The 54,245-nt window shown below is 68.4% G+C and carries 58 protein-coding genes (2 of these 58 cut by a window edge); 31 read left to right on the top strand and 27 right to left on the bottom strand.

Annotation, left to right across the window (positions count from 1 at the left end):
• From livH to vapC, 6 genes are all read left to right on the top strand, one after another.
• Positions 1–913, top strand: partial view of a high-affinity branched-chain amino acid ABC transporter permease LivH gene (livH, locus tag BM060_RS01280; protein WP_074976578.1) — the 3' portion only. It extends 8 nt beyond the left edge of the window; only the last 913 of its 921 coding nucleotides appear in the window; its start codon lies beyond the left edge, outside the window; the stop codon is at positions 911–913.
• Positions 910–2,163 (top strand): high-affinity branched-chain amino acid ABC transporter permease LivM, encoded by a 1,254-nt coding sequence (locus tag BM060_RS01285; protein ID WP_074976580.1) that lies wholly within the window; start codon positions 910–912, stop codon positions 2,161–2,163. The genes livH and BM060_RS01285 overlap by 4 nt, the downstream gene beginning before the upstream one ends.
• Positions 2,160–2,927, top strand: a complete 768-nt coding sequence (gene livG, locus BM060_RS01290; RefSeq protein WP_074976582.1) for a high-affinity branched-chain amino acid ABC transporter ATP-binding protein LivG — start codon at positions 2,160–2,162, stop codon at positions 2,925–2,927. The genes BM060_RS01285 and livG overlap by 4 nt, the downstream gene beginning before the upstream one ends.
• A 3-nt stretch (positions 2,928–2,930) precedes the next feature.
• Positions 2,931–3,632, top strand: coding sequence for an ATP-binding cassette domain-containing protein (locus BM060_RS01295; RefSeq protein WP_009620638.1), 702 nt, complete (start codon positions 2,931–2,933; stop codon positions 3,630–3,632).
• A 132-nt stretch (positions 3,633–3,764) separates the two neighbouring features.
• Positions 3,765–3,995, top strand: coding sequence for a type II toxin-antitoxin system VapB family antitoxin (gene vapB / locus BM060_RS01300; protein WP_009620639.1), 231 nt, complete (start codon positions 3,765–3,767; stop codon positions 3,993–3,995).
• On the top strand, positions 3,995–4,408 hold the full coding sequence (gene vapC / locus BM060_RS01305) for a type II toxin-antitoxin system tRNA(fMet)-specific endonuclease VapC (RefSeq protein ID WP_074976585.1): 414 nt from the start codon (positions 3,995–3,997) through the stop codon (positions 4,406–4,408). Before vapB ends, vapC begins: the two co-directional genes overlap by 1 nt.
• Before the next feature lie 456 nt (positions 4,409–4,864).
• Here the strand turns inward: vapC and BM060_RS01310 are convergent, their stop codons facing one another.
• Together BM060_RS01310 and BM060_RS01315 are read right to left on the bottom strand one after the other, a co-directional pair.
• Positions 4,865–5,554: a GntR family transcriptional regulator gene (locus BM060_RS01310; protein WP_074976587.1), complete on the bottom strand. Its 690-nt coding sequence runs from the start codon at positions 5,552–5,554 to the stop codon at positions 4,865–4,867.
• A 64-nt stretch (positions 5,555–5,618) separates the two neighbouring features.
• Positions 5,619–6,353 carry an SDR family NAD(P)-dependent oxidoreductase gene (locus BM060_RS01315; protein ID WP_009620642.1) on the bottom strand — a complete coding sequence of 245 codons (735 nt, stop codon included), beginning with the start codon at positions 6,351–6,353 and terminating at the stop codon, positions 5,619–5,621.
• Between the two features lie 152 nt (positions 6,354–6,505).
• Between BM060_RS01315 and BM060_RS01320 the strand changes: the two genes are divergently transcribed.
• Together BM060_RS01320 and BM060_RS01325 are read left to right on the top strand one after the other, a co-directional pair.
• Positions 6,506–7,570 carry a phosphotransferase gene (locus tag BM060_RS01320; protein ID WP_074976589.1) on the top strand — a complete coding sequence of 355 codons (1,065 nt, stop codon included), beginning with the start codon at positions 6,506–6,508 and terminating at the stop codon, positions 7,568–7,570.
• On the top strand, positions 7,567–8,889 hold the full coding sequence (locus tag BM060_RS01325; protein WP_074976592.1) for an aspartate aminotransferase family protein: 1,323 nt from the start codon (positions 7,567–7,569) through the stop codon (positions 8,887–8,889). Before BM060_RS01320 ends, BM060_RS01325 begins: the two co-directional genes overlap by 4 nt.
• Before the next feature lie 13 nt (positions 8,890–8,902).
• On the opposite strand, the gene BM060_RS01330 is transcribed toward BM060_RS01325, so the two are convergent.
• The 3 genes from BM060_RS01330 to BM060_RS01340 form a co-directional block, all read right to left on the bottom strand.
• Positions 8,903–9,361, bottom strand: coding sequence for a sn-glycerol-3-phosphate transporter (locus BM060_RS01330; RefSeq protein WP_074976594.1), 459 nt, complete (start codon positions 9,359–9,361; stop codon positions 8,903–8,905).
• A 24-nt stretch (positions 9,362–9,385) separates the two neighbouring features.
• The gene (locus BM060_RS01335) at positions 9,386–9,868 is read right to left on the bottom strand and encodes an outer membrane lipoprotein (RefSeq protein WP_074976596.1); all 483 of its coding nucleotides are present in this window, start codon (positions 9,866–9,868) and stop codon (positions 9,386–9,388) included.
• Between the two features lie 115 nt (positions 9,869–9,983).
• The gene (locus BM060_RS01340) at positions 9,984–10,898 is read right to left on the bottom strand and encodes a LysR family transcriptional regulator (RefSeq protein ID WP_074976599.1); all 915 of its coding nucleotides are present in this window, start codon (positions 10,896–10,898) and stop codon (positions 9,984–9,986) included.
• A gap of 102 nt (positions 10,899–11,000) precedes the next feature.
• Between BM060_RS01340 and BM060_RS01345 the strand changes: the two genes are divergently transcribed.
• Positions 11,001–11,600: a short chain dehydrogenase gene (locus tag BM060_RS01345; RefSeq protein ID WP_074976602.1), complete on the top strand. Its 600-nt coding sequence runs from the start codon at positions 11,001–11,003 to the stop codon at positions 11,598–11,600.
• 312 nt (positions 11,601–11,912) lie between these two features.
• On the opposite strand, the gene BM060_RS01350 is transcribed toward BM060_RS01345, so the two are convergent.
• Positions 11,913–12,311, bottom strand: a complete 399-nt coding sequence (locus BM060_RS01350; protein ID WP_074976606.1) for a DUF488 domain-containing protein — start codon at positions 12,309–12,311, stop codon at positions 11,913–11,915.
• A 97-nt stretch (positions 12,312–12,408) separates the two neighbouring features.
• Here BM060_RS01350 and BM060_RS01355 point away from each other — a divergent pair, with 97 nt between their 5' ends.
• Entirely contained in the window at positions 12,409–13,077 is a 669-nt protein-coding gene (locus BM060_RS01355) for a COG3650 family protein (protein ID WP_074976609.1), read from the top strand.
• Between the two features lie 9 nt (positions 13,078–13,086).
• Here the strand turns inward: BM060_RS01355 and BM060_RS01360 are convergent, their stop codons facing one another.
• The 9 genes from BM060_RS01360 to BM060_RS01400 form a co-directional block, all read right to left on the bottom strand.
• Entirely contained in the window at positions 13,087–14,184 is a 1,098-nt protein-coding gene (locus BM060_RS01360) for a PLP-dependent cysteine synthase family protein (RefSeq protein ID WP_074976613.1), read from the bottom strand.
• Positions 14,185–14,203: 19 nt separating this feature from the next.
• Complete coding sequence (locus BM060_RS01365; RefSeq protein WP_074976615.1) at positions 14,204–15,106, bottom strand: DMT family transporter; 903 nt, start codon at positions 15,104–15,106, stop codon at positions 14,204–14,206.
• A gap of 376 nt (positions 15,107–15,482) precedes the next feature.
• Positions 15,483–15,812 (bottom strand): Na+/H+ antiporter subunit G, encoded by a 330-nt coding sequence (locus BM060_RS01370; protein WP_074976617.1) that lies wholly within the window; start codon positions 15,810–15,812, stop codon positions 15,483–15,485.
• Positions 15,809–16,078 (bottom strand): K+/H+ antiporter subunit F, encoded by a 270-nt coding sequence (locus BM060_RS01375; protein WP_074976620.1) that lies wholly within the window; start codon positions 16,076–16,078, stop codon positions 15,809–15,811. The genes BM060_RS01370 and BM060_RS01375 overlap by 4 nt, the downstream gene beginning before the upstream one ends.
• Positions 16,063–16,563: a Na+/H+ antiporter subunit E gene (locus BM060_RS01380; protein ID WP_074976622.1), complete on the bottom strand. Its 501-nt coding sequence runs from the start codon at positions 16,561–16,563 to the stop codon at positions 16,063–16,065. Before BM060_RS01380 ends, BM060_RS01375 begins: the two co-directional genes overlap by 16 nt.
• Positions 16,560–18,059, bottom strand: a complete 1,500-nt coding sequence (locus BM060_RS01385; protein ID WP_074976624.1) for a monovalent cation/H+ antiporter subunit D — start codon at positions 18,057–18,059, stop codon at positions 16,560–16,562. The genes BM060_RS01380 and BM060_RS01385 overlap by 4 nt, the downstream gene beginning before the upstream one ends.
• Positions 18,056–18,388, bottom strand: coding sequence for a Na+/H+ antiporter subunit C (locus BM060_RS01390; protein ID WP_009620662.1), 333 nt, complete (start codon positions 18,386–18,388; stop codon positions 18,056–18,058). Before BM060_RS01390 ends, BM060_RS01385 begins: the two co-directional genes overlap by 4 nt.
• Entirely contained in the window at positions 18,388–21,183 is a 2,796-nt protein-coding gene (locus BM060_RS01395) for a monovalent cation/H+ antiporter subunit A (RefSeq protein WP_074976627.1), read from the bottom strand. The genes BM060_RS01390 and BM060_RS01395 overlap by 1 nt, the downstream gene beginning before the upstream one ends.
• Positions 21,184–21,397: 214 nt before the next feature.
• On the bottom strand, positions 21,398–21,862 hold the full coding sequence (locus tag BM060_RS01400) for an outer membrane lipoprotein (RefSeq protein WP_009620666.1): 465 nt from the start codon (positions 21,860–21,862) through the stop codon (positions 21,398–21,400).
• A 185-nt stretch (positions 21,863–22,047) separates the two neighbouring features.
• On the opposite strand from BM060_RS01400, the gene BM060_RS01405 reads away from it, so the two are divergent.
• Positions 22,048–22,284: a hypothetical protein gene (locus BM060_RS01405; protein WP_009620668.1), complete on the top strand. Its 237-nt coding sequence runs from the start codon at positions 22,048–22,050 to the stop codon at positions 22,282–22,284.
• Here BM060_RS01405 and BM060_RS01410 read toward each other — a convergent pair.
• The 6 genes from BM060_RS01410 to dinG all read right to left on the bottom strand — a co-directional run bounded on the left by BM060_RS01410 (position 22,269) and on the right by dinG (position 31,499).
• Positions 22,269–23,408: a glycerate kinase family protein gene (locus BM060_RS01410; protein ID WP_074976629.1), complete on the bottom strand. Its 1,140-nt coding sequence runs from the start codon at positions 23,406–23,408 to the stop codon at positions 22,269–22,271. The two genes, BM060_RS01405 and BM060_RS01410, sit on opposite strands and share 16 nt — an antisense overlap.
• 531 nt (positions 23,409–23,939) lie before the next feature.
• Entirely contained in the window at positions 23,940–24,587 is a 648-nt protein-coding gene (gene pdxH / locus BM060_RS01415) for a pyridoxamine 5'-phosphate oxidase (RefSeq protein WP_074976631.1), read from the bottom strand.
• 83 nt (positions 24,588–24,670) lie between these two features.
• Positions 24,671–25,459 (bottom strand): OmpA family protein, encoded by a 789-nt coding sequence (locus tag BM060_RS01420; protein WP_074976634.1) that lies wholly within the window; start codon positions 25,457–25,459, stop codon positions 24,671–24,673.
• Between the two features lie 265 nt (positions 25,460–25,724).
• On the bottom strand, positions 25,725–26,870 hold the full coding sequence (locus BM060_RS01425) for a serine hydrolase domain-containing protein (protein ID WP_074976636.1): 1,146 nt from the start codon (positions 26,868–26,870) through the stop codon (positions 25,725–25,727).
• Positions 26,871–26,977: 107 nt separating this feature from the next.
• Positions 26,978–29,266, bottom strand: a complete 2,289-nt coding sequence (locus BM060_RS01430) for a beta-galactosidase (protein ID WP_074976638.1) — start codon at positions 29,264–29,266, stop codon at positions 26,978–26,980.
• An 88-nt stretch (positions 29,267–29,354) separates the two neighbouring features.
• Positions 29,355–31,499: an ATP-dependent DNA helicase DinG gene (gene dinG / locus BM060_RS01435; RefSeq protein ID WP_074976639.1), complete on the bottom strand. Its 2,145-nt coding sequence runs from the start codon at positions 31,497–31,499 to the stop codon at positions 29,355–29,357.
• Between the two features lie 121 nt (positions 31,500–31,620).
• On the opposite strand from dinG, the gene BM060_RS01440 reads away from it, so the two are divergent.
• Positions 31,621–32,085, top strand: a complete 465-nt coding sequence (locus BM060_RS01440) for a CopD family protein (RefSeq protein WP_061560892.1) — start codon at positions 31,621–31,623, stop codon at positions 32,083–32,085.
• Positions 32,086–32,122: 37 nt separating this feature from the next.
• Here the strand turns inward: BM060_RS01440 and BM060_RS01445 are convergent, their stop codons facing one another.
• The 3 genes from BM060_RS01445 to BM060_RS01455 form a co-directional block, all read right to left on the bottom strand.
• Positions 32,123–32,887, bottom strand: a complete 765-nt coding sequence (locus BM060_RS01445) for a hypothetical protein (RefSeq protein ID WP_074976641.1) — start codon at positions 32,885–32,887, stop codon at positions 32,123–32,125.
• The gene (locus tag BM060_RS01450; protein WP_043315788.1) at positions 32,880–33,155 is read right to left on the bottom strand and encodes a DUF1145 domain-containing protein; all 276 of its coding nucleotides are present in this window, start codon (positions 33,153–33,155) and stop codon (positions 32,880–32,882) included. Before BM060_RS01450 ends, BM060_RS01445 begins: the two co-directional genes overlap by 8 nt.
• Positions 33,156–33,275: 120 nt before the next feature.
• On the bottom strand, positions 33,276–33,908 hold the full coding sequence (locus BM060_RS01455; RefSeq protein ID WP_009620687.1) for an OmpA family protein: 633 nt from the start codon (positions 33,906–33,908) through the stop codon (positions 33,276–33,278).
• Positions 33,909–34,048: 140 nt separating this feature from the next.
• Between BM060_RS01455 and BM060_RS01460 the strand changes: the two genes are divergently transcribed.
• The 3 genes from BM060_RS01460 (at position 34,049) to BM060_RS01470 (ending at position 35,886) form a co-directional block, all read left to right on the top strand.
• A complete protein-coding gene (locus tag BM060_RS01460) occupies positions 34,049–34,537 on the top strand; it encodes a DUF6231 family protein (protein WP_074976643.1) in 489 nt (162 codons plus the stop codon).
• A 2-nt stretch (positions 34,538–34,539) separates the two neighbouring features.
• On the top strand, positions 34,540–35,013 hold the full coding sequence (locus BM060_RS01465; protein ID WP_043272511.1) for a YchJ family protein: 474 nt from the start codon (positions 34,540–34,542) through the stop codon (positions 35,011–35,013).
• Between the two features lie 246 nt (positions 35,014–35,259).
• The gene (locus BM060_RS01470; protein WP_135499864.1) at positions 35,260–35,886 is read left to right on the top strand and encodes a trimeric intracellular cation channel family protein; all 627 of its coding nucleotides are present in this window, start codon (positions 35,260–35,262) and stop codon (positions 35,884–35,886) included.
• Positions 35,887–35,890: 4 nt separating this feature from the next.
• On the opposite strand, the gene BM060_RS01475 is transcribed toward BM060_RS01470, so the two are convergent.
• On the bottom strand, positions 35,891–36,439 hold the full coding sequence (locus BM060_RS01475; RefSeq protein ID WP_064582203.1) for a hypothetical protein: 549 nt from the start codon (positions 36,437–36,439) through the stop codon (positions 35,891–35,893).
• A 125-nt stretch (positions 36,440–36,564) separates the two neighbouring features.
• Between BM060_RS01475 and BM060_RS01480 the strand changes: the two genes are divergently transcribed.
• From BM060_RS01480 to BM060_RS01510, 7 genes are all read left to right on the top strand, one after another.
• Positions 36,565–37,050 carry an LEA/WHy family protein gene (locus BM060_RS01480; protein ID WP_009620697.1) on the top strand — a complete coding sequence of 162 codons (486 nt, stop codon included), beginning with the start codon at positions 36,565–36,567 and terminating at the stop codon, positions 37,048–37,050.
• Positions 37,051–37,057: 7 nt separating this feature from the next.
• Positions 37,058–37,249, top strand: coding sequence for an SEC-C metal-binding domain-containing protein (locus tag BM060_RS01485; RefSeq protein WP_009620699.1), 192 nt, complete (start codon positions 37,058–37,060; stop codon positions 37,247–37,249).
• A gap of 458 nt (positions 37,250–37,707) precedes the next feature.
• Positions 37,708–40,251: a penicillin acylase family protein gene (locus BM060_RS01490; RefSeq protein ID WP_074976645.1), complete on the top strand. Its 2,544-nt coding sequence runs from the start codon at positions 37,708–37,710 to the stop codon at positions 40,249–40,251.
• Between the two features lie 325 nt (positions 40,252–40,576).
• Entirely contained in the window at positions 40,577–41,356 is a 780-nt protein-coding gene (locus BM060_RS01495; protein WP_074976648.1) for an ABC transporter substrate-binding protein, read from the top strand.
• Positions 41,357–41,440: 84 nt separating this feature from the next.
• Positions 41,441–42,166, top strand: a complete 726-nt coding sequence (locus tag BM060_RS01500; protein WP_009620704.1) for an ABC transporter permease — start codon at positions 41,441–41,443, stop codon at positions 42,164–42,166.
• A complete protein-coding gene (locus BM060_RS01505) occupies positions 42,163–42,876 on the top strand; it encodes an ABC transporter permease (protein ID WP_074976650.1) in 714 nt (237 codons plus the stop codon). Before BM060_RS01500 ends, BM060_RS01505 begins: the two co-directional genes overlap by 4 nt.
• Before the next feature lie 41 nt (positions 42,877–42,917).
• Positions 42,918–43,682 carry an ABC transporter ATP-binding protein gene (locus BM060_RS01510; protein ID WP_074976652.1) on the top strand — a complete coding sequence of 255 codons (765 nt, stop codon included), beginning with the start codon at positions 42,918–42,920 and terminating at the stop codon, positions 43,680–43,682.
• 201 nt (positions 43,683–43,883) lie between these two features.
• Here the strand turns inward: BM060_RS01510 and dcd are convergent, their stop codons facing one another.
• Positions 43,884–44,450: a dCTP deaminase gene (gene dcd / locus BM060_RS01515; protein ID WP_074976654.1), complete on the bottom strand. Its 567-nt coding sequence runs from the start codon at positions 44,448–44,450 to the stop codon at positions 43,884–43,886.
• A gap of 331 nt (positions 44,451–44,781) precedes the next feature.
• Between dcd and BM060_RS01520 the strand changes: the two genes are divergently transcribed.
• Together BM060_RS01520 and BM060_RS01525 are read left to right on the top strand one after the other, a co-directional pair.
• Positions 44,782–45,360 (top strand): tetratricopeptide repeat protein, encoded by a 579-nt coding sequence (locus BM060_RS01520; protein WP_074976655.1) that lies wholly within the window; start codon positions 44,782–44,784, stop codon positions 45,358–45,360.
• Positions 45,361–45,441: 81 nt separating this feature from the next.
• Entirely contained in the window at positions 45,442–46,278 is an 837-nt protein-coding gene (locus BM060_RS01525) for a hypothetical protein (protein WP_074976658.1), read from the top strand.
• Between the two features lie 60 nt (positions 46,279–46,338).
• Here the strand turns inward: BM060_RS01525 and apbC are convergent, their stop codons facing one another.
• Complete coding sequence (apbC, locus tag BM060_RS01530) at positions 46,339–47,433, bottom strand: iron-sulfur cluster carrier protein ApbC (protein ID WP_074976661.1); 1,095 nt, start codon at positions 47,431–47,433, stop codon at positions 46,339–46,341.
• 311 nt (positions 47,434–47,744) lie between these two features.
• Here apbC and metG point away from each other — a divergent pair, with 311 nt between their 5' ends.
• From metG to BM060_RS01565, 7 genes are all read left to right on the top strand, one after another.
• Positions 47,745–49,778 carry a methionine--tRNA ligase gene (metG, locus tag BM060_RS01535; RefSeq protein ID WP_074976663.1) on the top strand — a complete coding sequence of 678 codons (2,034 nt, stop codon included), beginning with the start codon at positions 47,745–47,747 and terminating at the stop codon, positions 49,776–49,778.
• Between the two features lie 108 nt (positions 49,779–49,886).
• On the top strand, positions 49,887–50,132 hold the full coding sequence (locus BM060_RS01540; RefSeq protein WP_074976665.1) for a type II toxin-antitoxin system CcdA family antitoxin: 246 nt from the start codon (positions 49,887–49,889) through the stop codon (positions 50,130–50,132).
• Positions 50,132–50,443: a CcdB family protein gene (locus tag BM060_RS01545; RefSeq protein ID WP_074976667.1), complete on the top strand. Its 312-nt coding sequence runs from the start codon at positions 50,132–50,134 to the stop codon at positions 50,441–50,443. The genes BM060_RS01540 and BM060_RS01545 overlap by 1 nt, the downstream gene beginning before the upstream one ends.
• Positions 50,444–50,486: 43 nt before the next feature.
• Positions 50,487–51,071 carry an electron transport complex subunit RsxA gene (gene rsxA, locus BM060_RS01550; protein WP_043315811.1) on the top strand — a complete coding sequence of 195 codons (585 nt, stop codon included), beginning with the start codon at positions 50,487–50,489 and terminating at the stop codon, positions 51,069–51,071.
• Positions 51,068–51,634, top strand: a complete 567-nt coding sequence (rsxB, locus tag BM060_RS01555) for an electron transport complex subunit RsxB (protein ID WP_074976670.1) — start codon at positions 51,068–51,070, stop codon at positions 51,632–51,634. The genes rsxA and rsxB overlap by 4 nt, the downstream gene beginning before the upstream one ends.
• The gene (rsxC, locus tag BM060_RS01560; protein ID WP_074976673.1) at positions 51,631–53,928 is read left to right on the top strand and encodes an electron transport complex subunit RsxC; all 2,298 of its coding nucleotides are present in this window, start codon (positions 51,631–51,633) and stop codon (positions 53,926–53,928) included. The genes rsxB and rsxC overlap by 4 nt, the downstream gene beginning before the upstream one ends.
• Positions 53,929–53,931: 3 nt before the next feature.
• Positions 53,932–54,245: the 5' end (the start) of an RnfABCDGE type electron transport complex subunit D gene (locus tag BM060_RS01565; protein WP_074976676.1), read on the top strand. Its footprint extends 724 nt past the window's final position; 314 of the gene's 1,038 nt are visible here — the first part of the coding sequence; the start codon lies at positions 53,932–53,934; its stop codon lies off the right edge, out of view.

A 54,245-nucleotide genomic window follows, 5' to 3' on the forward strand; every position in this document is an offset into this window, starting at 1 on the left:
GCTCTATCACTACCTGCAACAGCTGGTCAACGGCCTTACCGTTGGCAGCACCTATGCCCTGATCGCCATCGGCTACACCATGGTCTACGGCATCATCGGCATGATCAACTTCGCCCATGGCGAGGTTTACATGATCGGCTCGTACGTAGCCTTCATCGTGATCACCGGCCTGGCCATGATGGGGATCGTCAGCCTGCCGATCGTCATCTTCTGCACCTTCGCCGCTGCCATCATCGTCACCAGCGCCTATGGCTACAGCATCGAACGGATCGCCTACCGCCCGCTACGCGGCAGCAACCGGCTGATCCCGCTGATCTCGGCCATCGGCATGTCGATCTTCCTGCAGAACGAGGTCCTGCTCGCCCAGGACTCCAAGGACAAGGCCATCCCCAACCTGCTGCCGGGGAACTTCGTCTTCGGCGATCCCAGCTACGGGGTGACCGTCTCGTACATGCAGGTGCTGATCTTCATCGTCACCCTGCTGGCCATGTACGGCCTCAGCCTGTTCATCTCCCGTTCCCGCCTGGGCCGCGCCTGCCGCGCCTGCGCCGAGGACATCAAGATGGCCAACCTGCTGGGAATCAACACCAACAACATCATCGCCCTGACCTTCGTCATCGGCGCCAGCCTCGCGGCCGTGGCCGCGGTCCTGCTGGGCCTGCAGTACGGCGTGATCAACCCGAACATCGGCTTCCTCGCCGGCATCAAGGCGTTCACCGCCGCGGTGCTCGGTGGCATCGGCAGCATTCCGGGCGCCATGCTCGGCGGCCTGGTGCTGGGCGTCGCCGAAGCCTTCGGCGCCGACGTGTTCGGCGACCAGTACAAGGACGTGGTGGCCTTCAGCCTGCTGGTCCTGGTGCTGCTGTTCCGCCCCACCGGTCTGCTCGGTCGTCCGGAGGTGGAGAAGGTATGAACAAGCGACTCAAGACGGCTTTCTTCAGCGCCCTGCTGGTGCTGGCGGTGGCCTACCCGATCCTCGGCCTGAAACTCAGCGTCATCGGCATCGGCCTGCAGCTGGAAGGCGTCAGCCCCAGCACCCTGTGGACCATCGCCGCGTGCGCCGTGGCCATGTTCGTCTGGCAGCTGGTGCGCGACCGCTTCAGCTTCAGCCGTGGCCGTACCCTGCACCTGGGCGAGAACAACTTCCTGTACCGCTCGCTGACGCAGCCCTCGGTGCAGCGCAAGGTGATCATCGTGATGATCCTGGTCGCCCTGGCCTGGCCCTTCTGGGGCTCGCGCGGGGCGGTGGACATCGCCACCCTGGTGCTGATCTACGTGCTGCTGGGCCTGGGCCTGAATATCGTGGTGGGCCTCGCCGGCCTGCTCGACCTCGGCTACGTCGGCTTCTACGCCGTGGGCGCCTACAGCTACGCGCTGCTCTCGCACTACTACGGCCTGGGCTTCTGGACCTGCCTGCCGATCGCCGGGGCGATGGCCGCGCTGTTCGGCTTCCTGCTCGGTTTCCCGGTGCTGCGCCTGCGCGGCGACTACCTGGCGATCGTGACCCTGGGCTTCGGCGAGATCATCCGCGTCCTGCTGCGCAACCTCACCGGCCTGACCGGCGGCCCCAACGGCATCAGCAACATCGAGAAGCCGAGCCTGCTCGGCCTGACCTTCGAGCGCCGCGCCCCCGAGGGCATGCAGACCTTCCACGAGTTCTTCGGCATCGCCTACAACTCGAACTACAAGGTCGTGTTCCTCTACCTGGTGGCGCTGCTGCTGGTGCTGCTGGTGCTGTTCGTCATCAACCGCCTGCTGCGCATGCCCCTGGGCCGCGCCTGGGAAGCGCTGCGCGAGGACGAGATCGCCTGCCGCGCGCTGGGCCTGAACCCGACCATGATCAAGCTCTCGGCCTTCACCCTCGGCGCCTGCTTCGCCGGGTTCGCCGGCAGCTTCTTCGCCGCGCGCCAGGGCCTGGTGACCCCGGAGTCGTTCACCTTCATCGAGTCGGCCACCATCCTCGCCATCGTCGTCCTCGGCGGCATGGGCTCGCAGCTGGGCGTGATCCTCGCCGCCGTGGTGATGATCCTGCTGCCCGAACTGATGCGCGAGTTCAGCGAATACCGCATGTTGATGTTCGGCGCCATCATGGTGCTGATGATGATCTGGCGTCCGCAGGGCCTGCTGCCGATGCAGCGCCCGCACCTGGAGTTGCGTAAATGAGTCGACCGATTCTTGAAGTATCCGGCCTGACCATGCGCTTCGGTGGCCTGCTGGCCGTCAACAGCGTCGCGCTCAAGGTCGAGGAAAAGCAGGTGGTCTCGATGATCGGCCCCAACGGCGCCGGCAAGACCACCGTGTTCAACTGCCTGACCGGCTTCTACCAGCCCACCGGCGGGCAGATCCTGCTGCGCGGCGAGCCGATCCAGGGCCTGCCGGGCCACAAGATCGCCCACCGCGGCGTGGTGCGCACCTTCCAGAACGTCCGCCTGTTCAAGGAAATGACCGCGGTGGAGAACCTGCTGGTGGCCCAGCACCGGCACATCAACACCAACTTCTTCGCCGGCCTGCTGAAGACCCCCGGGTTCCGCCGCGCCGAGGCCGAGGCGCTGGACTACGCGGCGCACTGGCTGGAAGTGGTCAACCTCAAGGACGTCGCCAACCGCCCGGCCGGCACCCTGGCCTACGGCCAGCAGCGCCGCCTGGAGATCGCCCGCTGCATGATGACGCGCCCGCAGATCCTCATGCTCGACGAGCCGGCCGCCGGCCTCAACCCGCGCGAGACCGAGGACCTCAAGGCGCTGATCGCCATGCTGCGCGCCGAGCACGGCGTGACCGTGCTGCTGATCGAGCACGACATGAAGCTGGTGATGAGCATTTCCGACCACATCTACGTGATCAACCAGGGCACGCCCCTGGCCGACGGTACCCCGGAGCAGATCCGCGACAACCCGGACGTGATCAAAGCCTATCTGGGGGAGGCCTGAGCCATGCTGAAGTTCGACAAGGTCTCCACCTTCTACGGCAAGATCCAGGCCCTGCACGAGGTCAGCCTGGAAGTGCAGCAGGGCGAGATCGTCACCCTGATCGGCGCCAACGGCGCCGGCAAGTCGACCCTGCTGATGACCCTCTGCGGCTCGCCGCGGGCGGCCTCCGGCAGCATCAAGTACCTCGGCGAGGAACTGGTCGGCCAGGAGTCTTCGCACATCATGCGCAAGAGCATCGCGGTGGTCCCCGAAGGCCGCCGGGTGTTCGCCCGCCTGACCGTCGAGGAAAACCTGGCCATGGGCGGTTTCTTCACCAGCAAGGGCGACTACCAGGAGCAGATGGACCGCGTCCTGGGCCTGTTCCCGCGCCTGAAGGAACGCTTCAGCCAGCGCGGCGGCACCATGTCCGGCGGCGAGCAGCAGATGCTCGCCATCGGCCGCGCGCTGATGAGCAAGCCCAAGCTACTGCTGCTCGACGAACCGTCCCTGGGCCTGGCGCCGATCATCATCCAGCAGATCTTCGACATCATCGAACAGCTGCGCAGCGAAGGCGTGACCGTCTTCCTCGTCGAGCAGAACGCCAACCAGGCGCTGAAGCTCGCCGACCGCGGCTACGTACTGGAGAACGGCCACATCGTGATGCAGGACACCGGCGCCAACCTGCTGGTCAATCCCAAGGTGCGCGACGCCTACCTGGGTGGTTGAGCCTCTTGCGGCAAAAGGAAACGGCCCTTCGGGGCCGTTTTTCTTTGGCTCTCCAGCAATGTATATCCCATTGACATATCCCTCACCATCCTTACCATGAAGCCTCCCCTTTCCCCATCCCGGAGGCCGAGCATGGAACAAGGCGCCGTATTCCAGAGCAACCGCAGCCAGGCCGTGCGCCTGCCCAAGGCCGTCGCGCTGCCTGAAGACGTGAAGCGCGTAGACGTCGTGGCCATCGGCCGAACCCGCATCCTCACCCCGGCCGGAGAGAGCTGGGACAGCTGGTTCGACGGCGAGAACGTCAGCGCCGACTTCATGAGCGAGCGCGAGCAACCGGCGGAACAGGAACGCGAGGGGTTCTGATGCTGAAGTTCATGCTCGATACCAACATCTGCATCTTCACCATCAAGAACAAGCCGCAAGTCGTTCGCGAGGCCTTCAACCAGCACCATGGGCAGTTGGCGATCAGTTCGGTGACGCTGATGGAACTGATATACGGCGCCGAGAAGTCCTCCATGCCGGAACACAACCTGGGCATCGTCGAAGGTTTCGCCGCCCGCCTGGAAGTGCTCGACTACGACGGCAACGCGGCGGCCCACACCGGACAACTGCGCGCCGAGCTGGCGCGAATCGGCAAGCCCATCGGCCCCTACGACCAGATGATCGCCGGGCACGCCCGTTCCCGCGGGCTGATCCTGGTCAGCAATAACCTGCGCGAATTCGAGCGGGTGCCGGGGCTGCGCCTGGAGGACTGGACCGTAGCCCCATCGCCTTAGGTGCCGCTGCGGAATCTGTTCGCGAGCATGCTCGCTCCTACGAAAAGCCGTGCACGCCTGTAGCGTAGGAGCAGGCCCTGCCTGCGAATCGCGCGCAGGGCGCGCTCCTACATTGGACTGCGCCCTCTGCAGACCTGCGAAAACGGCAGGATGAAACCTCCCTCCCCGATCGCACGGACAGCCCCCTCTCCCGCTTGCGGGAGAGGGTTGGGGAGAGGGAGCGGCGTCAATCCGAAACACAGTTGCCGCCGGTAAACACCGTTCGCGAGTAGGAGCGCGCCCTGCGCGCGAAATCGCGGGCAGGGCCCGCTCCTACATTGGCATGGCATGGCGGATAGCCGCAGGAATGCACGGTCGTAGGAGCGGACCTTGTCCGCGATAGCCGGAACCACCGGCGCGATTCGCGGATGAGATCCGCTCCTACGCTGCCCCACCCGCGCCATTCCCATGAGGGATTCAACCCGCCGCCCGCGCCTCGTCCTCTTCGCGCTGGGCGAGGAACTCCAGCATCTTCTGGCTGCCATCGGTGAGGTCGGCGCAGATGGCTGCGCGCGCCGCGGCGCCATCGCCTTTCTGCAGCGCGTGCAGCACTTCCCAGTGGTGCTCCACCGCCATGCGTTCGTTGAAGCTGCCGTAGGTCCGCGCGATCAGCGGCCCGGTGCGCATCCACAGGCTGTCGAGGAAGCCCTTGAGCAGCGGCATGCCGGCGATCTCGGCGAGGGCGAAGTGGAAGGCCTGGTTGAGCTTGAGCGCCGCCACCAGGTCGTCGGCGTGGATGGCCGCGAGGTTGTCGCGGATGTTCTTCTCCAGCATCGCCAGTTGCGCGGGCGTGACGCGGCCGGCCGCGGTCTCGGCGGCCAGGCCCTCCAGGGCCACGCGGATGCTGCGGATTTCCAGGTACTGCTCGCGGCTCAGCACCGGCACGCGGATGTCCCTTGGCGTGCGCAGCACCAGGGCCTGCTCCTTGGCCAGTTGCAGGATGGCGTCGCGCACCGGCGTCACGCTGGTGCCCAGCTGCTGCGCCAGGTCGCGGATGCGCAGGCGGTCGTCGGGCTGGAAGCGTCCGGTGATCAGCGCCTCGCGCAGCAACGCGTAGACGCCGCTGCCCAGGTAGGCGTGGTTGAGGCCGTCGATGGGATAGTTCATGGGCTCCTCGTGCTATTCCGGGCGCGATGATGCGGCGGTCGCCGGCGAATTGCCAGCCACCCGCTCAGACGTGCTGGCCGCCATTGACGTGGATTTCCGCGCCGTTCACGTACGAAGCCCCCTGGGTGCACAGGAAGTGGATCAGCGAGGCCACCTCCTCCGGCTTGCCCAGGCGGTGCATGGGGATGTCGCGCTCGACGATCAGTTCGGTGCCCGACGACAGGATCGAGGTATCGATTTCCCCCGGCGCGATGGCGTTCACCCGCACGCCGTGGCGGCCGAAGTCGTAGGCCATCTCGCGGGTCAGCGCCGCCAGCGCGGCCTTGGACGAGGCGTAGGCGACGCCGGCGAAAGGGTGCACCCGCGAGCCGGCGATGGAGGTGACGTTGATGATGCTGCCCTGGGCCGCCTTCAGCTCCTCGAACAGCCCGCGGGCCAGCAGCGCGGTGGAGAACAGGTTGACGTTGAACACCTTCAGCCAGGTGCCGTAGTCGCTCTCCAGCACGCCCATGCGCTGGCCTTCCGGGCCCTTGGGCGAAATGCCGGCGTTGTTCACCAGGGCGTCCAGTCGGCCGCCGAGCTTCTCGCGGATGGCTGGCAGGGCGGCCTCGACGCTGGCGATGTCCTCGAGGTCCAGGTGGATGTGGTTGAGCAGCCCCTCGGCCCAGGGGCATTCGGCCACCCAGTCCTGGCGCGAGGCGGTGAACACCCGCCAGCCGGCGGCGTTGAAGTGCTTCACGGTGGCGTGGCCGATGCCGCGGCTGGCGCCGGTGAGCAGCAGGGTCCTGGGTTCGCTCATGTGCGTGTCCATCCATTCGGGCTTGCGGAGTGCGTTCGATAATGACGCAATCGGCCGTCGAATAAAATATGATGCATCATATTTTCTTTATGCTTTAATGGCCGCCAGCCCCACAAGAACGACAAGCACGACAAGAACCGGAGTCCCCGCGCATGCCGCTGACCGCCCTCGCCCACGATCCCCTGCTGGAAGCCGCGCCCGCCCAGGTCACGCCGGACCAGGCCGCGGCCATCGCCCGCGACTGCTTCGGCCTGGAAGGCCCGCTGCAACGCCTGGCCGGGGAGCGCGACCTGAACTTCCAGATCGGCGCCCACGACAGCGCCAGCCGCCTGCTCAAGCTGTCCCACCCGCTGGAGGACCCACAGGTGGTGGACTTCCACAACCGCGCCCTGCTGCGCGTCCAGCAGGCCGACCCGAACCTGCCGGTGCAGCGCGTCTACCCGGCCCTCGACGGCCAGTACCAGACCTGGGTGGAAGTGGACGGCCAGCGCATGCTGGCGCGGCTGATGTCCTTCGTCGAAGGCCTGCCGCTGCACCGCGTGCCCCAGCGCTCGACGGCGCTGCGGCGCAACCTGGGCGAAGCCCTGGCGCGCCTGGACCTGGCCCTGCACGGCTACCAGCACCCGGCCTCCGGCCACGAACTGCTCTGGGACCTGCAGCACGCCCAGCGCCTGCGCCCGCTGCTGCGGCACATCGACGACGGCGAGCTGCGCGGCCTGGTCGAGCGCGCCCTGGACAACTTCGAGGAACACGCCCTGCCGCGCCTGCCGACGCTGCGCGCCCAGGTGATCCACAACGACCTCAACCCGCACAACGTGATAGTCGACGCCGCGCACCCCGAGCGGCTGCGCAACATCCTCGACTTCGGCGACATGGTCCATGCCCCGCTGGTCAACGACCTCGGCGTGGCCGCCGCCTACCAGCTGGGCAGCGAGGGCGACGTGCTGACCCCGGCCCTGGAATTCATCGCCGCCTATCACGCGCGCAACCCGCTGCTGGAAGCCGAGCAGGACATCCTCTGCAACCTCATGGCCACCCGCCTGGTGCTCACCCTGGGCATCACCGCCTGGCGCGCCAGCCTGCACCCGGAGAACCGCGACTACATCCTGCGCAACGCCCGCCAGGCCCGCGCCAGCCTGCAGGGCCTGGCCGGGCTGTCCCGATCCGAGGCGCGCGAACGCATCGCCCGCGCCTGCCACGAGGAGTCCCCCGCATGACCATGACCAATGGCTACAGCCCGGCCGACGCCGAGCGCCTGAGCGACAAGGAACGCAGCCTGATCGAGCGCCGCGAGCGCCTGCTCGGCCCGGCCTACCGGCTGTTCTACGAGCGCCCGCTGCACACGGTGCGCGGCGAGGGCGTGTGGCTCTACGACGAGCGGGGCCGGCGCTACCTCGACGCCTACAACAACGTCGCCTCGGTCGGCCACTGCCACCCGCGGGTGGTCGAGGCCATCGCCCGCCAGGCGGCGGTGCTGAACACCCATACGCGCTACCTGCAGGAAGGCATCCTCGACTACGCCGAGGACCTGCTGTCCACCTTCCCCGCAGAACTCGGCCAGGTGATGTTCACCTGCACCGGCAGCGAGGCCAACGACCTGGCCCTGCGCATCGCCCGCCACCACACCGGCGGCAGCGGGGTGATCGTCACCCGCTTCGCCTACCACGGCGTCACCGGCGACATTTCCGAACTCTCGCCGGCGCTGGGCAGCGGCATCACCCTGCCCGCCCACGCGCGCACCGTGCGCGCGCCGGACGCCTACCGCCTAGGCGCGGAGAACGTCGCCCGCCTGCTCGCCGAGGACGTGCGCGCAGCCATCGCCGACCTGCGCGCCAATGGCATCAAGCCCGCCGCGCTGCTGGTGGACGGCATCTTCGCCAGCGACGGCGTGTTCGCAGGCCCCACCGGCGTCCTCGCCGAGGCGGTGGCCGCGGCCCGCAGCGAAGGCCTGCTCTACATCGCCGACGAAGTGCAAAGCGGCTTCGCCCGTACCGGCGAACGCATGTGGGGCTTCCAGCGCCACGGTGTGCAGCCGGACCTGGTCACCCTGGGCAAGCCCATGGGCAACGGCCAGCCGATCGCCGGCGTGGTGGCGCGCCCCGAGGTGCTGGAAAGCTTCGGCCGCAGCGTGCGCTACTTCAACACCTTCGGCGGCAACCCGGTGAGCTGCGCCGCCGGCCAGGCGGTACTCGACGTGATCCGCGACGAAGGCCTGCAACAACGTTCGGAACGGCTCGGCAACTACCTGCGCGAAGGCTTCCAGCGCCTGGCCCAGCGCCACGAGCTGATCGGCGACGTGCGCGGCGCCGGGCTGTTCCTCGGCGTGGAGCTGGTCGCCTACCGCGCCAGCAAGGCCCCGGCCGCCGCGCAGACGCGCCGGGTGGTCAACGCCATGCGCGAGCGCGGCGTGCTGATCAGCGCCGCCGGCCCGCAGGAGAACATCCTCAAGATCCGCCCGCTGCTGGCCTTCGAGCAGGAGCACGCCGACCTGCTGATCGACACCCTGGACGCCGCCCTGGCCGAAACCGCCGGCTGAGCGGGGTGCGCCGTTACAGGTTCACGCCCAGGTTGATCATCCCGGCCGAGTTGCCCAGTACCACGAACTCACTGGCGAAACGGCCGACCTGGGCGCCGACCGAGGGGATGACGGCCGGCGCCACGCCGTAGCGGTTGAGCGGGATCTTGTCGCGGTACTTGCCGTGGTAGCCCTGGATGGCGCCGCCGGTGACCTTGAAGTAGAACGGCGAGTCATCCAGGTCGAAACGCTTGCCGGCGTAGACGTAGTTGGAGCGCTGGCGGAACGAATTGCGGAAGGTCGCGCCGCCCCACACCCAGCCATCGGCGCGGTTGCGCTCGACGCCGATCAGGTCCTGGTGATTGTTGTGTTGCGGGTCGTGGTTCCAGTGCCGGGTGAACACGCTGGTCTGCAGGTACCAGGAATCGCCCTCGCCGGCCCAGGCGACGGGTGCCGCCAGCAGCGCCACCAGCAGGATCAGTGCCTTGTTCATGACGGTGCCTCCTGCACGGCGGCCTCAGAGCGTCACGCGGCTGGCGCCGTTGACACTCATGATGCGGACGCGGTCGCCAACGCGGAAACGCTGGCCGGCATCCACCGCCTGGACGTAGGCGCGGGACATGCCGTCGTCCTCGCGGACCACGATTTCCACGCCCTGGGTACGCGTCAGGCCCTCTTCCACCGCCGAGCCGGCGGCACCCCCAGCGACGCCACCGAGGACGGTGGCGATGGCGGCACCACGGCCACCCCCGATGCCGCTGCCGGCGATACCGCCAACGGCGGCACCGGCCAGGGTGCCGATCGGCGTCCTGGTGCCTTCGATCTGCACCGCGCGCAGGGATTCGATGGTGCCCATGCGCACGCTCTGCACCGCGCGGGCATCGGCGCGGGAATAGCTGCTGCCGGACAGGTTCGAGGCACAGCCGGACAGCACCAGGGCGCTGCCGACGAAGGCGGCGAGCAGCAGGGAGCGGGAGGCTTTCGGGGTCGGGGTTTTCATGCTCGGGTCCTCGCGGACGGTCACTAAGGGAATGGACAAAGCCTATTCCCTCGTCACTGAACACCCCCTGAACTCCAGCTGAACCCGCACTGAACGAAGCTGAACGAAGCCGTTTTCAGCCCTGCAATTGCAGCAGACGCTGGCGGGCGCGCTCGAACCAGGCCAGCAGGTAGTCCACCAGCAGTTGCGTGCGCCGCGGCAGCCCGCCCTGGTAGGGGTGCACCAGGAACACCGGCGTGCTGCGCGTCTGGTAGTCGCGCAGCAGCCAGCGCAGGCGGCCGTCGGCCAGTTCGTCCTGGAGCATGTAGGACGGCAGCCGGGCGATGCCGACGCCGGCCAGCGCCGCCTTCTTCAGCAGGGTGTAGTGGTTGCTCGCCAGCACCCCGCCGACCTCCACGCGGAACAGCTCGTGCTGGCGCTGGTACAGCCACGGGCCAGGGCCCGGGTAGTGGGTGTTGAGCAGGCAATTGTGCCCGGCCAGGTCCGCCGGCCGCTGCGGCTCACCGTGGGCGGCGAGGTATGCCGGGGTGGCGCAGGTCAGTTCCTGCAGGGCGAACAGCGGATGCGCCACCAGGCGCTCGTCGCCGCCGACGCCGGAGCGGATCGCCAGGTCGAAGCCGTCGGCCACCAGGTCGCGGCGCTCGTTGGCCAGGTCCAGTTCCAGGCGGATGCCCGGATGGCTGCGGGAGAACTCCACCAGCCAGGCGTCGAAGAAGGTCTCGCCGAGGGACACCGGCACACTCATGCGCACCGTGCCACGCGCCTCCTCCTGCAACCGCGCCACCGCCTGCCGCGCCCGCGCCGCCTGGGCGTTGAGCGCCTGGACCTCGGGCAGCAGGGCCTGGCCGGCGGCGGTCAGCGCCAAGCTTCTCGTCGTGCGGTGCAGCAGGGTCACGCCCAGGGCCTGCTCCAGGGCGCTGATGCGCTTGGACAACTGCCCCTTGCTGCAACCCAGGCGCTCGGCGGCGCGGGTGAAGCTGCCGCATTCCAGCAGCACGGCGAAGGCCGAGAGGTCTTCCAGTTCGCCCATGATTGTTTCCCCACGAAAACGCCAGGTTGCCGATTACCCCGGTTATCCCAACAAAATACGTCCCTAGACTGGCTCCGTCACCCACTCACTCCCGGAGTCAGCATGAAGATCATCCTCGTCGGCGCCAGCGGCACCCTCGGCCAGGCCGTGGCCAGCGAACTGGGCCAGCGCCATGAGATCGTCCGCGTCGGCCGCAGCAGCGGCGACCTGCGCGTGGACATCACCGACAGCGCCTCGATCCGCGCCCTGTTCGAGCAGGTGGGCCCCTTCGACGCCCTGGTCAGCGCCGCCGGCAAGGTGCACTTCGCCCCGCTCGCCGAGATGGGCGAAGCGGAGTACGCCGTCGGCCTGAAGGACAAGCTGATGGGCCAGGTCAACCTGGTGCTGATCGGCAGCCGCTACGCCAACGACGGCGCCTCCTTCACCCTGACCACCGGCATCCTCAGCGAGGAACCGATCCGCCAGGGCAGTTCGGCAACCCTGGTCAACGCGGCGGTGGAAGGCTTCGTGTGCAGCGCCGCGATAGAACTGCCGCGCGGGCAGCGGATCAATGCGGTGAGCCCGAATGTGCTGGTGGAGTCGATGGCGGGCTACGGGCCGTTCTTCCGCGGCTTCAAGCCGGTGCCGGCGGCGGATGCGGCGCTGGGGTTCGCGCGGAGTGTGGAAGGGGCGGAGACGGGGCGGGTCTACAAGGTTTGGTGAGTGTGGGGCGGGGGCTACTTGCTACTTGTAGGAGCGAGGGGGACGCCTAGTTCTTGCTCGCGAATCCTCAAGAGCGCCCTCTCCCTAACCCTCTCCCTGAAGGGAGAGGGGACCGTTGGGCAGACACGGATGTTCTGGAGCTAGCCGGTAACACCGAAAGCTACCGGCTGAAACCTGACCCTCTCTCGGCACGGACAAGCCCCCTCTCCCTTCAGGGAGAGGGCTGGGGAGAGGGTACGGAGGTAGGCATAGCAGCGGAGCCGCCGGTTACTCCGTTCGCGAGCAAGCTCGCTCCTACGAAAAGCCACCCCCTCACTCCTTCTTCCCCGCATAGCACACCGGCGAACTTCCCTCCCCCACCCGTTCCATCTCATCCTCGAGAAACTCCGCCAACACCCGCGCATTGTTGTGCTCGGTATCCTTCGCGCCATAGAGCAGCGTCAGCTCGCCCTTGCCGGCGATCCCCAGCAGCTTCCACCAGTGCTCCGGGTGCGCCGCCAGTTCGGCGTGGTAGGCGCGGCGGAATTCCTCGAACAGGCCGGGATCGTGGTGGAAGCGCTGGCGCAGCTCGGTGGACGGCGCCACGTCCTTGAGCCATTCGTCCATGTGCAGTTCTTCCTTGCTGATGCCCCTGGGCCAGAGCCGGTCCACCAGGACCCGGTAGCCGTCCTCCGCGGCCGGGGTCTCGTAGGCGCGCTTGTAGCGAATCATCGGATGCCTCCTTTTGCGACTGTCCCTACCACTGTAGCCCTTGAGCAGGTGCCATTGGCTCGGTAACGTGGGCGCATTTTTCCGGGAGCCCTATCTCATGCGCCAAGCCCGTCTCTTCCTCTATGCCCTGCTGCCCCTGTTCGCCGCCTGCCAGGTGTGGAAGCCCGAGCCCACCCGCCAGGACGCGCCGACGCGGGTACAGGGCGAGGTCACCCGCGAGGACGGCGGCCTGGTGCTGCGGCCGTGCAACGAGCAGCGCCGCTTCAACCTGGTGGACGGCGCCGACAGTGCCGTGTCCCGCGAGTCCCGCGACCTGTTCGCCGACGGCGCCGGCAAGCTGTTCATCGACGCCCGCGGCGCCTATTCCGGCGGCCAGGCCAGCAACACCGACGGCAAGTTCGAAGTGCGCTCGCTGTACCGCCTGCAGAACGAGGGCCACGGCTGCGACGACCCCAACTTCAGGCAGACCATCGTCCAGGCCGGCGGCAACGAGCCGGGCTGGAGCGTGATGGTCAACGCCCAGGGCCTGCTGCTGCAGCGCCCGGGGCAGCCGGACCAGGTGCTGCCCTACGTGGAGGAAAGCGTGCCCGGCGGCAGCAGCAGCTATTCCACCGAGGCCAACGGCGAGAAGCTGGAGCTGTGGGTGGCCCCGGCGCGCTGCGTCAACAGCATGAGCGGCGCGGTGAACAACCTCACCGCCGAGCTGCGCCTGGACGACAAGGTCATGCGCGGTTGCGCCTACCCCGGCGCCGCCTACCAGGAATAAGCCGGCCCCTCACAAGCCCAGCGCCGGCAGCTCCTCCGGCAGTGCGCTGCCCTGCTCCACGCAGGCGCGCACCGCGTCGATCAGCGGCTCCAGCTGGAAGCCCTGCTGGATCAACCACAGCGGGTCGTAGTAGCTGGTCGCATAACGTTCGCCGCCGTCGCAGAGGATCGCCACGATCGAGCCGGACTCGCCGCGATCGAGCATGCTCCGCGCCGCCAGCAGCGCGCCCACCAGGTTGGTCCCGCTGGAGCCGCCGACGCGCCGGCCCAGGCGCTGCGCCAGGTAGTGCATGGCCGCCAGCGACCAGGCATCGGGCACCTTGACCATGGCGTCGAGCACCGCGGGTAGGAAGGACGCCTCCACCCGCGGCCGACCGATGCCCTCGATGCGCGAGCCGCAGTCCAGGGTCAGGCTGCGGTCGCCGATGCGGTAGGCATCGAAGAACACCGAGCGCTCGGCGTCGGCGCAAAGCACACGGGTCTGGTGCCGGCGGTAGCGGGCGAAGCGCCCGAGGGTGGCCAGGGTGCCGCCGGTGCCGGGGCTGGAGACCAGCCAGGCCGGCTCGGGGAAGCGCTCGTGGCGCAGTTGCTGGAAGATCGATTCGGCGATGTTGTTGTTCGCCCGCCAGTCGGTGGCGCGCTCGGCGTAGGTGAACTGGTCCATGAAGTGCCCGCCGCTCTCGCGGGCCAGGCGCTCGGATTCGGCGTAGATCTGCGTGGGGTCGTCCACCAGGTGGCTGCGGCCGCCGTAGAAGGCGATCTGGGCGATCTTCTCCTTCGAGGTGCTGGCCGGCACCACGGCGATGAAGGGCAGCCCCAGCAGGCGCGCGAAGTAGGCCTCGGAGATCGCCGTGGAACCGCTGGAAGCCTCGATCACCGGCGCCCCCGGCTTCAGCCAGCCGTTGCACAGCGCGTAGAGGAACAGCGAGCGCGCCAGGCGGTGCTTGAGGCTGCCGGTGGGGTGGCTGGACTCGTCCTTGAAGTACAGGTCGATGCCGGGCAGGCCCGGCGCCTCCAGGGGGATCAGGTGGGTGTCGGCGCTGCGCTGGAAGTCCGCCTCGATGATGCGGATGGCTTCGCGGGTCCAGTCACGGATGTCGATGGACATGGGGCGGTTCCTCGTTCGATCAGTCGAGCACCCCGGCGGGCGCGGGCGTGGCGCTGCGCCACTGGCTGAGGGCGACGCCGGCGAACACCAGGCCGGCGGCCAGCAACTGCTGGCCGTTCAGGCGCTCGCCCAGCAGCAGCCAGGCGAAAACCAGGGTGAACACCGGGATCAGGTTGATGAAGCCGGTGGCCTGGCTCGCCGGCAGCCGGCTGACACCGAAGTTGTACAGGCCGTAGGCGCCGACGGTGACCACGCTGCCCAGGTAGACCAGGGCGAACAGCCCCTGGCCGCTGGGCGCTGGCGGCACGCCCGAGCCGACGACCGCCAGCGGCAGGAAGAATACCGAGCCGATGAAGGCCTGCATGGCGGTCAGGATGAAGGGCGAGTAGCGCGCCGACAGGTGCTTGAGCAGCAGGGTGTAGCCGGTGGCGCAGACCATCGCCAGCAGCTCGAAGAAATTGCCCAGCAGCGGCTGCGGCGCATGCTGGTCGGGCTCGCCGGCGAGGGTCAGCCAGAGCGCGCCGAGCACCGCCAGGGCGAAGCCGGCCCAGGTGTTGCGGGCGATGCGCTCGTGCAGCAGGAGGAAGGCGCCGACCGCCACCAGCAACGGCAGCAGCGCGGTGATCATCCCGGCCTGGGCGGCGCTGGTGTACTGCAGGGCGAAGGACTCGCAGACGAAGTACAGACACGGCTCGCACACCGCCAGGCCCACCAGGTACTTCCAGTCGCCCGCCCGGTAGTCCATCCGCCCGCGCCAGCGCCAGGCGGCGAGGAAGATCAGGCTGCCGATGGCCATGCGCGCGAAGATCACCCACATCGCCGGCCATTCGGCGAAGGCCAGTTTCAGCGCGATGAAGGAACTGCCCCACAGCGCCATGGCCAGGACCAGGCATGCCAGGGCGAAGGGCCGGGACTGCTGCACGGGACGCTCCAGGAAATGAATCCCCGCAGTATAGAAGCGCGCCGCGGGTGGCCGACAGGCACAGCGCCGGGGGAAAACTGTAATGGCCGCCTGCGCCAGCGTCTCTCCCGCCCGTAGGAGCGGACTCCGTCCGCGATTTCGCGCGCAGGGTGCGCTCCTACAGGGAATGGCGTGGGTGGGGCAGCGTAGGAGCGGATCTCATCCGCGAACCGCGCCGCTCCAACCGTACGGGCAGGCACGGCTTCGCGTAGGAGCAAGCTTGCTCGCGAACAGGCTACGCAGCGGGGTTTGTTCGCGAGCAAGAACTAGGCGTCCCCCTCGATCCTACGAAGAGCACCTCGGCGCAGTTGGCAAGATAGTGCTCCTACGCCGGAAGCTACTCCCAAGGCTCCCCGCGGGTACGCGGCGTGCGCGGCAGGCGCGCCTGCATGGCGGCCTTGGCCAGCAGGTGGGCGCTGACCGGCGCGGTGATGAACAGGAACAGGGTGATCAGCACCTCGTGCAGGCTCACGCCGTTGCCGCTGGTGCTGAAGTACAGCAGCGAACCCAGCGCCACGCCGCCCACGCCGAGGGTCGAGGCCTTGGTCGGCGCGTGCAGGCGCGTGTAGAAGTCCGGCAGGCGGTACAGGCCCAGGGCGCCGAGCAGGGCGAACAGGCTGCCGCCCAGCAGCAGCAGGCTGACGAGGATTTCCACCAACAGGTTCATTCGATGATGTCTCCACGCAGCAGGAACTTGCACAGCGCCACGGTGCTGACGAAGCCCATCACCGCGATCAGCAGCGCCGCCTCGAAGTACAGGCTGCTGCCGCTCCACAGGCCGTACAGCAGGATCAGCGCGATGGCCTCCACCGAGAGGGTGTCCAGCGCCAGGATGCGGTCGGCCGCGCTCGGCCCGCGCACCAGGCGCGCCACCGTCAGCAGCAGGGCCAGGGCGATCAGCGCCAGGCACAGCGGGATCACGTAGGCGAGCATTCGAACACCTCCTTCAGCGGCGCCTCGTAGCGCGCCTTGATGTCCGCCACCAGGGCCTGCGGGTCGGGCACGTCCAGGCCGTGCACCAGCAGGCTGCGGCGGTCGGCGCTGAGGTCGGCGGAGACGGTGCCGGGGGTCAGGGTGATGACGCTGGCGAGGATGGCGATGGGCAAGTCCTCGCGCAGCTCCAGCGGCACTTCGACGAAGCCCGGCTGCAGCTTGCCGGTGGGCCCGAGCACCAGGCGCGCGACCTGCAGGTTGGCCATGACGATGTCGTACAGCACCAGGCCGATGAAGCGCAGCAGCAGGCCCGGGCGGCGGATGCGCAGCGGCGCCAGCAGCATGTCGCGGCACAGCAGCGGCAAGGCCAGGCCGAGCACGGCGCCGAGCAGCCAGTGGCCGAGGGAGAAGTCATCGACCAGCAGCACCCAGCCCAGCAGCAAGCACAGGCTGAGCAGGGGATGCGGCAGCAGGCGGCGGATCATGCGCCACCTCCGGCCAGGATCGTCCGGCGGTAGAGGTCGACATCCAGCAACTGCTCGGCGGTGGCCTGCAGGTAGGCCTGCAGCGGCTTGGCGAACAGCACCAGGAGCACGGCCGCAGCCAGCAGCGCCACCGCCGCCAGCAGGCGCAGCGGGTCACGCTCGGCGTTGCCGAGGACGCTGCGCCCGGTGTTCCAGAACAACGCGCTGCCGGCGCGGCTGAGGGTCACGGTGACCAGCAGGCCGCTGCCCAGCACCACCGCCCACAGCGCCAGCGCCTCGCCGCCGCTGGCCGAACGCAGGATCAGCAGCTTGGCGAAGAAGCCGGAGAACGGCGGCAAGCCGGCCACCGCGATGGCGCCGACGAAGAACAGCGCGCCCAGCAGCTGCGGCTGCAGCAACGCCGGGCCCTGCACCAGTTGCCCGGCCTTGTCGCCGCGCTGGCGGGCGATCAGGTCGGCGAGCAGGAACAGCCCGCCCACCACCCAGGTGCTGTGCAGCAGGTAGAACAGCAGCGCCGCCAGGGACTGCGCCGAACCCAGCGCCAGCACCGCCAGTTGGGTGCCGGCGGAAATCACCACCAGGTAGGCCAGCAGGCCCTGCAGGCGCGTCGCCGCCAACGCCCCGAAGGTGCCGACCAGGATGCCCGCCAGGGCCAGCGGCCACAGCCAGGCCTGGGCCAGGTTGGCCAGCTCGCCGGCGTGGTCGCCGAAGATCAGCGTGTACACCCGCAGGATCGAGTAGATGCCCACCTTGGTCATGATCGAGAACAGCGCCGCCACCGGCGCGCTGGCCTCGGCGTAGGCCCGCGGCAGCCAGAAATACAGCGGCAGCAGCGCCGCCTTGAGGCCGAACACCACCAGCAATAGCAGCGCCGCGGCGCGCACCAGCGGCGCGTCGGCCGCCCCCAGCTGGGCCACGCGATCCGCCATGTCGGCCATGTTCAGGGTGCCGGTGACGCCATAGAGCGTGCCCACGGCGATCAGGAAGAACGCCGAACCCACCAGGTTGAGCACCACGTAGTGCACCCCGGCGCGCACCCGCCCTGCCCCGCCGCCGTGCAGCAGCAGCGCGTAGGAGGCGATCAGCAGGATCTCGAAGAACACGAAGAGGTTGAACAGGTCGCCCGTGAGGAAGGCACCGTTGAGGCCGAGCAGCTGGAACTGGAACAGCGCGTGGAAGTGCTTGCCGCGGCGGTCGTCGCCGCGCAGCGCATAGACCAGGGCGAAGCTGGCCAGCACCGCGTTGGCCAGCAGCATCAGCGCGCTCAGGCGGTCGAGCACGAGGATGATGCCGAACGGCGGCTGCCAGTTGCCCAGGGCGTAGAACTGCACCTGGCCGCCGGCGGCCTGTTGCAGCAGCAACGCGGCGATCGGCAGCAGCGCCAGGGTGGCCAGCAGCGAGATGCCCCGCGCGGCGCGCGAGGCGTGCCCGGCGAGCAGCAGCAGGCAGCCGGCGAACAGCGGCAGCAGGACCGGGGCGATCAGCAGGTGATTCATTCGCCGTCCTCCCGCGCCTTGCCGTCGACATGGTCGTCACCGGTCTCGGCAAGGCCGCGCAGGGCCAGGACGATGACGAAGGCGGTCATGGCGAAGCCGATGACGATGGCGGTCAGCACCAGCGCCTGGGGGATGGGGTCGCCGGGGTTGGCCACCTGGCCCAGCACCGCCGGCTCGCCGGCCAGGCGGCCCATGGCGAAGAGGAACAGGTTCACCGCGTAGGAGATCAGCGTCAGGCCCAACACCACCGGGAAGGTGCGTGCCCGCAGCAGCAGGTACACGCCACTGGCGGTGAGCAGGCCGAGGGTGATGGCGAACAGCGCTTCCATCAGCGGGCCTCCTTGGCCGGCGCCGGCTGCGGCGGCGCGTTCAGTTCGCCGAGGCCGGCGAGGATCAGCAGGGTCGCGCCCACCACGGTGAGATAGACGCCCAGGTCGAAGAGCATGGCCGTGGCCAGCTCGAACTCGCCCACCAGCGGCAGCTGGAAGTGGCCGAAGGACGAGGTCAGGAAGGGATAGCCGAAGGCCCAGCTGCCCAGTCCGGTGAGGCCGGCGACGAATACGCCCAGGCCGGCCGTGCGCGAGTAGTTCAGCGGCAGGCGGGTATGCACCCAGCGGCTGCCGCAGGCGATGTACTGGAGGATCAGCGCCACCGCGGTGACCAGCCCGGCGATGAAGCCGCCGCCCGGCAGGTTGTGCCCGCGCAGGAAGATGAACACCGCCACCAGCAGGGCCAGCGGCAGCAGCAGCCGGGCCAGGGTGGCGAGGATCGGCGGGTGGGCGTCGGCCGACCAGGCCAGGCCCTCGGCGTCGCGGGCGCGGCGCGGCAGGCGCAGGCCGTCGAGCAGGGCGAAGATGCCCACCGCGGCGATGGCCAGCACGCTGATCTCGCCCAGGGTGTCGAAGCCGCGGAAGTCGACCAGGATGACGTTCACCACGTTGTGCCCGCCGCCGCCGGAAACGCTGTGCTGCAGGTAGTAGCCGGCGATGCTGTCGTAGGGCCGGCTGAACACCGCGTAGGCCAGCAGCGCCACCATCACCCCGCAGGCCAGCGCCACCAGGAAGTCGCGCAGGCCGCGCAGGCTGCTGCTTTCCTTCGGCGTGCGCTGCGGCAGGTAGTAGAGCGCGAGCATCAGCAGCACCATGGTCACCACTTCCACCGCCAACTGCGTCAGCGCCAGGTCCGGCGCGGCGAAGCGGGCGAAGGCCAGGGCCACCAACAGCCCGGAGATGCTCAGCAGCACCAGCGCCACCAGGCGCTGGCGGTGGAACACGACGGTCAGCGGCCCGGCCAGGGCCAGCAGCGCCAGGCACAGGGCGGTGACGGCGTCGACCTCGACGAAGGCGCGGCTGCCGGCGAGCGCGGGCAGGCCCGCCAGGCCGGCGCAGACCACCACCACGGCCGCCAGCAGCAGCCAGAGCACGTAGCGTTGCAACGAGCCGTTCTCCAGCAGCCCGGTCAGCCCACGGGCGAAGCGCGCCAGGCGTTGTACCTGCGCCTCGAACACCTGCTTGGCGTCCACCGCCGGCAAGCCGGCGAACCAGGCGAACAGCGGCCGCCGCTGCAGGTACAGGGCGATGCCGCCGACCAGCGCGATCAGGCTCATCGCCAGCGGCGCGTTGAAGCCGTGCCAGATCGCCAGGCTGTAGGCCGGCAGCGCGCCGTTCAGGCTCGCCGAGGCGGCTGCCGACAGCAGCGGCGCCACCGTCCAGGCCGGGGCCATGCCCACCAGCAGGCACAGGCCCACCAGCACCTCCACCGGCACCTTCATGTAGCGCGGCGGCTCGTGGGGCGTCTTCGGCAGGTCGACCGGCTCGCCGTTGAAGAACACGTCGTGGATGAAGCGCACCGAATAGGCCACCGAGAACAGCGTGGCCACGGTGGCGAGGGTCGGGATCAGCCAGTTGAAGGCGCCGGCCATGTTCTGCGAGAGGGTCTCGCCGAAGAACATCTCCTTGCTGAGGAAGCCGTTGAGCAGCGGCACCCCGGCCATGGACGCGGAAGCCACCATCGCCAGCACCGCGGTGTGCGGCATGTACTTCCACAGGCCGTTGATGCGGCGCATGTCGCGACTGCCGGTCTCGTGGTCGATGATCCCGGCGGCCATGAACAGCGAGGCCTTGAAGGTGGCGTGGTTGATGATGTGGAAGATCGCCGCGACGTTGGCCATGGGTGAATCCAGGCCGAACAGCAGGGTGATCAGGCCCAGGTGGCTGATGGTCGAGTAGGCCAGCAGGCCCTTGAGGTCGTTCTGGAACAGCGCCAGGAAAGCGCCCAGCAGCAGCGTCGCCAGGCCGGTCAGGCCGACCAGGTAGAACCACAGGTCGTTGCCGGCCAGCGCCGGGTACAGGCGCGCCAGCAGGAACACGCCGGCTTTCACCATGGTCGCCGAGTGCAGGTAGGCCGACACCGGCGTGGGTGCCGCCATGGCATGGGGCAGCCAGAAGTGGAAGGGGAACTGCGCCGACTTGGTGAACACGCCCAGCAGCACCAGCACCAGGATCAGCGGGAACAGCGCGCTGGCCTGCAGCACCTGGCGCGCGGCGAGCACGTCGCTCAGCTCGAAGCTGCCCACCACCTGGCCGATCAGCAGGATGCCGGCGAGCAGCGCCAGGCCCCCGCCGCCGGTGACCGCCAGGGCCATGCGCGCGCCGCGGCGGGCGTCGGAGCGGTGGCTCCAGAAGCCGATGAGCAGGAACGACGACAGGCTGGTGAGCTCCCAGAACACCAGCATCAGCAGCAGGTTCTCGCTGAGCACCACGCCGAGCATGGAACCCATGAACAGCAGCAGGAAACCGTAGAAGCGCCCGGTGGGCTCGCGCTCGGAGAGGTAGTAGCGGGCGTAGAGGATCACCAGCAGGCCGATGCCGAGGATCAGCAGGGCGAACAGGAAGCCCAGGCCGTCCAGGCGCAGGCTGAGGTTCAGGCCCAGCTCCGGCAGCCAGTCGTAGCGCGCCAGCAGCCGCTCGCCGCCGAGCACGCCGCGCTGGCCGAACAGAAGCCCCAGGCCCAGCAGTGGCGCGACGGCCGCCGCCGCGGCGCAGGCGTTGCGGCCCAGGCGCTCGAACAGCGCCGGCAGGCAACAGCCCAGGAAAGGCAGCGCGATCAACAGCGCCAGCATCATCACCTTCTCCTTAATCCTTCAGACATGGCTGACTTACCAGGAAAGCCATGGAACCGGGCGATTATCCATATCTATCGAATGTGCGTCTTGGATAGAACTATTACGAAAGGCTGGGCACGGGAAAAAGCGCTACCCGGAAACGATAGCGCGCGACACCGGAAACCGGTGTCGCGCGCCAGGAAAGGCTGCCGCCCGGGTGGGCGGAGCGGGCCGATCAGTGGGAAACGCGGCTGGTGCCGTTGACGGTCAGGATGCGCACGCGCTCGCCGACGCGGAAGATGGCGCCCTGGTCGACTTCCTGCACGTAGGCGCGGGAGCTGCCGTCGTCTTCGCGGACGGTGATCTCCACGCCCTGGGTGCGCGTCAGGCCCTCTTCGGTGGCCGCGCCCAGCAGGCCGCCGGCCACGGCGCCGATGATGGCGGTCACGTAGCTGCCCTTGCCGCCACCGATGGCGCTGCCGCCGATGCCGCCCACGGCGGCGCCCGCCGCGGCGCCGATCGGCGTCTTGGTGCCCTCGATCTTCACCGGACGCAGGGCTTCGATGGTGCCCCAGCGCACGTTCTGCACGGTGCGGGCCTCGTCACGGCTGTAGGTGTCGCCGGTCAGGCTGGACTGGCAGCCGCCGAGGGCCAGGGCCACTGCAGTGAAACCGGCGAGCAGGAAGGCGGATTTACGCATACGGGAACCTCCGGATAGATATGTGAATATTAGACTCTGCCGCGCCACTTGCTGTCACGCCGGCCAGGTCAAAGTTTTCGTTCGATTCAGCCGCCGTACAGCTTCTTCCGACAGCTGCGGCAAAAGCGCGCGTTCATTCCCCCATCCCGCCAGGGGTAAGGTCAGCATCCCCACGAGGAAGGCCCATGGACTACTTCATCATCGTCGTCACCACCGCCGCCGGCCTGTACTTCCACTGGTGGCTGTTCGTGCGCATCCGCCGCTGGATGGACCGCGACCTGGCGCTGTCGCTGGCCGGCGACGACCCGCACAAGCGCGAGTACCTGCTGCAGTGCCTGCAACTGGCCCGCGACGAAGGCGTGTCGCGCAGCGAGCTACCGGCCTGGCTGCAGCGCGCCGCCGACGACTACCGCGCCGGCTGAGCCAGGCTCCACAGGCGCGCCAGTTCCTCGGCGCGCGCCTCCAGCTCGCCCGCGGCGCCGGCCATGGCATCGGCCAGGCTGATCGGCCCCGGGACCAGGCTGAAGGCCGCGGCGATGCCCGCCTCGTGCAAGCGACCATAGCCTTTGCCCAGGCTGCCGGCCAGGGCGATCAACGGAACCCCGGCCTCCCGTGCCAGCCGAGCCACGCCGATGGGCGTCTTGCCGTGCAGGCTCTGCTCGTCCAGGCGGCCCTCGCCGGTGATCGCCAGGTCCGCGCCCCGCAGCGCCTCGGCCAGGCCGGAAACCTCGGCCACCAGCTCCACGCCGGGACGGAAGCGCGCCCTGAGGAAGGCCCGCGCGGCGAAGCCCAGGCCACCCGCCGCGCCCACACCGGGGAACAGGCTGTGATCCTGGCCGAGGGTGCGCGCGGCGACTTCGGCGTAGCGCGCCAACGCGGCGTCGAGCTGGCGGACCTGCTCGGGACTGGCGCCCTTCTGCGGGCCGAATACCGCCGAGGCGCCGTGTTCGCCGCACAGTGGATTGTTCACGTCGGCGGCGACTTCCACTTCGACTGCAGCCAGGCGCGGGTCCAGGCCCGCCAGGTCGATCGCGTGCAACCCGGCCAGCGCCGCGCCGCCGTCGCCCAGGGGCTCGCCGCGTTCGTCGAGGAAGCGTACGCCCAGGGCTTGCAGCAGGCCCATGCCGCCATCGTTGGTGGCGCTGCCGCCGAGCCCGAGGATGATCTTGCGCGCGCCGGCGTCCAGCGCCGCGCGGATCAGCTCGCCGGTGCCGTAGCTGGTGGTGCGGGTGGCGTCGCGCAGCTCAGGAGCGACCCAGTGCAGACCGCTGGCGGCGGCCATCTCGATCACCGCGGCGCCCTCCTCCAGCCAGCCCCAATGGGCCTGTACCGGCGCACCCAACGGCCCGCGCACCGCGCATTCGCGGCGCTCGCCGCCGGTAGCCGCCAGCACCGCATCCACGGTGCCCTCGCCGCCGTCGGCCATGGGCCGCAGCAGGATCTCGTCGAGCGGCCGCGCCCGCGACCAGCCGCGGGCGATGGCGGCGGCGACCTCGGGGGCGGACAGGCTTTCCTTGAAGGAATCGGGGGCGATGACGAGTTTCATGGGCGGGTCCGGTGTCGGTATGTAGGGGGCATCCTACAACGCCGTGCAGCGGAGGAAAGGGTTGGCGTAGGGCGGATAACCGTTCGCGGTTATCCGCCGCTTGACCTTGGCCGTATCCCACTCGGACTCATGCCGGGAGCCGGGGCGGACTGCGGGTTCGGCTCGACCATGGTGTCGATGCTGGGATGGGTGTAACGGCGTACACCGCGAACGGTTGTACGCCCTACACCTGTAGGAGCAGCTGCCTTGCAGGCCGCGCCGGGACGCTCTTCGTAGGATAGAGGGGGACGCCTAGTTCTTGCTCGCGAATGAGCCCCGCAGCGGAGTCTGTTCGCGAGCAAGCTCGCTCCTACGAGAAGCCGTGCCCGCCGGGCCCTGCCCGCGATTCGCGCGCAGGGCGCGCTCCTACATAGAAGGGCGCGGAGCTTTGTACGAGCCGCCGTAGGATGGCGTTGAGCGAAGCGATACCCATCACTGTGACCGCATGGGTTTCGCAAGCTCAACCCATCCTACGAAAAGCACCGTGCGGGATCAGGGCGCCAGGCGCTCGCGCTGCCACGCGCCGTCCACCAGACGGTAGTTCAGGCGGTCGTGCAGGCGGCTCGGGCGGCCCTGCCAGAATTCGATGCGCTGCGGCAGCAGGCGGTAGCCGCCCCAGTGGTCCGGGCAGTGCGGGGCGACGTCCATGAAGCGCTTCTCGGTTTCCGCCAGCAGCCGTTCCAGCTCCTCGCGGCTGCCGATCACCCGGCTCTGCGGCGAAGCCCAGGCGCCCAGGCGGCTGCCCAGCGGGCGCACGCGGTAGTAGGCGTCGGACTCTTCCGGCGAGACCTTCTCCACCCGGCCTTCGATGCGCACCTGGCGCTCCAGCGCCGGCCAGAAGAAGGTCATGGCCGCGCGCGGGTTGGCCGCCAGTTGGTCGCCCTTGGCGCTGTCGTAGTTACTGAAGAAGGTGAAGCCGCGGTCGTCCAGCCCCTTGAGCAGGAGCACGCGGCAATGCGGTTGGCCGTCGGCGTCCACCGTGGCCAGGGTCATGGCGTTGGGTTCGACCGGCAACTGCTCGGTCTTCACCGCGTCCTCGAACCATTGCTGGAACAGCACGAAGGGCTCCGCGGGCGCCTGGGCCTCGCAGAGTCCGTCCCGGGTGTATTCGCGGCGCATGTCGGCCAGGGTCTGGGCCATCGTCGTCTCCTCGAAAAAGCCAGTGCATTAGCTTAACCAGTGGCAGGCGAGATTGCTTGACCGGCGACAAGCGCCGCGCTGCTTCAGTTGCTCTGGGCCAGGGCCAGCAGGCCGCCACGCGGGGTCAGCATGACTTCGACGCGGCGGTTCTTGGCGCGGCCGGCCTTGGTCTTGTCGTCGGCGATCGGTTGCGCGTCGCCCACGCCCTTGTAGCGCAGGCGGTCGTTGCCCAGGCCGCTCAGGCGGAAGATCGCGGCGATGGCCACGGCGCGCTGCTGGCTGACCTTGTCGTTGGCCGCCTTGTCGCCGCTGCTGTCGCTGTGGCCGAGGATGAACACGCCGGCCTGCGGGTCCTTCTCGACGATCTTGGCGACGTTGGCCAGCGGCGCCAGGGTGATCGGCAGCAGCAGTTCCTGGCGCTTGGGATTGAAGGAGCCGTCCACCGGCGCGGTCAGCACCAGGGCGTTGTCGCGGCGTTCGACGCTGAACTTGCTGCCGGCCACGGCGGCGCGCACGGCGGCTTCGTGCTGGTCCAGCCAGGCCTTGGTGTCCTGGGCGCTGGGCGCGGCCACCGGGTTGTCGGCCTTGGCCTGGGCCGAGGCGGAATCGCCGAAGGGCCACCACCAGTGGCCACCGGCGGACTTGTCGGTGGCCGCGTCCACCTGGGCCACCACCGGCTTGGGCACCGCGGCGGGAGCCTTGGTCTCGGTCTGGGCACTGGCTTCGGTGTTACCGAACGGCCACCACCAGTGGCTGCCGCCGTCGGCCTTGGCCTGGCTAGGCGCCGGCGCGGCGGCGTCCTGGGACTGGAAGTGGCTGCAGGCGCCGAGGGTGACGCAGAGGGTCAGGGTGGAAAGCTTGAGCAGTCTCATGGGCGGAATTCCATTGGACGGTCTTGGGCAACAGGGACGGACACAAGTTAATGTCGCGAATCAAGATTCGAACATAACTTACTAAGGGAAATGGGCATTTTGCTCTTCAACTGACGAGCGGTGGAACCCCGGCCGTAGCAGCGGGGGAAAAAACGCGACGAAACCCGGCGCGGTTTCCCCATGAAGTCGCCATTCGAGCGGAGCCGCGGCGGAAGGTTCCGCCGCTTCGTCGGCCAGGCGCTGCGCGGCGTCTGGCCCGGGGCGCCTACAGGCAGTCGCCGGCGATGCGCGCCAGCTTCTGGGCGCGCGGGTCCATCAGCACGTAGGGGCCGAGGGTGTTGGTGACGAAGCCGAAGGCCAGGCTGCGCTCGGGGTCGGCGAAGCCCACCGAGCCACCGGCGCCGGGGTGGCCGAAGGCCTGCGGGCCGAGGCCGTAGGTGGCGTTGGCCAGTTCCGGCTGGTCGAGCATGCAGCCCAGGCCGAAGCGGGTGCCGGTGAGCAGGGTGCGGTCCTCGCCGCGGGCGTGCTCGCAGGTCAACTCGGCGAGCAGCGCGGCATCCAGCAGCTTGCCCTGCAGCAGGCCGTCGTAGAAACCGGCCAGGGCGCGGGCATTGCCGTGGCCGTTGGCGGCCGGCTGCTGCATGCGCCGCCACTCGGGCTTGTTGGTGCTGGTGAGGATCGACGGCGGGTTGGTAAAGGCGCGGGTGCTCAGGGCGCTCGGCTCGCTCATCAGGGTGCGCAGCAGGCGCTGCGCCGCGGCGTCGCCGAGGTTGCCCTTGGCCCGGGCGATGTGCGCCACGCGTGGGAACTCGGCGTCGTCCAGGCCGACGTGGAAGTCCAGCCCCAGCGGCTTGGCGGTGCGCTCGACGATGGCGGCGCCGGGCTCGCGGCCATCCACCCGGCGGATCACCTCGCCGATCAGCCAGCCGTAGGTGATGGGCGCGTAGCCATGCTCGCTGCCCGGCGTCCACCAGGGCGTTTCGGCGGCCAGCGCGGCGGTCATGGCCTGCCAGTCGTACAGCGCCTCGGCGGGCAGCATCTCGTGCAGCGCCGGCAGCCCGGCGCGGTGGCAGAGCAGTTGGCGCACAGTGATGGCCTGCTTGCCGGCGGCGGAGAACTCCGGCCAGTAGCGCGCCACCGGGGCGTCCAGCTCCAGGCGGCCCTCGCCCACCAGTTGCAGGGCGGCCACGGCGGCGAAGGTCTTGGTGCAGGAGAACAGGTTGAGGATGGTGTCGGCCTGCCAGGCCTGGCCCTCGTCCTTGCCGGCGTTGCCGGCCCAGAGGTCCACCAGGGTCTCGCCGCCGACCTGGATGCACAGCGCGGCGCCTCGCTCCTGCGGGTCCTCGAAGAGCGCGGCGAAGGCGTCGGCTACGGGGGTGAAGCGGCTGTCGCAATGGCCTTGCAGGGTCATGGGGCACTCCGGGCTGTGGGCGAAAGACGCATTCTTCCAGCCCCCCGCCGGCTTGTGAACCCGACCCGGGTAGGGCCGCGGCCATCATGGCCGCGGCGAATGCCGCTCTATTGCACCGCCGGCGCTTCCGGCGCGGCGCTGGCGGTGGCGTCCGGATCGACCCGCGGGGTGGGCGCCTCGGGCGCCGCCTTGGCGGCGGCGCGGGCCTCTTCCAGCATGGCCTTCATCACCTGCTGGTTGCCCTTGCGCACCGCGTCGATGAAGCCGGCGAACGGCAGGTCGGTGATGCCGACCAGGCCGATGTGGCCGTTCTCGCCGTCGAGCAGGCGGCCGCTGGCGGGCTGGTCGAGGTACTGGAACCAGTGCGCGCCGACGATCTGCGGGTCCTTCACCGCGGCGGCGAGGAACTGCTGGTAGCGCTCGCCGCGCTGCTGTTCGTTGTACACCTCGGAAACCCCGCCCCAGAACGGGCCGCGGTCGCGCGAGCCGAAGTGGAACTCGCTGATCAGCACCGGCTTGTCGAGGCTGCGCACGTAGGCGGCGTCGTAGCCCTGCTGCGGCGTCGGTGCGTAGAGGTTGAAGCTCAGCAGGTCGCAATACTGCGCGCAGGAGGCCAGGGCCTCGGGGGTGTTCACCGCGAAGCGCCCGCCCAGCAGCAGGTGGTTGGGATCGTGCCAGCTGAGGGAGTCGCGCAGGGTCTTGAAGTACTGGTCGGCGTACAGGCGCAGGAAGGCGCTGTAGTCCTGCTCGATGGCCGGGTGTTCGGCCTGCACCGCGGGGGCCTGGTAGCCCGGCGCGTCCAGGTCTTCCCAGGCGCCCAGCTCGACGCCCCAGGCTTTGGCCAGGGCCTCGTGCTCGTGGTACTTGTCCTTCAGTTGCTTGATGAAGGCGCGCTTGGCCGGGCTGTCGGTGGACAGCGCCAGGGTGCCGAAGGCCAGCGCGTAGCGGTTGCGCGGCTCGCTGCCCTGTCCGGCCCAGGCCAGTTCGTTGTCGGCGTAGTAGCCGAGCAGCCACGGGTCTTCGCGGTGGTCGCGGGTGGCGATAGCGATGGCGCGCTCGGCGGCCATGGCGAATTTCGGGTCGAAGGGGTCGGGCATGGCGCCCCACCAGTCGTAGCCGGTGCTGACCGTGGCGTAGTCGCCGCCGACGGCCAGCGGCAGGCTGTAGGGAATCCGCGAGGCGCCGGCGAAGGCCGGCTGGCTCCAGTTGCCCAGGCCGTTGAAGCCCCAGGCGTCGAGGCGCGCCAGGGTGCGCTCCAGCCAGGCGTCAGCAGCCGGCTGGCCGCTCAGCCCGCCCGTGGCGCGGTAGCGGTTGGCGGCGTAGAAGTCGTACCAGCGGCCGTGGCCGAAGGCCCTGCCCTGCTGGGCGCCGACGCCGTCGCGGTCGTCGCTCTGGCCGTAGAAGTCGGCCAGCGGCTCACCCTCGGCGGGCAGCTCGGCGAACATGTATTCGCGGCCTTCGACGTAGGTCTGGCTGCTTTCGCTGTTCACCGTGTTCACGCCCAGGGACCAGTACGGGTGCCCGTCCGGCGTCACCAGCCACCAGCGGCCGTTGCGCTTCTCCGTGCGGAAGAAGCCGGTGGCCTGGAAGTCCGGGCCTTCCAGCAGACCGCCGAAGGTGTCGGTGGGCTGCGCCTGGGCCTGCCATTTCTTCAGTTGCTCGCCTTCGGCCTTCCAGGCGTTGGCCAGTTGCTCGACACTCTTGACCTTCTCCGGCCAGTCGCTGCGGGTGGACTGGCCGTAGGCGTCGATGATGCCGGTGTAGGCCTTGCGCAGCTCGTCGCCGCCGGAACGGGTGCCGAAGCGGCCGACGAGGATGTCCTGGGCCGCCTTCGGGGCGTTCAGGTAGATGCGCACCGCGCCGACCTTGTTGCGCTGCAGCTCGCCGGTGACTACCGGGGCGATGAGCACGCGCTGGCCGTCGAGGCTCATCGGCATCGGCACCCCGGCGCGCATGCCGAACAGCTGCGGCGCGGTGGCCTGCAGCGGCACCAGCAGGGTCTGCGCCGGCCCGGCGGGCAGTGCGACGCTGGCGTGCAGGCCCGGCGTACCGTCGAGGTTGTCGATGTCGATCTCCAGGGTCAGCGCCCAGTCCATGGCGCTCTGGATGCGCAGGCTCATGGCGTCGGCCCGCGACCAGTCCCAGCTGCCGCTGGCGGGCTTGAGGGTGAGCGTGGGGCGCGCCGCCGGGTGGAACTTCACCCGCCGCAGGATCTCGCCCTCGGGCGTGGCCTCGGCGGTGGAGCTGGGCAGGTCGGCGTCCTGCAGCCCGACGCCGACCACGGCCATCGGCTTGACGAAGTTGAACAGGGTGTCGTCGCTGGGCGCGGCCCACAGCGGGGCGCAGGCGAGGCTCAGGCTGAACAGCAGGGGCAGATGCCAACGGGATGAACGCATGCAACCTTGTCCTTGGGGCAGCGCCGGGCGCCACCGGGGTTTGCGACCTGGGACGGCGCGCCGTCCCCTGTTACGGGTGCCGCACGCCTCAGGCGATCTCGCGGCGGAACGGCGGCAGGGCGTTGAGGATGGCCTTGCCGTAGCGCTGCGTCACCACCCGGCGGTCCAGCAGGCTGATGGTGCCGCGGTCCTGCTCGGTGCGCAGCAGCCGCCCGCAGGCCTGCACCAGGCGCAGCGAGGCGTCGGGCACGGCGATCTCCATGAAGGGGTTGCCGCCGCGCGCCTCGATCCACTCCGAGAGCGCCGCCTCCACCGGGTCGTCCGGCACCGCGAAGGGAATCTTGGCGATCACCACGTGCTCGCAGTAGGCCCCCGGCAGGTCGACACCCTCGGCGAAGCTGGCCAGGCCGAAGAGCACGCTGGGCTCGCCGTCGTCGACCCGCGACTTGTGCTTGTTGAGCGTCTCCAGCTTGGACAGGTTGCCCTGGATCAGCACGCGCTTGCGCCAGTCGCGCTCCAGGCCGTCGAACACGTCCTGCATCTGCCGCCGCGAGGCGAACAGCACCAGGGTGCCCCGCGCGCCTTCGACCATGGCCGGCAGCTCGCGGACGATGGCCGCTGTGTGGGCGGCGGCGTCGCGCGGGTCGGCCTTCAGGTCCGGCACCCGCAGCAGGCCGGCATCGGCGTGGTGGAAGGGGCTGGGCACCACGGCGGTGACCGCCGCGCGCGGCAGGCCGGCGCGCATGCGGTAGCGGTCGAAGGTGCCCAGGGCGGTCAGGGTGGCGGAGGTCACCAGCACGCCGTAGGCCACGTTCCACAGGTTGCGGCGCAGGGTCTCGGCAGCGAGGATCGGGCTGGCGTTGGCCTCGATGTCGTAGAAGCTGCCGCTCTCGGCGAGGGTCAGCCAGCGCGCCATGGGCGGGCTGTCCTGTGGGTCCTCGCAGGTGAAGGCGGTCCACAGTTCCCAGTTGCCCTGGGCGCGCGACAGCAGGCTGCCGAACAGCGGGTACCACTCCTCGGCCTGGTAGCTGGCGACGCCGGCGGTGCCCTCGCCGTCCATGGCCTGCTTGAGCAGGTCGGTGAGGCGGGTGAAGAGGTCGGTGAGCTTGGCGAAGCCCTTCTTCAGCTCGATGCCCATCTCGCGGATGTGCTCGGGCACCACCCCGCCCTCGAAGCGGTGGCGCGGGCGCTCGCGGCCTTCCATGTCCTCGCCGGCGCGGAAGTCGCCGATCTCCTCGCAGGCGGTGAACATGAACTGCTGCTGGGTGCGCAGCTCGCGGGCCAGTTCCGGCACCTGCTCGATCAGCCGGCCGAGGTCGCCGGGCAGCGGGTTCTGCGCCAGCAGCTTGGTCAGGTTCTTCTCCACCTGCCCCAGCCAGTCGGCGGTGGCGCGCAGGCGGGTGAAGTGGGCGAAGTGGCCGATGGCCTTGTCCGGCAGGTGGTGGCCTTCGTCGAAGACGTAGAGGGTCTCACGCGGGTCCGGCAGGATGGCGCCGCCGCCCAGGGCCAGGTCGGCCAGCACCAGGTCGTGGTTGGTGACGATGACGTCGACCTTGGTCATGCCCTCGCGCGCCTTGTAGAAGGCGCACTGCTGGAAGTTCGGGCAATGCCGGTTGGTGCACTGGCTGTGGTCGGTGGTCAGCTGCGCCCAATGGGCGTCCTCGATGGCCTCGGGCCAGGAGTCGCGGTCGCCGTCCCAGCGGTTGCCGGCCAGGCGCTCGATCATCTGGTTGAACAGCTTGGTGCCGCTCTCGTCGACGTCGATGCGGAAGCCTTCTTCCTCGAACAGCTGGGCCGTGGCGTTCTGCGCCTGGCCTTCCTGCAGCAGGTGGTCGAGCTTGGACAGGCACAGGTAGCGGCCGCGGCCCTTGGCCAGGGCGAAGCTGAAGGCCAGGCCGCTGTTGCGCAGCAGGTCGGGCAGGTCCTTGTGGACGATCTGCTCCTGCAGCGCCACCGTGGCGGTGGCGATCACCAGGCGCTTGCCGGCGGCCTTGGCGCAGGCGATGGCGGCCAGGCTGTAGGCCACGGTCTTGCCGGTGCCGGTGCCGGCCTCCACGGCCACCACCGCGGCCTCGCCGGTGCGATGGCCTTCCTCGTCGGTCTCGATGGTGCCCAGGACCTTGGCCACTTCGGCGATCATCAGGCGCTGGCCGTAGCGCGGCTTGAGTTCCTTGGCTTCCAGGAAGCGCGTATAGGCGCCCTGGATGGTGGCCTTGAGTTCGTTGCTGAGCATGGAATTCCCGGGCACCGGGACTGTCCATCGGGACATGTCCGGATGCTGGATAAATTTTCAGTGGTTCGATTGGGCGGCTATGATAGCGCGCTTATTTTCAACCGCCAGCGGAGATCGCCGAATGACCGCCTTTGCCCCCGTCTACGCCCTGCACGTCCTGGCCGCCCTGGTCTGGGTCGGAGGGATGTTCTTCGCCTGGATGATCCTGCGGCCTGCGGCCGTCGCCGCGCTGGATGCGCCGGCGCGGCTGAAGCTGTGGGCCGAGGTGTTCCGGCGCTTCTTCGTGTGGGTCTGGGTGGCGGTGCTGGCGCTGCCGGTGACTGGTATCGGCATGTTGCAGCTGAGCTTCAATGGCGTGGCCGGCGCGCCGCGCTACGTGCAGGTGATGATGGGACTGTACGTGGCGATGCTGGCGCTGTTCCTGCGGGTGCAGGCGCTGCAGCTGCCGGAGCTGCGCCGCGCCATCGAGGCGTCCGACTGGCCCGCCGGCGGCGCGGCGCTGGGACGCATCCGCCGCACCGTGGGCGGCAACCTGCTGCTGGGCATGGCGCTGGTGGCGATAGTCGCCGCGCGCCCGCACTGGTGAACATTGGCGCGGGCCGCGGGGCCCGCGCCGGTTTCAATCAGAAACGCACGACGTCCAGACGGCCCTGGGCGCCGCTGGGGCCGGGCTTGCCGGCTCCGCCGTCGTGGCCGGCCCTGCCGCCGTCCACCGAGTACAGCAGGCAGTCCTTCTCGCCGCTGCGCGCGCCGGCCTTGCCCGGCTTGCCCGGGGCACCGCCGGCGCCGCCTTCCAGGCGCACCTTGAGCGACTCCACGGGGAATTGCTGGGGCACTTCCAGGCGCACCACGCCGCCGGCGCCACCGGTCTGGCCGTCGCCGGCGTCCTGGCCGTCGCCGCCCTGCTCCGCGCCGCCCCACAGGCAGCCGCCGCTGCGCGCGTTGGCGCCGTCGAGGCCGTCGTAGCCCGGCGCGCCGACGCCGCCGCGCACGTCGACCATCAGGTTCTCCACCTGCACGTCCTGCAGGTGCAGGGTCAGGGTGCGGCCGGCGCTGGCCGGGCGATGGAAGCTGCCGGCAGCGCCCTGGGCGGCGATCACGCTGCCATCGGCGAGGTGCCCGCGGGCCACCTCGATGCGCAGCGGCTGCTCGCCGGGGAACACGCCGAGGCGGGCGTTCTTCTGCAGGTCGAGTTCGTCGATGTGCAGCACCTTCACCCGCGACGGGATCAGCAGCGCGCCGCCCTCCGCCACGCGGACGTGTTCCAGGCTCAGGGACTCGCCCTTCACCGGCAGGCGCAGCACGGTATTGGCCTCCACCTGCACCGAAGCGGCGCTGGCGGCCTCGATCGGCGCCAGCAGCATCAGGCCCAGCAGCAGCTTACGCATGACCGCCCTCCTTGGCCGGTGCCGGCAGCGAGAGGAAATGGAAGATGCCGAACAGCAGGACCTGGATGCGGTCCAGCCAGGGGGACGAACGCCCCTTCAGGCGTGCGCCGAGCGCCAGCAGTTCAAGGATGTGGATCAGCAGGATGAGGCCCCCGGCGACCTTCAGCAGGGTCGCGAACGGATGGGCGAAGGGATGCAGCAGATTGGCCAGCACCGCCAGCCAGAACAACAGGGCAACCAGCTTGCCCAGCCCCACAAAAGCCTTCATGTAGATGCTCCCCCGGTTTCTTGTGCCGGCACCATACTCCGGAGGCGGTGACGATTTCCATAGGCGGCGGAAACACGAAAGGGGCGCAAAGGCCCCTTTCGCTTCAGCACACGCCGGGTGTCACTGGCGCTTGATCAGGATTTCCACGCGACGGTTTTCCGCGCGGCCTTCCTTGGTCTTGTTGTCGGCGACCGGTTTGCTTTCGCCGTAGCCTTCCACCGACTTGATGCTGCTGGCAGGCACGCCGGCATCCACCAGGTAGTTGGCCACCGCGTGGGCGCGGCGATCGGACAGTTTCTGGTTGTAGGCGTCGGTGCCGACGCTGTCGGTGTGGCCGGAGATATCCAGCGTGGTGGTGGAGGCTTCCTCTTTCAGGCGGGTGGCGATGGTGTCGAGCTTGTCCTTGTCACGGTTGTCGATCTTCGACGAGTCGAAGGCGAAGTGCAGGTCCCTGACAACGATGGTCTCTTCCTTCGGCAGCGGTGCCGGAGCCGGTTCGGGAGCCGGTGCGGGCGGCGGCGCCTCGACCACCTTCTCGCCTTCGCCATGCACCCAGCAGTAGGACGCGCCGAGCACGCCGCCGATCAGCGCGCCCCAGCCCGCCCAGGCACTGCTTTCGATGGAGCCCAGGCCAGCGCCCCCTACACCACCGACCAATGCGCAGGTCGGCCAGTCGGACTTCTGCAACCCTGCGCAACCGGTGAGCAGCGTGCTTACCAGCAGCAGGGGTAAAGCGGTCCTTTTGATGCTCATATATCAGTCTCTCCTGTGAGATGGGTCTGAACCGACAATTACCGAGTAAAGACGGCGATGCACGAATACGCCAGCACTAGGCCATGAAGGGGTTCACAGGCTAGTCTCTGCGCATTCCGAACGAGAGTTTCCGCACACCGATGATTTCCGATCGCACGCCCCAGCAGGCGCTGGCCGCCCTGCTCGACCGCTACGCCCCGCAACGCCTGCTGCTGGTAGGCGCCAGCGGCATTCCCGCCGTGGAAGCCTTCCGCCAGGCCCACCCCGATTGCCAGGTGCACGGCGCCGCCGCGGGCGAGCTGCCGGCGGAACTGGCGGCGCAGCGTTACGACCTGGCGCTGCTGGCCGACTGCCTGGAACACCTGGAGCGGCGCGCGGCGCTGCAACTGGTCGGCGGCATCCGCAACCTCAACAGCAGCCGCGTCGCCGTGCTGGTCGACCTGGCCGAGGCCGGCGTCGCCGAAACCGACTTCTACGCCCTGGGCATGCAGGCCAGCGAACGCTTCCAGCGCGACGATCAGACACTCACGCTGTTCACCTACGATCTGCGTGAATACAAGCAGGTCCCGGATTGGCTGAACGCCAAGTTCTGGGCCAACCCGGAAAACTTCGGCAAGTACTGGTGGTGACCATGACCGAGCCCTGCTGCCCCTGTGGAAGCGGCCTGTCCCTGGCGGACTGCTGCGGCCGCCTGCACGCCGGCCAGCCGGCGCCCACCGCCGAGGCGCTGATGCGTTCGCGCTACAGCGCCTACGCCCTGGGCCTGGTGGACTACCTGCGCGACACCACGCTGCCGGCCCAGCAGCCCGGCCTGGACCTGGAGGCCATCCGCGCCTGGAGCCTGGGCAGCACCTGGCTGGGCCTGGAGGTGGAAAGCCACGAGGTGCTCGGCGGCACGCCCGAGCATGCCCGCGTCACCTTCACCGCGCGCTGGCACGACGCCAACGGCGAGCACAGCCACCGCGAATGCTCCGGCTTCGTCCAGCGCGACGGCCGCTGGTATTTCCTCGACCCGACGGTGCCGCTCAAGCTGGGCCGCAACGATCCCTGCCCGTGCGGCGCCGGCGGCAAGCTGAAGAAATGCTGCGGGCCGTGGATCGGTTGACACGGCGGACGCACCGGGGCGTGCCTCGTAGGATGGGTTGAGCGAAGCGATACCCATCGGGCCATGGTGATGGGTATCGCAACAACCCATCCTACGTCAGAGCTTCTCTTGCACCTGTAGCCAGGGCTTTCCGGCGGGCGTGGATAGCGAAGGATTCGTTCCCACCTAAAGAGGGACACCGCATGCACCCATTGGGTGCATCGGGCCCATCGGCTAGAATGCACGCTTTTTCGCGGGCCCCTCGCCATGCTGCTGACCGTCCTCTACATCATCGCCATCACCGCCGAAGCCATGACCGGCGCGCTTTCGGCCGGGCGCCGCAGCATGGACCTGTTCGGCGTGGTGCTGGTGGCCTGCGTCACCGCCCTGGGCGGCGGCTCGATGCGCGACATGCTGCTGGGGCACTACCCGCTGACCTGGGTGCGCCACCCGGAATACCTGGCGCTCACCGCCGGCGCCGCGCTGGTCACGGTGTTCATCGCGCCGCTGATGCGCCACCTGCGCTCGCTGTTCCTGGTGCTCGACGCCATCGGCCTGGTGGCCTTCACCCTGATCGGCTGCCAGGTCGGCCTGGAGATGGGCCACAGCCTGCTGATCGCCGCGGTCAGCGGGGTGATCACCGGGGTGTTCGGCGGCATCCTGCGCGACATCTTCTGCAACGACGTGCCACTGATCTTCCGCCGCGAGCTGTACGCCAGTGTGTCCTTCGCCAGCGCCTGGTGCTACCTGATCTGCATCCAGCTGGCGCTGCCCAACGAGCAGGCCATGCTGATCACCCTGTTCGCCGGCTTCCTGTTCCGCCTGCTGGCGATCCGTTTCCACTGGGAAATGCCCAAGTTCGTCTACAAGGACGATCCCCAGCAGAACGGCTGAGCGCTCAGTCGGCCAGCTTCAGATGGCTGGTGTCGGGCGCCGGCGCGGCGGGGTCCGCCTTTGCCTGGCCCATGTCGCTGCCCACCGGGGCCAGGCTGAACTGGCTGAGGTCAACCTGCGGCGCACGCGGCTCGGCCTTGTCGTCCTGCAGGTCGGCGCCCACCGGGGCCAGGCCGAAGTCCGGCGCGTCCACCTCGGCGAAGGCCGCCATGTACTCGTCGCGCGGGGCTACCTTCAGCCGTCCCGGCGTAGCCGCAGCCGGTGCCGGGGTAGGAGCGGGTTCGGCGGCGGGCGGCGGGGCCAGTTCGATCTCCTCCACCGCGGGGGCCATGTCCACCACCTCGACGCGCGCGCCGGCCCGTTCCAGAGCGGCGCGGTACTTGTCGGCGGCGGCGGCGTCGAGGTTATTCTTCAGCACCAGGCGGCGGCCGGAAAACAGCAGGGCGATGCGTTGCGCATCGGCCTGGAACAGCTTGGCCAGGTTGGCCTTCACCGCTTCCGGATCGGCGCCTGGAAGCGTCTGACCGGAAAAGACGATTTCGAAACGGCTCATCCATCACACTCCTGTGTTCTCCCGTCTGCCGACGGGCGGCCCAGTATGGGACAACTTCTTTTAACGCAACAACAACTTGCGGCCAAGCAGCCGCTTGGTACACTGGGGCGTCTTGGGGGATTGAAATGAATTATCAGGCGCAAACGATAAGAATTATCAGCCTAGTCTGGATTTTCGCGCTCCTCTCCGGTTGCAGTTGGATGACCGGTAGCTTCGAAAGCCCCGACGTGAAGCTGATGAAAGTGGACGTGGTGAAAGCCCGCCTGCTAGAGCAACAGTTCACACTGCACTTCCGTATCGACAACCCGAACGACTTCAGCCTGCCGGTGCGCGGCCTGGCCTACAAGGTCAAGCTGAACGACGTCGACCTGGCCGAAGGCGAATCCAGCGTCTGGTTCACCGTGCCCGCCAACGGCCGGCAGTTCTTCGAGGTGCCGGTGCAGACCAACCTCTGGCGGCACATGAAGTACATCGTCAAGCTGCTGGAAGACCCGGACAAGCCGATCCGCTACAGCCTCGAAGGCGACGTGAAGACCGGCCTGCTGTTCGGCCGCACCGTGCATATCGCGCGCAATGGCGAGATAATCCCCGGCGATTTCATCCCGGAGTGAGGCACCCATGAGCCAGGAACCCCATGTACATGGTCCCGACTGCAACCACGACCATGATCATGACCATCATCACCACGTGCACGGCCCGCACTGCAATCACAGCCACGAGCCGGTGCGTAATCCGCTGAAGGACGTTGGCCGCAACGATCCGTGCCCTTGCGGCAGCGGCGCCAAGTTCAAGAAGTGCCACGGCGCCTGAGGCGGGTGGGCTAGGTGAGAACGCCGTTTCTTCCGTGAGGGGAAACGGCGTTTTCGTTTCCGGCGGGCACAAAAGCCCCTGTAGGAGCGAGCTTGCTCGCGAACGGGGTTTACCGGTGGCGATGGTGTTGGGGAGAGGGCGCTCTTGAACCCAGCACCCGAAGTTCTCTGGAAATCCGTAGGGCGCATAATGCCTACGGCGTTATCCGCACGAATCGCGGACAGAGTCCGCTCCTACAGTTCCAGGGAAGCACGGGCGTAGGAGCGGACTCCGTCCGCGATTGGACTCGCCGGCCACGCCGGACGCCCTGGTGGCACGAACACCCATCGCGAGCATCCCCGCGCCCACCCTCCCGAACCACCCACACCCCGCGAATTCCCTGCCCCGCGGCTTGCGCGAAGGTGCGCGCCTCTCTAACGTAGCGGCTTTCCGCAAGCCCTGTGCAGGAGCACGCTTCCATGGCCTCGCGAGCCTTCCGCCCGCTTCCCCGACTCGGCCTCGCCGCCACCCTCAGCGCCGCCGTCAGCCTGACTGGCTGTCAGACCTGGCTGAACGACCGCTACGCCGGCAGCCTGCCGCCCACCTCCGGCGTGCAGCCGCTCAAGGGCCTGGCCGAAAGCGTATCGGTGCGCCGCAATGCCCTGGGCATGCCGCTGATCGAGACCAGCACCTTCCACGACGCGCTCTTCGCCATGGGCTACGTGCATGCCAGCGACCGCATCGGCCAGATGGTCGGCCTGCGCCTGATGGCCCAGGGGCGGCTGTCGGAGATGGTCGGGCCGGGCGCCCTGGAGATCGACCGCTTCATGCGCACGGTCAACCTCAGGCAGGCCTCCAATGCCCTCTACACCGGCTCCTCGCCGCGCCTGAAGCGTTTCTTCGAAACCTACACGCGCGGCGTCAACGCCTACCTGTTCCGCTACCGCGACAAGCTGCCGATGGACATCGCCGAGTCCGGCTACCGCCCGGAATACTGGAAACCCGAGGATTCGGCGCTGGTCTTCGCCCTGCTCAACTTCGGCCTGGCGGTGAACCTGCAGGAAGAACTGGATTCCCTGGTGCTCGCGCAGAAGGTCGGCGCCGGGAAGCTCGCCTGGCTCACGCCCATCTACCCCGACGAGGAACTGCCCTTCGCCGAGGCCGACAAGCTCAAGGGCCTGAACCTCGCCGGGCAGATTCCCGGCCTGGCCGAGGTCGGTGGCGCCGCCCAGGCCGTGGCCGGGCTGCAGATGCTCGGCGTGGCCGCCTCCAACAACTGGGCCATCGCCCCGCAGCGCAGCCGCAGCGGCAAGAGCCTGCTGGCCAACGACACCCACCTGCCGCTGTCGATGCCGTCGATCTGGAACTTCATGCAGATCCGCTCGCCGAAGTACAGCGCCGCAGGCGTCACCATCGCCGGCGTGCCCGGCGTGGTGGCCGGCTTCAACGGCAAGCTGGCCTGGGGCATGACCATGGTCATGGGCGACAACCAGGACGTCTTCCTCGAACAGGTACGGCGCCAGGGCGGCAAGCTCTACTACCTGGCCGACGGCCAGTGGAAGCCGGCCAGCGAGCGCGTCGAGACCTTCTTCATCAAGGGCCAGCGCCCGGTGCGCGAGACCATCTACGAAACCCGCCACGGCCCGCTGCTCAACAGCGCCCTGCTCGGCGCGAAGAAGAACGACCTGCAGCCACTACCGCTGTCCAGCGGCTACGGCCTGGCCTACCAGAGCATCCAGGCGGTGTCGGACAAGAGCCTGGACGCGTTCTTCGACCTGTCCCGGGCCAAGAGCGTCGAGCAGGCCTTCGACGCCACCCGCGAAATACGCGCCATGCCGCTGAACATCGTGTTCGCCGACGAGAAGCACATCGGCTGGCAGGTCACCGGGCGCTTCCCCAACCGCAAGGACGGCCGCGGCCTGCTGCCCTCCCCGGGCTGGGACGGGCGCTACGACTGGGACGGCTATGCCGACCCGATCCTCCATCCCTCCGACCAGGACCCGCAGCAGGGCTGGCTGGGCACCGCCAACAACCGCACCGTGCAGCCCGGCTACGGCGCGCAGCTGTCCAGCTCCTGGTACTACCCCGAACGCGCCGAGCGCATCGCCCAGTTGGCCAACGCCAGCAACCGCCACGACGCGCGCAGCATGATCGCCATGCAGTACGACCAGACCACGCCCTTCGCCGCCAAGCTGCAGGGCATGCTCGACGCGCCCGGCATGGCCGCGCCGCTGAAACAGGCGATCCAGGCGCTGCCCGAAGGCCAGCGCGAGCGCGCCCGCGAGGCCCTGGACCGGTTGATGGCCTTCGACGGCAAGCTCTCCGCCAGCTCCGCCGACGCAGCCCTCTACGAGGCCTTCCTGCAGGAAAGCGCGAAGCAGATCTTCCTCGACGAACTCGGCCCGGAAGACAGCCCGGCCTGGAAGGCCTTCGTGCAGAACGCCGACCTCTCCTACTCGGCCCAGGCCGACCACCTGCTGGGCCGCGACGACAGCCCCTTCTGGGACGACGTGAAGACGCCGCAGAAGGAAGACAAGCCGGCCATCCTCGCGCGCAGCCTGGCCGCCGCCACCGCCTTCTGCGAACAGAAGCTGGGCAGCGACCGCCATGCCTGGCAGTGGGGCAAGCTGCACACCTACAACTGGGTCAGCGACAGCACCAAGATGGCGCCCTACCTGGACGCCGGACAGCGCGCCGGCCTAGGCGCCATCAAGGGCTACCTGGACCGCGGCCCCTACCCGGCCGGCGGCGACCACAGCACGCTGAACGTTTCCGCCTACAACTGGGGCCAGAACTTCGACACCTGGCTGATCCCGGCCATGCGCATCGTCGTCGACTTCGGCCAGAGCGAGCCCATGCTCGGGCTCAACAGCAGCGGCCAGTCCGGCAACCCGGCCAGCCCACACTACGCCGACGGCATCGACGCCTGGCTGAAGGGCGACTACATGAGCTTCCCGTTCCAGAGCCAGAACCTCGACCGCGTCTACGGCAGCAAGCGCCTGACCCTCGTCCCGCAGAAATGAGCGCGCGGCGCGGAACTTCCACCGCGCCGGCGGGTCGGATTAGTCGACTTACTCCATGATCATCTTCAAGGCACCCTCGGGTGCCTTTCTTTTTGGTGCCTGCGCCACAATCGGCGCACCAGGCTGTTACCGAAAACCCCGCCCCCTCGCCCCGTCTTGGGGCATCCCTTCCCCGACCGGCTGCTATACCTGTCGTAGGAACGCGCCCGTCGTCCGTCTCCTACCGCCGAGGCCCGTGGTTGCGCCCCTGGTTCGAAACTTGCTGTCACATTGATGTTATGCCTTTGGTTCCACTGCTTGAATCAACCACCAAGGATTCCAACCGATGAAAAAAGCATGGCTGACCCTCTCCGCCCTGGTGCTGCTGGCTGGCGCCGGAGCCTTGCAGGCCAAGGAATGGAAAGAAATCCGCTTCGCCACCGACCCGTCCTACGCACCCTTCGAGTCCAAGGCGCCGGACGGCAGCCTGGTCGGCTTCGACATCGACCTGGGCAACGCCATCTGCGAGCACCTGAAGGTCAAGTGCGTGTGGATGGCCAACGACTTCGACGGCATGATCCCGGGCCTGAAGGCTCGCAAGTTCGATGGCGTGATCTCCTCGATGACCGTCACCGAGGCGCGCCAGAAGGAAATCGACTTCAGCGACAAGCTGTTCACCAGCCCCACCGCGATGATCAGCAAGAAGGGCTCGGGCCTGGAAGCCACCGCCGAATCGCTCAAGGGCAAGACCGTCGGCGTCGAGCAGGGCACCATCCAGGAAACCTTCGCCAAGGCCAAGCTGGAGCCGGCCGGGGTCAACGTGAAGAGCTACCAGAACCAGGACCAGGTCTACGCCGACCTGGTGTCCGGGCGCCTGGACGTCTCGCTGCAGGACATGCTGCAGGCCGAGCAGGGCTTCCTCACCACCGACCAGGGCAAGGGCTTCGAGATCAGCAAGCCGGTGCATGACCCGCTGATGCCGGCCGACATCGCCATCGGCATCAAGAAGGGCAACAACGAACTGCGCGAGATGATCAACAAGGGCATCAAGGCGATCCACGCCGACGGCACCTACGACAAGCTGCAGAAGAAATACTTCGGCGACATCGACATCTACAACGACTGACCCGCGCCACCGCGCCCGGCAGCCTTGGCGGCTGCCGGGCGCGGTCTATTCTGCTGATAACGCCGCACAAGGAGTTGCCTGCGCATGCTCCAGGACTTCTTCCGTACCCTGGCCGAGACCATGAGCCTCAAGGGCTACGGCTCCATCCTCCTCGACGGCACCTGGATGACCGTCAAGCTGTCGATCTGCTCGCTGCTGCTGTCGGTGACCCTCGGCCTGCTGGGCGCCAGCGCCAAGCTGTCCGGCTCCAGGCTGCTGCGCTTCCCCGCCACCTGCTACACCACGCTGATCCGCGGGGTGCCCGACCTGGTGCTGATGCTGCTGATCTTCTACAGCCTGCAGACCTGGCTGGCGGACCTGACCGACTACATGGAATGGGACTACATCGAGATCGACCCCTTCAGCGCCGGCATCATCACCCTCGGCTTCATCTACGGCGCCTACTTCACCGAGACCTTCCGCGGCGCCATCCTCGCCGTGCCGCGCGGCCAGCTGGAGGCGGCCAGCGCCTACGGCCTGACGCGCCTGCAGCGCTTCCGCTTCGTGCTCTTCCCGCAGATGATGCGCTTCGCCCTGCCGGGGGTGGGCAACAACTGGATGGTGCTGATCAAGTCCACCGCGCTGGTCTCCATCATCGGCCTCTCCGACGTGGTGCGCGCCGCCCAGGACGCCGGCAAGAGCAGCTACCGCCTGCTGTTCTTCCTGCTGGTGGCCGGAGCCATCTACCTGCTCTTCACCACTGTCTCCAACATCGTGCTCAACGCCCTTGAGCGCCGCTACGCCATCGGTGTGCGCGAGGCCCTGCGATGATCGAGTTGCTGCAGCAGTACGGCAAGGCCTTCCTCTGGACCGACGGCTACCACATCACCGGCCTGGCCATGACGCTCTGGCTGCTGACGGTGTCCATCGCCTTCGGCTTCACCTTCGCCATTCCCCTGTCCATCGCCCGCGTCTCGCGCAACCCGCTGCTGCGCTGGCCGGTGCAGTTCTACACCTACGTGTTCCGCGGCACGCCGCTCTACATCCAGCTGCTGGTCTGCTACACCGGCATCTACAGCGTGGCGGCGGTGCGCGAGCAGCCGATCCTCGACGCCTTCTTCCGCAACGGCCTGAACTGCACGCTGCTGGCCTTCGCCCTGAACACCTGCGCCTACACCACCGAGATATTCGCCGGGGCCATCCGCAACACCGCCCACGGCGAGGTGGAAGCGGCCCGCGCCTACGGCCTGAGCGGCTGGCGCCTGTACCGCTACGTGATCATGCCCTCGGCGCTGCGCCGCTCGCTGCCCTACTACAGCAACGAGGTGATCCTCATGCTGCACTCCACCACCGTGGCCTTCACCGCCACGGTGCCGGACATCATGAAGATCGCCCGCGACGCCAACGCCGCCACCTTCCTCTCCTTCCAGTCCTTCGGCATAGCCGCGGCGCTGTACCTGGTGACCTCCTTCACCCTGGTCGGCCTGTTCCGCCTCGCCGAACGCCGCTGGCTGGCCTTCCTCGGCCCCAGCCATGGCTGAACCCCATCCCGGCCGCGCGGCGGCCGTAACCTGAGGACTCCATGACCACACTGAAGATCGACGCCCTGTACAAGCGCTACGGCGACAACGAGGTGCTAAAGGGCGTGTCCCTGGAAGCCCGCACCGGCGACGTGGTGAGCATGATCGGCGCCAGCGGCTCGGGAAAGAGCACCTTCCTGCGCTGCATCAACTTCCTCGAACAGCCCGACGAAGGCCGCATGAGCCTGGACGGCGAGGAAATCCGCATGGTCGCCAGCCCCGGCGGCATGCGCGTGGCCGACGCGGCGCAGCTGCAACACATCCGTACGCGCCTGGCCATGGTGTTCCAGCACTTCAACCTGTGGAGCCACCTGACGGTGCTGGAGAACGTCACCCTGGCGCCGCGCCGGGTGCTCGGCGTGGAGCGCAAGGAAGCCGAGGAGCGCGCCCGCGCCTACCTGAACAAGGTCGGCCTGCCGGAACAGGTGGTCGGCAAGTACCCGGCGTTCCTCTCCGGCGGCCAGCAGCAACGCGTGGCCATCGCCCGCGCGCTGGCGATGGAGCCGGAGATCATGCTGTTCGACGAACCCACCTCGGCGCTGGACCCGGAACTGGTGGGCGAGGTGCTCAAGGTGATCAAGGCCCTGGCCGAGGAAGGCCGCACCATGATCCTGGTGACCCACGAAATGGCCTTCGCCCGCGAGGTCTCCAGCCAGGTGCTGTTCCTCCACCAGGGCCGCGTCGAGGAACAGGGGCCGCCGCAGGAGGTGCTGGGTCAGCCGAAGAGCGAGCGGTTGCGGCAGTTTCTCAGTGGGAATCTGAAGTGAGGGGGGGCTCAGTCGTAGGATGGGTTGAGCGAAGCGATACCCATCGCCACGGCAGCATGGGTTTCGCAGGCTCAACCCATCCTACGAAAAGCGCCACGGCGCAGCCGGCAAGATGGTCGCTGCGTCCAGGACTGCTCCGCGCCAACCGCCAGGCAACAAAAAACCGGGCCAAAGCCCGGTTTCTCGCATCCGCCTAAAGCCTCAGGCCTTGGGCAGCGTCACACCAGTCTGCCCCTGGTACTTGCCCCCACGATCCTTGTACGACACCTCGCAGGCCTCGTCCGACTGCAGGAACAGCATCTGCGCCACGCCCTCGTGGGCGTAGATCTTCGCCGGCAGGTTGGTGGTGTTGGAGAACTCCAGGGTCACGTGGCCTTCCCACTCCGGCTCCAGCGGGGTGACGTTGACGATGATGCCGCAGCGGGCGTAGGTGCTCTTGCCCAGGCAGATGGTCAGCACGTCGCGGGGGATGCGGAAGTATTCCACGGTGCGCGCCAGGGCGAAGGAGTTCGGCGGGATGATGCAGACGTCGCTGTTGATGTCGACGAAGCTCTTCTCGTCGAAGTTCTTCGGGTCCACCACCGCCGAGTGGATGTTGGTGAACACCTTGAATTCCGCGGCGCAGCGCACGTCGTAGCCGTAGCTGGAGACGCCGTAGGAGATCACCCGGCTGTCGTCGGCGCCGCGGATCTGGCGCTCGACGAAGGGCTCGATCATCCCGTGCTCCAGGGCCATGCGGCGAATCCACTTGTCCGATTTGATGCTCATGGCGGGCGTCCCGTAGCTGCTGAAAAAGAAACGCGAATCTTACCGGCAGCGCCCGTCGGCAGCAAAGGCTGCATGACCAACGTCGAAAACGCGTTGCACACGGGCCCGCCGAAGACTGTCCAGCAACACACGAATGCTGGCCGCGAGGGTAGCGGGCCAACGCGTATTTCAGATATTGCCGAGATACTTCCAACTTTTTAAGAAAAATCTCACAAGACTCAAAAGAAACTTCACCTGCACCTTGAACCGGACGTGAAAGATACTTTGCCCCCTGCCCCGCCATAAGTTGCCTACAGCGGAAATCACAATAAACGCCCCGCAGGGAACTCCCATGAATCCAAAGATTCCCCTCCTGCTGTTTCCCTTATTGCTAATTGCGTGCGCGACAAACGACCCGAAACCGGTTTGCGATGAACAAGGCTGTGGAGCACAACTGCCCCCGGCGTCATCTTCAGCTGCCGGCAATAACTCCACGGATACCGACGCGAACCGAGCCTCGAGCGCGCTCCTGTCCCTCGCCGCCACCGACCCGCGCGCGGCCTACGACCTGGGGCTGCGCTATTTCCGCGGGGATGGTGTGGCCCAGGACAGCTACCAGGCGCTGCAGTGGATGCGCAGCGCCGCGGAGCGTGGGGACCTGGAGGCGCAGAAGGCCCTCGGTGGCCTCTACCTGGGCGGCCTCGAGGAAATGGGCGCGGACCCGCAGGAAGCCGAGAAATGGCTGGCGATGGCCGCGGGCCGAGGCGATCAGGAGTCGATGCAACTCCTGGCCCAGGCCCGCGCCGCCAAAAGTTCCGAAGCCGCCTATTTCAAGTGGAAGAGCGACTGGCGGGAAATGACCCTGCGCTATTGGTACTCGGCCTATCCCTATCGCAGTTATTGGCGGGATGACAACTGGCACTGGCGCTAGCTGGAAGTCACAAGTCGAAAGTTTCCGCAACGGCAACTGGCAGAAGAACAAACACCCCCCAACACCAAACGGCAAAACAACATGAAATCAAAATCGAAGAGCATTGTTAAATACATGCTGGGCGCGGCCATTGCCGGCACATTGAATGGATGCGCGGCACTGGGCGGGGGGTTGATCTCGCCGGGGGGACAGCATGCCGGGGTTTCCGGCGCGGCGGCCGGCGGCAACAGCAACGGCGCGCAGCAATCGCTGCAGCGCTGCGACAAGCCACTGGGCACCATCGCCGTGGACGACGGGCGCGAGGCCGACTGGTACGGCCCCTTCGGCAGCGCCACGCAGATGACCTCCATCGAACCCCTGCTGCGCCTGGCGGTACAGCAATCGAACTGCTTCGTCATCACCTCGATCGGCAACCAGCGATCCGACGCCCGCCTCTCGCGCATCACCGAGATACAGCGGCTATCCGGCGAATACCGTGCCGGTTCTAAACAGCACAAGGGCCAGCGGGTCGCCGCCGACTATTACCTGGAACCGCAGATCATCATCAACGACTCCGCCATTGGCGGCCTGGCCGGAACCCTCGGCGGGCTGATCGGCAACGCCGCCATCGGCCAACTCGCCGGCGCGCTGCAAACCAAGGCCTCGGTGGTCACGCTCTCGCTGTTCGACATTCGCTCCTCGGTGCAGATCGCCGCAGCCGAAGGCAACTCGACCGCGACCAACTACGGAGCCGCGCTGGCCGGCTTCGGCGGTGGCGTCGGCGGAGGGCTGGGCGGCTTTTCCCGCACGCCCGAAGGCAAGGCCACGGTGGTCGCCTTCATCGATGCCTGGAACAAGATGGTCGTGTCCCTGCAGGACTACAAGGCCCAGAGCGTCGAGGGCGGGCTGGGCCGTGGCGGCAAGCTGAAGGTCAACTGAGGCCACCGCGGCCATGGCGTCCGGCAAATGACGAGCGCGGCCGCCAGGCCGCGCCCTTGATCAGTCCTCGCTGATGGAGATGCTCGGCATCGCCGGCGCGTCCTTCTCGCTCAGAGCGATGCGCGCGCCCACGCAGCGGGCCATTTCCTGGTAGATCATCGCCAACTGGCTTTCCGGGTCGGCGATCACCGTCGGCTTGCCGCCGTCGGCCTGCATGCGGATGGCCATGGACAGCGGCAGCGAGGCCAGCAGATCCACGCCGTACTGCGCCGCCAGCTTCTCGCCGCCGCCCTCGCCGAACAGGTGCTCGGCGTGGCCGCAGTTGGAGCAGATGTGCACCGCCATGTTCTCCACCACGCCCAGCACCGGGATGTTGACCTTGCGGAACATCTCCACGCCCTTCCTGGCATCGAGCAGGGCCAGGTCCTGCGGGGTGGTGACGATCACCGCGCCGGCCACCGGGACCTTCTGCGCCAGGGTCAGCTGGATGTCGCCAGTGCCCGGCGGCATGTCGATCACCAGGTAGTCCAGGTCGTTCCAGGCGGTCTGGGTGATCAGTTGCAGCAGCGCGCCGGAAACCATCGGCCCGCGCCACACCACCGGGGTGTTGTCGTCGGTGAGGAAGGCCATGGACATGACTTCCACGCCATGGGCCTCCAGCGGCACGAACCACTTCTGCTCGCGCACCTTCGGCCGGGTGCCCTCGGGAATGCCGAACATGATGCCCTGGCTGGGGCCGTAGATGTCGGCGTCGAGGATGCCCACCTTCGCCCCTTCGCGGGCCAGCGCCAGGGCCAGGTTGGCGGCGGTGGTGGACTTGCCCACGCCGCCCTTGCCGGAGGCCACGGCGATGATGTTCTTCACGTTGCTCATGCCCGGCACCTGGGCCTGGGCCTTGTGCGCGGCGATCTTCACGTCCACCTTCACCTGGGCCGAGTCCACGCCGTCGAGGGCTTCCAGGGCCATCTGCACGGTCTGCGCCAGGCCATTCCTGAACAGGCCGCAGGCATAGCCCAGCTCCAGGCCCAGGGCGATGCGCCCGCCCTGGATGTCGAGATCGCGCAGGTAGCCGGCGTCGAGCAGGTTCTGGCCGCTGTGCGGGTCGGTGATCTGGCGGAGGACGGCCTCCACCGTGGCGCGGGTGACGACGCTCATGGGTTCTCCCGAAAAAAGGCTGAGCACGGTAGGCGGACATTCTAACAGCAGCTGCAGGCGGCAGGCTTCAGGCGAACACGGCGCCTCGCTCCCGGCGTACGAGCGGGAACGGCTTCTCGTAGGAGCGAGCTTGCTCGCGAACAAAGTCCGCTACAGGCCCATTCGCGAGCAAGCTCGCTCCTACAGAACACCTCGGCACGACCGGTCGCCCCTACCGGCAGCTCGCCGCCTGTAGCCTATTGTGGCTTGCAGCTCGCCGCTTCCTATATAGTTACCGACTTCCCTCGATTTACCCCAATGGCCTGAGCATCATGTCCGAAAACCGCCAGATCCTCGTCACCAGCGCCCTGCCCTACGCCAACGGCTCCATTCACCTGGGCCACATGCTGGAATACATCCAGACCGACATCTGGGTGCGTTTCCAGAAGATGCGTGGCAACCAGGCGGTGTACGTCTGCGCGGACGATGCCCACGGCTCGGCCATCATGCTGCGCGCCGAGCGCGAAGGCATCACCTCGGAGCAACTGATCGACGCCGTGCGCGCCGAGCACATGGCCGACTTCGCCGCCTTCCTGGTGGACTTCGACAACTACTACTCGACCCACTCGGAAGAGAACCGCGAGCTGTCCTCGGCCATCTACCTGAAGCTGCGCGACGCCGGGCACATCGCCACGCGCCCGGTGACGCAGTACTTCGACCCGGAAAAGCAGATGTTCCTGGCCGACCGCTTCATCAAGGGCACCTGCCCGAAGTGCGGCACCGCCGACCAGTATGGCGACAACTGCGAAGCCTGCGGCGCCACCTACTCGCCCACCGAGCTGAAGGACCCGAAATCGGCCATCTCCGGCGCCACCCCGGTGCTCAAGGAGTCGCTGCACTACTTCTTCAAGCTCCCGGACTTCGACGCCATGCTCAAGCAGTGGACGCGCAGCGGCGCGCTGCAGGAGTCGGTGGCCAACAAGATCGCCGAATGGCTGGACGCCGGCCTGCAGGAATGGGACATCTCCCGTGACGCGCCCTACTTCGGCTTCGAGATCCCCGAGGCCCCGGGCAAGTACTTCTACGTCTGGCTGGACGCGCCCATCGGCTACATGGCCAGCTTCAAGAACCTCTGCGCGCGCCGCCCGGAGCTGGACTTCGACGCCTTCTGGAACAAGGATTCCAAGGCCGAGCTGTACCACTTCATCGGCAAGGACATCGTCAACTTCCACGCGCTGTTCTGGCCGGCCATGCTCGAAGGCGCCGGCTACCGCAAGCCCACCGCGCTGAACGTGCACGGCTACCTGACCGTCAACGGGCAGAAGATGTCCAAGTCCCGCGGCACCTTCGTCAAGGCGCGCACCTACCTGGACTACCTGGACCCGGAATACCTGCGCTACTACTACGCCTCCAAGCTCGGCCGCGGCGTCGACGACCTCGACCTGAACCTCGAGGACTTCGTGCAGAAGGTCAACTCCGACCTGGTCGGCAAGGTGGTCAACATCGCCAGCCGCTGCGCCGGCTTCATCCACAAGGGCAACGCCGGCTTGCTGGTGGATGCCAATCCGGCGCCGGAGCTGGTCGAGTCCTTCAAGGCCGCCGCGCCGAGCATCGCCGCCGCCTACGAAGCCCGCGACTTCGGCCGCGCCATGCGTGAAATCATGGCCCTGGCCGACCAGGCCAACGCCTGGATCGCCGACAAGGCGCCCTGGGCGCTGAACAAGCAGGAAGGCAAGCAGGCCGAGGTCCAGGCCATCTGCGCCCTGGGCGTGAACCTGTTCCGCCAGCTGGTGATCTTCCTCAAGCCGGTGCTGCCGAAGCTGGCCGAGGCCGCCGAAGCCTTCCTCAACGTCGCCCCGCTGAAGTGGAGCGACCACGAGCAGTTGCTGGCCAACCACCAGCTGAACCCGTTCAACCCGCTGATGACCCGTATCGAGCCCGCGAAAATCGAAGCCATGATCGAAGCCTCCAAGGAAGACCTCGCCGCCGCCAACCAACCCAAGGGCAATGGCGAACTGACCAAGGACCCACTGGCCGCGGAAATCAACTTCGACGCCTTCGCCGCCGTCGACCTGCGCATCGCGCTGATCGAGAAGTGCGAGTTCGTCGAGGGCGCCGACAAGCTGCTGCGCCTGTCCCTCGACATCGGCGACGAGAAGCGCAACGTGTTCTCCGGCATCAAGAGCGCCTACCCGGACCCGAGCAAGCTCGAAGGACGCCTGACCCTGTACGTGGCCAACCTGGCCCCGCGCAAGATGAAGTTCGGCGTCTCCGAAGGCATGGTCCTGGCCGCCGGCCCCGGCGGCGAGGAAATCTATCTGCTCAGCCCGGACAGCGGCGCCAAGCCGGGCCAGCGCGTGAAGTAAGCGGCACGCGCCGAACGCGACGCCGGCCCCGGGGCCGGCGTCGTCGTTTCTGCCTTGCCCGGGTACGACCATGCGCATAACCTATGCGCATCCGTCTCGGAGGTTCCCATGCACACGACCTACGATCCCCAAGCCCCGAAGAAAGCCACCAACCTCAGCCTGAACAGCGACCTGCTCAAGCAGGCCCGCGAGCTGGACGTGAACCTCTCGGCGGTGCTGGAGGAAGCGCTGGCCGACGTGGTGCGCGAGCGCCTGCGGCAACGCTGGCTGGAACAGAACCGCCAGGCGATAGACGCCTACAATCAGCATGTGGAGGGCGCCGGCGTGTTCGCCGACGACCTGCGGAGCTTCTGATGCCGCAGTTCGACCTGTACCGCAACCCCAGCCCGCGCAGCCGCGAAGACATCCCGCTGCTGCTGGACGTGCAGAGCGACCTGCTCGCCTCGCTGAACACCCGCGTGGTGATCCCGCTCAGCCGCGGCAAGGGCCTGGCCGGCATCGACCGGCTGATGCCCGAGGTGACGGTGGAGGGCGAGAACCTGCTGCTGCTCACCCCGCAGATGGCCGGCGTGGCGCGCCGCGAGCTGGGCGAGCCGGTGGGCAGCCTGGCGCACCTGCGGTTGGACATCATCGCCGCCATCGACCTGCTGATCACGGGAATCTGAGCATGCCCAAGCTCCGCCACCGCCCGGCCCGAGGCGCCCGGCCATGACCGAACTCGCCCTGATCCTGGTCAGCGCCATCCTGGTCAACAACTTCGTGCTGGTGCAGTTCCTCGGCCTGTGCCCGTTCATGGGCGTGTCGCGCAAGATCGAGACGGCCATCGGCCTGGCCCTGGCCACCACCTTCGTGCTGACCCTGGCCTCGATCTGCAGCTACATCCTGCAGCGCTACGTGCTACGCCCGCTGGACCTGGAGTACCTGCGCACCATCGGCTTCATCCTGGTGATCGCCGTGGTGGTGCAGTTCACCGAACTGCTGGTGAAGAAGAGCAGCCCGCTGCTGTACCGCGTGCTGGGCATCTTCCTGCCGCTGATCACCACCAACTGCATCGTCCTCGGCGTGGCCCTGCTCAACGCCAACAAGCCCGAGTACGGCTTCCTGCAGTCCAGCGTCCAGGGCTTCGGCGCCGGGCTGGGCTTCTCCCTGGTGCTGGTGCTGTTCGCCGCCCTGCGCGAGCGCATTGCCATCGCCGACGTGCCCAAGCCGTTCCAGGGCGCGGCCATCGGCATGATCACCGCCGGGCTGATGTCCCTGGCGTTCATGGGCTTCACCGGTCTGATCAAGCTATGAGCGCCGTGCTGCTCGCGGTCGGTGTGCTGCTGGCCCTGTGCCTGGCCAGCGGCGCCCTGCTCGGCTACGCGGCGGTGCGCTACCGCGTCGAGGGCGACCCGGTGGCCGAACAGGTCAACGCCCTGCTGCCGCAGACCCAGTGCGGGCAATGCGGCTATGCCGGCTGCAAGCCCTACGCCGAGGCCATCGCCCAGGGCGACGCGATCAACAAGTGCCCGCCCGGCGGCAGCGCCACCATCGCCGCCCTGGCCGACCTGCTCGACGTCGAGGCGCCGCCCCTGGACGCCCCGGCGCAAACCCCGCCGCGTGTGGCCTTCATCCGCGAGGCCGAGTGCATCGGCTGCACCAAGTGCATCCAGGCCTGCCCGGTGGACGCCATCGTCGGCGCCGCGCGGCAGATGCACACGGTGATCGCAGCCGAATGCACCGGCTGCGATCTGTGCGTCGAGCCCTGCCCGGTGGACTGCATCGACATGCTCGACCTGGAAGTCGGCGTGCGCGACTGGAAATGGCCGCTGCCCGATGCCCGGCTGATCGCCAGCGACCGGGAGCAGGCCGCATGAACGCCAAGGCCTGGGACTTCCCCGGCGGCCTGCATCTGCCGACCAACAAGGCACAATCCACCGCCGGCCCCATCGTCCGGGCGCCACTGCCCAGCCGGCTGATCCTGCCGCTGCAGCAACACACCGGCGCGCCGGCCCTGCCCTGCGTGGACGTCGGCGAGCGCGTGCTCAAGGGCCAGATGATCGCCAGCCCCGGCAGCGCCATCAGCGCCGCCGTGCATGCACCGACCTCCGGCACGGTGGTGGTGATCGGCGAGCAGCCTTATCCACATCCCTCCGGCCTGCTGGCCGAAGCCATCGTCATCGACGCCGATGGACTGGACGAATGGGCGCCCTTGCAGCCCTGCCCCGACTACCGCCAGGAAAGCCCCGCCGCCCTGCTGGAACGCATCCGCCAGGCCGGCATCGCGGGGCTCGGCGGCGCCGGCTTCCCCACTGCCGCCAAGCTGGCCGCCCGCGCCGCCGAGGACCTGCACACCCTGGTGATCAACGGCGCCGAGTGCGAGCCCTACATCAGCGCCGACGACATGCTGATGCGCGAACGCGCGGCCGAACTGGTGGAAGGCATCGAAATTCTCATGCACCTGCTGCAACCGCAGCAGGTGCTGCTCGGCATCGAGGATGACAAGCCCCAGGCCATCGAGTCCCTGCGCCAGGCCATCGGCGAGCGCGCCATCGAACTGCGGGTGGTCCCGACCAAGTACCCCTCCGGCGGCGAACGCCAGCTGATCCAGCTGCTCAGCGGCCGCGAGGTGCCCAGCGGCGGCCTGCCGGCGGACATCGGCATGGTCTGCGTCAACGTCGGCACCGTCGTGGCGCTGCGCGATGCGCTTATCCTCGGCCGCCCGCTGATCTCACGCATCACCACCCTGACCGGCGCCGCCCTGGCACGGCCGATGAACGTCGAGGCGCTGCTTGGCACGCCGGTCGGCGAACTGCTGGAATTCGCCGGCCTGGACCGCGGCCGGCTCGGCCGCCTGCTCATGGGCGGCCCGCTGATGGGCGTTACCCTCGGCGACCTGCAGGCCCCGCTGATCAAGACCGCCAACTGCCTGCTGGCCGCCAGCGCCGAGGAGCTGCCGGCGCCGCCCGCCGCCCTGCCGTGCATCCGCTGCGGCGACTGCGCCCAGGCCTGCCCGGCCAGCCTGCTGCCGCAGCAGCTGTACTTCTTCGCCCAGGGCGACGACCACGAGCAGTTGCAGGCCTACAACCTGTTCGACTGCATCGAGTGCGGCGCCTGCGCCTACGTCTGCCCCTCCAGCATCCCGCTGGTGCAGTACTACCGCGCGGCCAAGGCGGACATCCGCGAACTGCAGTTGAAACAGCAGAAGGCCGAACACTCGCGCCTGCGCTTCGAGCACCGCCAGGAACGCCTGCGCCGCGAGGAGCAACGCAAGGCCGAGGAACGCCAGGCCCGCCTGGAACGCGCCGCCCGCGCCCGCGAAGCCCAGGCCGCCGCGCCGGTGGCGGAAGCGCCGCAATCGGCCATCGAACGGGTGAAGTCGGAGAAGGCCGTGGGCAACGCCGGTGCCGACCTCAAGCGGCTGAAGATCGAAGCCAGCATGGCCCGCGTCGCCCTGCAGAAGGCCGAGAAGCAGTTGGCCACCCACGACACCGAACAACTGCGCGCCCAGGTCGAGGTCCTGCGCCAGGCCGCCGAGCAGGCCCGCCAGGCCCTGGAAGCCGCCGAAGCCGAACCAGCCCCCGCCGCTCCCAAGCCAGCAATCGGCGACGAAGCGGCGCTGAAGAAGGCGAAGATCGACGCCGCCATGGCCCGCGCCCAATTGAAGAAGTCCGAGAAAGCCTTCGGCGAAGCGCCCGACGAACAGCAACAGGCCCCCCTCGCCCAACTGCGCGAAGCCGCCGAACGGGCCGAGCGCCACCTGGCGCAATTGCAGGCAGCGCCCGAAGCCAAGGCGGAGCCCGCCGGCGACGGCATGGCGAACCTGAAGAAAGCCAAGATCGCCCTGGTCAGCCGCCGCGCCGAGCTGAGGAAAGCCGAGCAGGACGGCGCCGGCGATGCCGAACTGGCCCTGCTGCGCGAAGCCCTGGCCGAGGCCAAGCGCCAGCTGCATGCCGCCGAGGACGCCAGCGGCAAGCCGGCGCCAGACCTGCAACGCATCGACAAGCGCCCGGTGGACGCCGCCACCCGCGCCCTCAAGACCGAACTGGCCTACGCCCGCGCCGACCTCAAGAAGCTCGAGCGCGAAGACGCCGACCAAGCCCGCCTGGCCGCCGCGCGCGAGCGCCTGGCGGCGGCGGAAAACGCGCTGGCCGCGCGCGATACGGAGTGACCCATGGCCCTGCCGCGTTTTTCCTCGCCCCACGCCACCGGCGCCAACCGCACGCAGAAGGTCATGCTGCAAGTGCTCGCCGCGCTGGCCCCGGGCGCCCTGGCGCTGATCGCCCTGTACGGCGTCGGCACCCTGTTCAACCTGCTCTGGTGCAGCGCGGTGGCCCTGGGCACCGAGGCGCTGATGCTGCACCTGCGCAAGCGCCCGCTGGCAGTATTCCTCAAGGACGGCAGCGCGCTGGTCACCGCCGTGCTCCTGGCCCTGGCCCTGCCGCCCTACGCGCCCTGGTGGCTGAGCCTGCTGGCCAGCGCCTTCGC

Origin of the sequence: Pseudomonas citronellolis (assembly GCF_900112375.1) — a bacterium.
GTDB classification, from domain to species: Bacteria; Pseudomonadota; Gammaproteobacteria; order Pseudomonadales; family Pseudomonadaceae; genus Pseudomonas; species Pseudomonas citronellolis.

Coding starts and splice junctions, on each gene's coding strand:
- BM060_RS01285 (WP_074976580.1), top strand. CDS start 910: ATGAACAAGCGACTCAAGACGGCTTTCTTCAGCGCCCTGCTGGTGCTG.
- livG (WP_074976582.1), top strand. CDS start 2,160: ATGAGTCGACCGATTCTTGAAGTATCCGGCCTGACCATGCGCTTCGGT.
- BM060_RS01295 (WP_009620638.1), top strand. CDS start 2,931: ATGCTGAAGTTCGACAAGGTCTCCACCTTCTACGGCAAGATCCAGGCC.
- vapB (WP_009620639.1), top strand. CDS start 3,765: ATGGAACAAGGCGCCGTATTCCAGAGCAACCGCAGCCAGGCCGTGCGC.
- vapC (WP_074976585.1), top strand. CDS start 3,995: ATGCTGAAGTTCATGCTCGATACCAACATCTGCATCTTCACCATCAAG.
- BM060_RS01310 (WP_074976587.1), bottom strand. CDS start 5,554: ATGAACTATCCCATCGACGGCCTCAACCACGCCTACCTGGGCAGCGGC.
- BM060_RS01315 (WP_009620642.1), bottom strand. CDS start 6,353: ATGAGCGAACCCAGGACCCTGCTGCTCACCGGCGCCAGCCGCGGCATC.
- BM060_RS01320 (WP_074976589.1), top strand. CDS start 6,506: ATGCCGCTGACCGCCCTCGCCCACGATCCCCTGCTGGAAGCCGCGCCC.
- BM060_RS01325 (WP_074976592.1), top strand. CDS start 7,567: ATGACCATGACCAATGGCTACAGCCCGGCCGACGCCGAGCGCCTGAGC.
- BM060_RS01330 (WP_074976594.1), bottom strand. CDS start 9,361: ATGAACAAGGCACTGATCCTGCTGGTGGCGCTGCTGGCGGCACCCGTC.
- BM060_RS01335 (WP_074976596.1), bottom strand. CDS start 9,868: ATGAAAACCCCGACCCCGAAAGCCTCCCGCTCCCTGCTGCTCGCCGCC.
- BM060_RS01340 (WP_074976599.1), bottom strand. CDS start 10,898: ATGGGCGAACTGGAAGACCTCTCGGCCTTCGCCGTGCTGCTGGAATGC.
- BM060_RS01345 (WP_074976602.1), top strand. CDS start 11,001: ATGAAGATCATCCTCGTCGGCGCCAGCGGCACCCTCGGCCAGGCCGTG.
- BM060_RS01350 (WP_074976606.1), bottom strand. CDS start 12,311: ATGATTCGCTACAAGCGCGCCTACGAGACCCCGGCCGCGGAGGACGGC.
- BM060_RS01355 (WP_074976609.1), top strand. CDS start 12,409: ATGCGCCAAGCCCGTCTCTTCCTCTATGCCCTGCTGCCCCTGTTCGCC.
- BM060_RS01360 (WP_074976613.1), bottom strand. CDS start 14,184: ATGTCCATCGACATCCGTGACTGGACCCGCGAAGCCATCCGCATCATC.
- BM060_RS01370 (WP_074976617.1), bottom strand. CDS start 15,812: ATGAACCTGTTGGTGGAAATCCTCGTCAGCCTGCTGCTGCTGGGCGGC.
- BM060_RS01375 (WP_074976620.1), bottom strand. CDS start 16,078: ATGCTCGCCTACGTGATCCCGCTGTGCCTGGCGCTGATCGCCCTGGCC.
- BM060_RS01380 (WP_074976622.1), bottom strand. CDS start 16,563: ATGATCCGCCGCCTGCTGCCGCATCCCCTGCTCAGCCTGTGCTTGCTG.
- BM060_RS01385 (WP_074976624.1), bottom strand. CDS start 18,059: ATGAATCACCTGCTGATCGCCCCGGTCCTGCTGCCGCTGTTCGCCGGC.
- BM060_RS01390 (WP_009620662.1), bottom strand. CDS start 18,388: ATGGAAGCGCTGTTCGCCATCACCCTCGGCCTGCTCACCGCCAGTGGC.
- BM060_RS01395 (WP_074976627.1), bottom strand. CDS start 21,183: ATGATGCTGGCGCTGTTGATCGCGCTGCCTTTCCTGGGCTGTTGCCTG.
- BM060_RS01400 (WP_009620666.1), bottom strand. CDS start 21,862: ATGCGTAAATCCGCCTTCCTGCTCGCCGGTTTCACTGCAGTGGCCCTG.
- BM060_RS01405 (WP_009620668.1), top strand. CDS start 22,048: ATGGACTACTTCATCATCGTCGTCACCACCGCCGCCGGCCTGTACTTC.
- BM060_RS01410 (WP_074976629.1), bottom strand. CDS start 23,408: ATGAAACTCGTCATCGCCCCCGATTCCTTCAAGGAAAGCCTGTCCGCC.
- pdxH (WP_074976631.1), bottom strand. CDS start 24,587: ATGGCCCAGACCCTGGCCGACATGCGCCGCGAATACACCCGGGACGGA.
- BM060_RS01420 (WP_074976634.1), bottom strand. CDS start 25,459: ATGAGACTGCTCAAGCTTTCCACCCTGACCCTCTGCGTCACCCTCGGC.
- BM060_RS01425 (WP_074976636.1), bottom strand. CDS start 26,870: ATGACCCTGCAAGGCCATTGCGACAGCCGCTTCACCCCCGTAGCCGAC.
- BM060_RS01430 (WP_074976638.1), bottom strand. CDS start 29,266: ATGCGTTCATCCCGTTGGCATCTGCCCCTGCTGTTCAGCCTGAGCCTC.
- dinG (WP_074976639.1), bottom strand. CDS start 31,499: ATGCTCAGCAACGAACTCAAGGCCACCATCCAGGGCGCCTATACGCGC.
- BM060_RS01440 (WP_061560892.1), top strand. CDS start 31,621: ATGACCGCCTTTGCCCCCGTCTACGCCCTGCACGTCCTGGCCGCCCTG.
- BM060_RS01445 (WP_074976641.1), bottom strand. CDS start 32,887: ATGCGTAAGCTGCTGCTGGGCCTGATGCTGCTGGCGCCGATCGAGGCC.
- BM060_RS01450 (WP_043315788.1), bottom strand. CDS start 33,155: ATGAAGGCTTTTGTGGGGCTGGGCAAGCTGGTTGCCCTGTTGTTCTGG.
- BM060_RS01455 (WP_009620687.1), bottom strand. CDS start 33,908: ATGAGCATCAAAAGGACCGCTTTACCCCTGCTGCTGGTAAGCACGCTG.
- BM060_RS01460 (WP_074976643.1), top strand. CDS start 34,049: ATGATTTCCGATCGCACGCCCCAGCAGGCGCTGGCCGCCCTGCTCGAC.
- BM060_RS01465 (WP_043272511.1), top strand. CDS start 34,540: ATGACCGAGCCCTGCTGCCCCTGTGGAAGCGGCCTGTCCCTGGCGGAC.
- BM060_RS01470 (WP_135499864.1), top strand. CDS start 35,260: ATGCTGCTGACCGTCCTCTACATCATCGCCATCACCGCCGAAGCCATG.
- BM060_RS01475 (WP_064582203.1), bottom strand. CDS start 36,439: ATGAGCCGTTTCGAAATCGTCTTTTCCGGTCAGACGCTTCCAGGCGCC.
- BM060_RS01480 (WP_009620697.1), top strand. CDS start 36,565: ATGAATTATCAGGCGCAAACGATAAGAATTATCAGCCTAGTCTGGATT.
- BM060_RS01485 (WP_009620699.1), top strand. CDS start 37,058: ATGAGCCAGGAACCCCATGTACATGGTCCCGACTGCAACCACGACCAT.
- BM060_RS01490 (WP_074976645.1), top strand. CDS start 37,708: ATGGCCTCGCGAGCCTTCCGCCCGCTTCCCCGACTCGGCCTCGCCGCC.
- BM060_RS01495 (WP_074976648.1), top strand. CDS start 40,577: ATGAAAAAAGCATGGCTGACCCTCTCCGCCCTGGTGCTGCTGGCTGGC.
- BM060_RS01500 (WP_009620704.1), top strand. CDS start 41,441: ATGCTCCAGGACTTCTTCCGTACCCTGGCCGAGACCATGAGCCTCAAG.
- BM060_RS01505 (WP_074976650.1), top strand. CDS start 42,163: ATGATCGAGTTGCTGCAGCAGTACGGCAAGGCCTTCCTCTGGACCGAC.
- BM060_RS01510 (WP_074976652.1), top strand. CDS start 42,918: ATGACCACACTGAAGATCGACGCCCTGTACAAGCGCTACGGCGACAAC.
- dcd (WP_074976654.1), bottom strand. CDS start 44,450: ATGAGCATCAAATCGGACAAGTGGATTCGCCGCATGGCCCTGGAGCAC.
- BM060_RS01520 (WP_074976655.1), top strand. CDS start 44,782: ATGAATCCAAAGATTCCCCTCCTGCTGTTTCCCTTATTGCTAATTGCG.
- BM060_RS01525 (WP_074976658.1), top strand. CDS start 45,442: ATGAAATCAAAATCGAAGAGCATTGTTAAATACATGCTGGGCGCGGCC.
- apbC (WP_074976661.1), bottom strand. CDS start 47,433: ATGAGCGTCGTCACCCGCGCCACGGTGGAGGCCGTCCTCCGCCAGATC.
- metG (WP_074976663.1), top strand. CDS start 47,745: ATGTCCGAAAACCGCCAGATCCTCGTCACCAGCGCCCTGCCCTACGCC.
- BM060_RS01540 (WP_074976665.1), top strand. CDS start 49,887: ATGCACACGACCTACGATCCCCAAGCCCCGAAGAAAGCCACCAACCTC.
- BM060_RS01545 (WP_074976667.1), top strand. CDS start 50,132: ATGCCGCAGTTCGACCTGTACCGCAACCCCAGCCCGCGCAGCCGCGAA.
- rsxA (WP_043315811.1), top strand. CDS start 50,487: ATGACCGAACTCGCCCTGATCCTGGTCAGCGCCATCCTGGTCAACAAC.
- rsxB (WP_074976670.1), top strand. CDS start 51,068: ATGAGCGCCGTGCTGCTCGCGGTCGGTGTGCTGCTGGCCCTGTGCCTG.
- rsxC (WP_074976673.1), top strand. CDS start 51,631: ATGAACGCCAAGGCCTGGGACTTCCCCGGCGGCCTGCATCTGCCGACC.